The 57,671-nt window shown below is 72.0% G+C and carries 50 protein-coding genes and 1 tRNA gene (1 of these 51 running past the window's edge); 18 read left to right on the forward strand and 33 right to left on the reverse strand.

The window, feature by feature from the left end; all coding sequences use genetic code 11:
• Positions 1 to 111 precede the first annotated feature (111 nt).
• Positions 112 to 1,311: an amidohydrolase gene (locus NS184_RS03925; protein ID WP_058724834.1), complete on the reverse strand. Its 1,200-nt coding sequence runs from the start codon at positions 1,309 to 1,311 to the stop codon at positions 112 to 114.
• A 237-nt stretch (positions 1,312 to 1,548) separates the two neighbouring features.
• Here NS184_RS03925 and NS184_RS03930 point away from each other — a divergent pair, with 237 nt between their 5' ends.
• Both NS184_RS03930 and NS184_RS03935 read left to right on the forward strand, forming a co-directional pair.
• Positions 1,549 to 2,646: a Fic family protein gene (locus NS184_RS03930; RefSeq protein WP_152998044.1), complete on the forward strand. Its 1,098-nt coding sequence runs from the start codon at positions 1,549 to 1,551 to the stop codon at positions 2,644 to 2,646.
• A 59-nt stretch (positions 2,647 to 2,705) separates the two neighbouring features.
• Positions 2,706 to 4,889: a S9 family peptidase gene (locus tag NS184_RS03935; RefSeq protein ID WP_058724836.1), complete on the forward strand. Its 2,184-nt coding sequence runs from the start codon at positions 2,706 to 2,708 to the stop codon at positions 4,887 to 4,889.
• A gap of 114 nt (positions 4,890 to 5,003) precedes the next feature.
• Here NS184_RS03935 and NS184_RS18190 read toward each other — a convergent pair whose 3' ends face one another.
• From NS184_RS18190 to NS184_RS03950, 3 genes are read right to left on the reverse strand one after another with little or no spacing between them, the layout of a single operon-like run.
• Positions 5,004 to 6,545 carry a CYTH domain-containing protein gene (locus NS184_RS18190; RefSeq protein WP_058724837.1) on the reverse strand — a complete coding sequence of 514 codons (1,542 nt, stop codon included), beginning with the start codon at positions 6,543 to 6,545 and terminating at the stop codon, positions 5,004 to 5,006.
• A complete protein-coding gene (locus NS184_RS18195; RefSeq protein ID WP_058724838.1) occupies positions 6,542 to 7,381 on the reverse strand; it encodes a hypothetical protein in 840 nt (279 codons plus the stop codon). Before NS184_RS18195 ends, NS184_RS18190 begins: the two co-directional genes overlap by 4 nt.
• Positions 7,378 to 7,716 (reverse strand): PadR family transcriptional regulator, encoded by a 339-nt coding sequence (locus tag NS184_RS03950; RefSeq protein ID WP_058724839.1) that lies wholly within the window; start codon positions 7,714 to 7,716, stop codon positions 7,378 to 7,380. The genes NS184_RS18195 and NS184_RS03950 overlap by 4 nt, the downstream gene beginning before the upstream one ends.
• A gap of 89 nt (positions 7,717 to 7,805) precedes the next feature.
• On the opposite strand from NS184_RS03950, the gene NS184_RS03955 reads away from it, so the two are divergent.
• Positions 7,806 to 8,078 (forward strand): mycoredoxin, encoded by a 273-nt coding sequence (locus NS184_RS03955; RefSeq protein ID WP_058724840.1) that lies wholly within the window; start codon positions 7,806 to 7,808, stop codon positions 8,076 to 8,078.
• 138 nt (positions 8,079 to 8,216) lie between these two features.
• Here the strand turns inward: NS184_RS03955 and NS184_RS03960 are convergent, their stop codons facing one another.
• Positions 8,217 to 10,352 (reverse strand): DEAD/DEAH box helicase, encoded by a 2,136-nt coding sequence (locus tag NS184_RS03960; protein ID WP_058724841.1) that lies wholly within the window; start codon positions 10,350 to 10,352, stop codon positions 8,217 to 8,219.
• A gap of 511 nt (positions 10,353 to 10,863) precedes the next feature.
• Positions 10,864 to 12,108 carry an aminoglycoside phosphotransferase family protein gene (locus NS184_RS03965; RefSeq protein WP_058724842.1) on the reverse strand — a complete coding sequence of 415 codons (1,245 nt, stop codon included), beginning with the start codon at positions 12,106 to 12,108 and terminating at the stop codon, positions 10,864 to 10,866.
• An 80-nt stretch (positions 12,109 to 12,188) separates the two neighbouring features.
• Between NS184_RS03965 and NS184_RS03970 the strand changes: the two genes are divergently transcribed.
• Positions 12,189 to 13,220: an FUSC family protein gene (locus tag NS184_RS03970; RefSeq protein ID WP_058724885.1), complete on the forward strand. Its 1,032-nt coding sequence runs from the start codon at positions 12,189 to 12,191 to the stop codon at positions 13,218 to 13,220.
• Positions 13,221 to 13,341: 121 nt separating this feature from the next.
• Here NS184_RS03970 and NS184_RS03975 read toward each other — a convergent pair whose 3' ends face one another.
• On the reverse strand, positions 13,342 to 13,671 hold the full coding sequence (locus NS184_RS03975) for a hypothetical protein (RefSeq protein ID WP_058724843.1): 330 nt from the start codon (positions 13,669 to 13,671) through the stop codon (positions 13,342 to 13,344).
• Between the two features lie 203 nt (positions 13,672 to 13,874).
• Here NS184_RS03975 and NS184_RS03980 point away from each other — a divergent pair, with 203 nt between their 5' ends.
• Together NS184_RS03980 and NS184_RS03985 are read left to right on the forward strand one after the other, a co-directional pair.
• Complete coding sequence (locus NS184_RS03980; protein WP_058724844.1) at positions 13,875 to 14,552, forward strand: response regulator transcription factor; 678 nt, start codon at positions 13,875 to 13,877, stop codon at positions 14,550 to 14,552.
• A complete protein-coding gene (locus NS184_RS03985) occupies positions 14,549 to 16,093 on the forward strand; it encodes a sensor histidine kinase (RefSeq protein ID WP_058724845.1) in 1,545 nt (514 codons plus the stop codon). The genes NS184_RS03980 and NS184_RS03985 overlap by 4 nt, the downstream gene beginning before the upstream one ends.
• 16 nt (positions 16,094 to 16,109) lie before the next feature.
• On the opposite strand, the gene NS184_RS03990 is transcribed toward NS184_RS03985, so the two are convergent.
• From NS184_RS03990 to rplU, 15 genes are all read right to left on the reverse strand, one after another.
• Positions 16,110 to 19,544, reverse strand: a complete 3,435-nt coding sequence (locus NS184_RS03990; RefSeq protein WP_058724846.1) for an error-prone DNA polymerase — start codon at positions 19,542 to 19,544, stop codon at positions 16,110 to 16,112.
• A gap of 10 nt (positions 19,545 to 19,554) precedes the next feature.
• A complete protein-coding gene (locus NS184_RS03995; protein ID WP_430733534.1) occupies positions 19,555 to 21,261 on the reverse strand; it encodes a DNA polymerase Y family protein in 1,707 nt (568 codons plus the stop codon).
• On the reverse strand, positions 21,258 to 22,067 hold the full coding sequence (locus NS184_RS04000; RefSeq protein ID WP_242862965.1) for a hypothetical protein: 810 nt from the start codon (positions 22,065 to 22,067) through the stop codon (positions 21,258 to 21,260). Before NS184_RS04000 ends, NS184_RS03995 begins: the two co-directional genes overlap by 4 nt.
• 105 nt (positions 22,068 to 22,172) lie before the next feature.
• Positions 22,173 to 23,702, reverse strand: coding sequence for an anthranilate synthase component I family protein (locus NS184_RS04005; protein ID WP_058724847.1), 1,530 nt, complete (start codon positions 23,700 to 23,702; stop codon positions 22,173 to 22,175).
• Positions 23,681 to 24,619 carry an aldose 1-epimerase family protein gene (locus tag NS184_RS04010; RefSeq protein ID WP_058724848.1) on the reverse strand — a complete coding sequence of 313 codons (939 nt, stop codon included), beginning with the start codon at positions 24,617 to 24,619 and terminating at the stop codon, positions 23,681 to 23,683. The genes NS184_RS04005 and NS184_RS04010 overlap by 22 nt, the downstream gene beginning before the upstream one ends.
• Positions 24,620 to 24,710: 91 nt before the next feature.
• Positions 24,711 to 24,786 (reverse strand) — tRNA-Ala (locus NS184_RS04015).
• A 119-nt stretch (positions 24,787 to 24,905) separates the two neighbouring features.
• Entirely contained in the window at positions 24,906 to 25,277 is a 372-nt protein-coding gene (gene rsfS, locus NS184_RS04020) for a ribosome silencing factor (RefSeq protein ID WP_058724849.1), read from the reverse strand.
• Positions 25,278 to 25,406: 129 nt separating this feature from the next.
• Positions 25,407 to 26,795 carry a hypothetical protein gene (locus NS184_RS04025; protein ID WP_058724850.1) on the reverse strand — a complete coding sequence of 463 codons (1,389 nt, stop codon included), beginning with the start codon at positions 26,793 to 26,795 and terminating at the stop codon, positions 25,407 to 25,409.
• Positions 26,792 to 27,391, reverse strand: coding sequence for a nicotinate-nucleotide adenylyltransferase (nadD, locus tag NS184_RS04030; RefSeq protein WP_058724851.1), 600 nt, complete (start codon positions 27,389 to 27,391; stop codon positions 26,792 to 26,794). The genes NS184_RS04025 and nadD overlap by 4 nt, the downstream gene beginning before the upstream one ends.
• A gap of 11 nt (positions 27,392 to 27,402) precedes the next feature.
• Complete coding sequence (locus NS184_RS04035) at positions 27,403 to 27,609, reverse strand: hypothetical protein (RefSeq protein ID WP_058724852.1); 207 nt, start codon at positions 27,607 to 27,609, stop codon at positions 27,403 to 27,405.
• A gap of 36 nt (positions 27,610 to 27,645) precedes the next feature.
• Complete coding sequence (locus NS184_RS04040; RefSeq protein ID WP_058724853.1) at positions 27,646 to 28,911, reverse strand: glutamate-5-semialdehyde dehydrogenase; 1,266 nt, start codon at positions 28,909 to 28,911, stop codon at positions 27,646 to 27,648.
• A gap of 457 nt (positions 28,912 to 29,368) precedes the next feature.
• Complete coding sequence (gene proB, locus NS184_RS04045; RefSeq protein ID WP_152998045.1) at positions 29,369 to 30,184, reverse strand: glutamate 5-kinase; 816 nt, start codon at positions 30,182 to 30,184, stop codon at positions 29,369 to 29,371.
• Between the two features lie 7 nt (positions 30,185 to 30,191).
• The gene (gene obgE / locus NS184_RS04050) at positions 30,192 to 31,751 is read right to left on the reverse strand and encodes a GTPase ObgE (RefSeq protein ID WP_058724854.1); all 1,560 of its coding nucleotides are present in this window, start codon (positions 31,749 to 31,751) and stop codon (positions 30,192 to 30,194) included.
• A 121-nt stretch (positions 31,752 to 31,872) separates the two neighbouring features.
• A complete protein-coding gene (gene rpmA, locus NS184_RS04055; protein ID WP_058724855.1) occupies positions 31,873 to 32,127 on the reverse strand; it encodes a 50S ribosomal protein L27 in 255 nt (84 codons plus the stop codon).
• A gap of 14 nt (positions 32,128 to 32,141) precedes the next feature.
• On the reverse strand, positions 32,142 to 32,450 hold the full coding sequence (gene rplU, locus NS184_RS04060; protein WP_058724856.1) for a 50S ribosomal protein L21: 309 nt from the start codon (positions 32,448 to 32,450) through the stop codon (positions 32,142 to 32,144).
• A 179-nt stretch (positions 32,451 to 32,629) separates the two neighbouring features.
• On the opposite strand from rplU, the gene NS184_RS04065 reads away from it, so the two are divergent.
• Positions 32,630 to 32,902, forward strand: coding sequence for a DUF4031 domain-containing protein (locus NS184_RS04065; RefSeq protein WP_058724857.1), 273 nt, complete (start codon positions 32,630 to 32,632; stop codon positions 32,900 to 32,902).
• 64 nt (positions 32,903 to 32,966) lie between these two features.
• On the opposite strand, the gene NS184_RS04070 is transcribed toward NS184_RS04065, so the two are convergent.
• From NS184_RS04070 to NS184_RS04085, 4 genes are all read right to left on the reverse strand, one after another.
• Positions 32,967 to 33,326: a GntR family transcriptional regulator gene (locus NS184_RS04070; RefSeq protein WP_058724889.1), complete on the reverse strand. Its 360-nt coding sequence runs from the start codon at positions 33,324 to 33,326 to the stop codon at positions 32,967 to 32,969.
• Positions 33,327 to 33,336: 10 nt separating this feature from the next.
• Positions 33,337 to 33,906, reverse strand: a complete 570-nt coding sequence (locus NS184_RS04075; protein ID WP_058724890.1) for a DUF1684 domain-containing protein — start codon at positions 33,904 to 33,906, stop codon at positions 33,337 to 33,339.
• 192 nt (positions 33,907 to 34,098) lie between these two features.
• Positions 34,099 to 34,578 carry a hypothetical protein gene (locus NS184_RS04080; protein WP_058724858.1) on the reverse strand — a complete coding sequence of 160 codons (480 nt, stop codon included), beginning with the start codon at positions 34,576 to 34,578 and terminating at the stop codon, positions 34,099 to 34,101.
• Positions 34,579 to 34,643: 65 nt separating this feature from the next.
• On the reverse strand, positions 34,644 to 35,276 hold the full coding sequence (locus tag NS184_RS04085) for a GNAT family N-acetyltransferase (protein ID WP_058724859.1): 633 nt from the start codon (positions 35,274 to 35,276) through the stop codon (positions 34,644 to 34,646).
• Positions 35,277 to 35,372: 96 nt separating this feature from the next.
• Here NS184_RS04085 and NS184_RS04090 point away from each other — a divergent pair, with 96 nt between their 5' ends.
• Positions 35,373 to 35,951: a 2-phosphosulfolactate phosphatase gene (locus NS184_RS04090; RefSeq protein WP_083513444.1), complete on the forward strand. Its 579-nt coding sequence runs from the start codon at positions 35,373 to 35,375 to the stop codon at positions 35,949 to 35,951.
• Between the two features lie 38 nt (positions 35,952 to 35,989).
• Entirely contained in the window at positions 35,990 to 36,292 is a 303-nt protein-coding gene (locus NS184_RS04095; protein ID WP_058724861.1) for a DUF427 domain-containing protein, read from the forward strand.
• Positions 36,293 to 36,343: 51 nt separating this feature from the next.
• On the opposite strand, the gene NS184_RS04100 is transcribed toward NS184_RS04095, so the two are convergent.
• From NS184_RS04100 to NS184_RS04125, 6 genes are all read right to left on the reverse strand, one after another.
• Positions 36,344 to 37,594: an Nramp family divalent metal transporter gene (locus tag NS184_RS04100; protein ID WP_058724862.1), complete on the reverse strand. Its 1,251-nt coding sequence runs from the start codon at positions 37,592 to 37,594 to the stop codon at positions 36,344 to 36,346.
• A gap of 126 nt (positions 37,595 to 37,720) precedes the next feature.
• Complete coding sequence (locus NS184_RS04105) at positions 37,721 to 38,416, reverse strand: CGNR zinc finger domain-containing protein (protein ID WP_058724863.1); 696 nt, start codon at positions 38,414 to 38,416, stop codon at positions 37,721 to 37,723.
• A 9-nt stretch (positions 38,417 to 38,425) separates the two neighbouring features.
• A complete protein-coding gene (locus NS184_RS04110) occupies positions 38,426 to 38,911 on the reverse strand; it encodes a SprT-like domain-containing protein (protein ID WP_058724864.1) in 486 nt (161 codons plus the stop codon).
• A complete protein-coding gene (locus tag NS184_RS04115; RefSeq protein ID WP_058724865.1) occupies positions 38,908 to 39,753 on the reverse strand; it encodes a hypothetical protein in 846 nt (281 codons plus the stop codon). Before NS184_RS04115 ends, NS184_RS04110 begins: the two co-directional genes overlap by 4 nt.
• 124 nt (positions 39,754 to 39,877) lie before the next feature.
• Positions 39,878 to 40,681: a DUF308 domain-containing protein gene (locus NS184_RS04120; RefSeq protein WP_058724866.1), complete on the reverse strand. Its 804-nt coding sequence runs from the start codon at positions 40,679 to 40,681 to the stop codon at positions 39,878 to 39,880.
• Between the two features lie 260 nt (positions 40,682 to 40,941).
• Positions 40,942 to 41,784 carry a spermidine synthase gene (locus NS184_RS04125; protein ID WP_058724867.1) on the reverse strand — a complete coding sequence of 281 codons (843 nt, stop codon included), beginning with the start codon at positions 41,782 to 41,784 and terminating at the stop codon, positions 40,942 to 40,944.
• Between the two features lie 157 nt (positions 41,785 to 41,941).
• On the opposite strand from NS184_RS04125, the gene NS184_RS04130 reads away from it, so the two are divergent.
• The 6 genes from NS184_RS04130 to rpoC all read left to right on the forward strand — a co-directional run bounded on the left by NS184_RS04130 (position 41,942) and on the right by rpoC (position 52,839).
• Positions 41,942 to 42,454, forward strand: a complete 513-nt coding sequence (locus tag NS184_RS04130; RefSeq protein WP_058724868.1) for a hypothetical protein — start codon at positions 41,942 to 41,944, stop codon at positions 42,452 to 42,454.
• Positions 42,451 to 43,629: a sensor histidine kinase gene (locus NS184_RS04135; RefSeq protein WP_058724869.1), complete on the forward strand. Its 1,179-nt coding sequence runs from the start codon at positions 42,451 to 42,453 to the stop codon at positions 43,627 to 43,629. Before NS184_RS04130 ends, NS184_RS04135 begins: the two co-directional genes overlap by 4 nt.
• Positions 43,626 to 44,267: a response regulator gene (locus NS184_RS04140; RefSeq protein ID WP_058724870.1), complete on the forward strand. Its 642-nt coding sequence runs from the start codon at positions 43,626 to 43,628 to the stop codon at positions 44,265 to 44,267. The genes NS184_RS04135 and NS184_RS04140 overlap by 4 nt, the downstream gene beginning before the upstream one ends.
• Positions 44,268 to 44,547: 280 nt before the next feature.
• A complete protein-coding gene (locus NS184_RS04145; RefSeq protein WP_058724871.1) occupies positions 44,548 to 45,075 on the forward strand; it encodes a hypothetical protein in 528 nt (175 codons plus the stop codon).
• Between the two features lie 351 nt (positions 45,076 to 45,426).
• The gene (gene rpoB, locus NS184_RS04150; protein WP_058724872.1) at positions 45,427 to 48,915 is read left to right on the forward strand and encodes a DNA-directed RNA polymerase subunit beta; all 3,489 of its coding nucleotides are present in this window, start codon (positions 45,427 to 45,429) and stop codon (positions 48,913 to 48,915) included.
• A 42-nt stretch (positions 48,916 to 48,957) separates the two neighbouring features.
• Positions 48,958 to 52,839 carry a DNA-directed RNA polymerase subunit beta' gene (rpoC, locus tag NS184_RS04155; RefSeq protein ID WP_058724873.1) on the forward strand — a complete coding sequence of 1,294 codons (3,882 nt, stop codon included), beginning with the start codon at positions 48,958 to 48,960 and terminating at the stop codon, positions 52,837 to 52,839.
• Between the two features lie 148 nt (positions 52,840 to 52,987).
• Here the strand turns inward: rpoC and NS184_RS04160 are convergent, their stop codons facing one another.
• On the reverse strand, positions 52,988 to 53,353 hold the full coding sequence (locus tag NS184_RS04160) for a VOC family protein (RefSeq protein WP_022904460.1): 366 nt from the start codon (positions 53,351 to 53,353) through the stop codon (positions 52,988 to 52,990).
• A 66-nt stretch (positions 53,354 to 53,419) separates the two neighbouring features.
• Between NS184_RS04160 and NS184_RS04165 the strand changes: the two genes are divergently transcribed.
• The 3 genes from NS184_RS04165 to NS184_RS18850 form a co-directional block, all read left to right on the forward strand.
• A complete protein-coding gene (locus NS184_RS04165; RefSeq protein ID WP_058724874.1) occupies positions 53,420 to 54,442 on the forward strand; it encodes a GNAT family N-acetyltransferase in 1,023 nt (340 codons plus the stop codon).
• A gap of 181 nt (positions 54,443 to 54,623) precedes the next feature.
• On the forward strand, positions 54,624 to 56,294 hold the full coding sequence (locus NS184_RS04170; protein WP_058724875.1) for a GspE/PulE family protein: 1,671 nt from the start codon (positions 54,624 to 54,626) through the stop codon (positions 56,292 to 56,294).
• 16 nt (positions 56,295 to 56,310) lie between these two features.
• Positions 56,311 to 57,671, forward strand: partial view of a type IV pilus twitching motility protein PilT gene (locus tag NS184_RS18850; RefSeq protein WP_083513440.1) — the 5' portion only. The gene runs 388 nt beyond the window's last position; the window shows 1,361 of its 1,749 coding nt (coding positions 1-1,361); it begins with the start codon at positions 56,311 to 56,313; its stop codon lies off the right edge, out of view.

A 57,671-nucleotide genomic window follows, 5' to 3' on the forward strand; every position in this document is an offset into this window, starting at 1 on the left:
GGGAGGCCCGTGGCGACGTCGCCACGGGCCTCCCGTCCGCAGGCTCGGTCGGCGCGCCCGGCGCATCGCTCCGCGATGCCGACGAGCCGGGCGCACCCGTCCGTCACCCGTTCACCAGCGCTCGCTCGTGACGCCCTGCCCGTCGGCCCACTCGAACACCTGGGCGCCCTCGATCCAGACGCGCGTCGCGCGGCTGGTCGCGGCGAGCGGATCGCCGTCCCAGAGAACGAGGTCGGCGTCGTGGCCCACCTCGAGTCGGCCCACGCGGTCGCCGAAGCCGAGGATGTCAGCCGGGTTGACCGTGAGCGCCTCGAGCGCGGTCTGCCACGGCAGGCCCTCCTTGACGGCGGCGGTGGCCTGGTCGACGAGCATGTTGATCGGCACGACCGGCGCGTCCGTCGTGATGGCGACCCGGACGCCGGCCGCGGCGATCGTGGCGAGGTTCGGGATGCCGCGGTCGCGGAGCTCGACCTTCGACCGGCTGGTGAAGAGCGGTCCGTAGATCACCGGGATCGCCTTCTCCGCGAGGACGTCGGCGATCTTGTGCGCCTCGGTGCCGTGGTTCACGACGAGGCGGTAGCCGAACTCCTCGGCGAGGCGGATCGCGGTCGCGATGTCGTCGTGGCGGTGGGTGTGCTGGTCCCACGCGAGTTCGCCGTCGAGCACGCGGACGAGCGTCTCCTTGGTGAGGTCGCGGGCGAAGGGGTCGCCCTTCGCCTCGGCGGCGTCGCGGGCGGCGCGGTAGTTCTGCGCCTCCACGAACGCGTCGCGGATGATCTTCGCGACGCCGAGCCGCGTGGACGGGGTCTGGCCCTTGCCGCCGTAGACGCGCTTCGGGTTCTCGCCGAGGGCGCTCTTGACGCTCACCGAGTCGGAGATGAGCTGCTCGTCGATGGTCCGGCCGCCCCAGGTCTTGATCGCGACGGTCTGGCCGCCGATCGGGTTGCCGGAGCCGGGCTTGACGACGATGCTCGTGACGCCGCCGGCGAGGGCGTCGCGGAAGCCCTCGTCCTGGATGTCGACGGCGTCGATCGCCCGGACGCCGGCCATGTTCGGGCCGGTCATCTCGTTCGTGTCGTTGCCGGCCTCACCGTTGGCCTCCTCGTGGATGCCGACGTGGCCGTGTGCCTCGACGAAGCCGGGGACGAGCCAGGCACCGGCCGCGTCGACCACCGGCATGCCGTCCGGCGGCGAGACGTCCGGACCGATCGCCGTGATCTTCCCGTCCTCGACGACGACCGCCCCGCCGTCGAACTCCGGGGAGGTGACGGGGACGACGTGGGCACCGGTGATGGCGAAGGAGTTGGTCATGCTGCCACGCTATCGGGGGCGCGTGCATGCGACATCCGGATTCCTGGCGGAGCGCTCGCGCACCGTCGTAGCGTGCGGATCGTGCACCCCGTCCCGTGTCCCGACCCGCGCCCGACCTCCCCCGCGGCCGTTCTCGATGGGCTGCCCGCGCCTGCGCCGATCGGACGACCGTGGCCCGCGCACGCGAAGGTCGTCGTGCCGTGGCAGAGCCGTGCGCGCGGGCCGAGGGCCGACCGGATGCTGCGCGAGGTCGCGGCCTCGCTCCCGCCACGGATCGCCGCGGCGGAGTGGTCACCCGATGCCGGCACCGAACAGCTCCTCGCGCACGCAGCACACGCGCTGCGGACCCTCGACGCCGAGCACGGGCCCGTCTTGTCCGGGCTGTCGTCGATCCTGGTCCGGACCGAGGCCGTCGCCTCGTCACGCATCGAGCACGAGTACGCGACCCTCGACGACCTGGCGCGCGCGTCCGTCGGCGGCCGGGCGAACCCGAGCGCGACCGTCGTGGCACGGGCCGGCTCGGCGCTGGAGCGCCTCGCGGCGAGCGCCTCGGACGGTGTGATCGCCGAAGCGGCACTCCTCGCCGCCCACCGAGCGCTCATGGCCGACGACCCGGTGGACGCCGGGTACGCCGGGCGGTACCGCGATGTCCAGAACTGGATCGGCGGCGGAACCACGCCGCGACTGGCGACGTACGTCCCGCCGCCCGCCGCCGAGGTCCCGGGGCTGATGCGTGACCTCCTCGCCTTCGTGCAGCGTGACGACCTCCACCCGATCGCGCAGGCCGCCCTCGCCCACGCCCAGTTCGAGTCGATCCACCCGTTCACCGACGGCAACGGTCGGATCGGCCGCGCGCTCGTCGCCGCGGTGCTCCGTCGTCGGGGGCTGAGCGCGCAGGTGACCCCGCCCGTCGCCGTCGCGCTGGCAGCCGAGCGGACGCGGTACTTCAGCCGGCTCACCGAGTACCGGGACGGCGACGTGGACGACCTCGTCCGCGACCTGGCGATCGCGGTCGGTACGGTCTGCGATGAAGCGACGCTCTCGGCCCTCGTGCTCCGCGAGCACCGGGCGTGGCTCGAGGCCCTCGGGCTGCCGCCGGCGCTGGTCGTCGTCCTGGCGCAGGAGCACTCGGTGACGGAGGACACGCTCGACGGACTGCTCGGCGACCGGGCAGTGGCGGTGGTCCGGCGCCTGTGCGGTGCCGGCGTGCTCCGACCACTGACCGAACGGCGTCGGCGGCGGGTCTGGCGGGTCGAGGGCGTGGCCGCCGAGGTCGAGGCCTTCACCGTGCGGGTCGCCGACGCGGTCGTCGTGCGGGCGTGCCGGGCGGCGTGAGGCTGCCCGTGCGGCCGGACCGCGGGTTCCCTGACGGCACCTGCGCTTAGGGTGGGACGGTGAGCAGCGAGCACGAACAGGCCACCCCGCCCACCGCCGCGAAGCGCCCGGTCACCCGGACGCACCACGGCATCGACTTCGTCGACGACTACGAGTGGCTGCGGGACAAGGAATCCCCCGAGACGCTCGCGTACCTCGAGGCCGAGAACGCCCACACCGACGCCGCGACGGCGCACCTCGCGCCGCTGCGCGACCGGATCTTCGGCGAGGTGAAGGCCCGGGTGCAGGAGACCGATCTCTCCGTCCCCGTGCGGATGGGCGACTGGTGGTACTTCACCCGTACCGCCGAGGGATCGCAGTACGGGGTCCAGTGCCGGGCGCCGATCAGCGGTCCGGACGACTGGACGCCACCGTCGATCGAGGCCCCTGCCGACGGCGGTCCCGGAGCGCTCCCGGGCGAGGAGGTCGTGCTCGACGGCAACGTCCTCGCCGAGGGGCACGACTTCTTCTCGCTCGGCTCGTACGACATCTCCGACGACGGCACCCGGCTGCTGTACGGCGTCGACGTCGCCGGTGACGAGCGCTACACGCTGCACGTGCGCGACCTGACGACCGGCGGCGACCTCGCCGACGAGATCCCGAACACCGGCGCCGGCGCCACGTTCGACCCCTCCGGTCGGTTCGTGTTCTACCCGACGGTCGACGATTCCTGGCGCCCGGACCGCATCTGGCGCCACGCCGTCGGCACGCCCGCCACCGACGACGTCGCCGTGTTCGAGGAGCCCGACGACCGGTACTGGGTCGGTGTGGGGGTCACGCGGTCGTCGCAGTACATCGTCATCGAGCTCGGTTCGAAGATCACCTCCGAGGCGCTCGTGCTCGATGCGGCCGATCCCACGGGCGAGTTCCAGGTCGTCTGGCCGCGGCGCGAGGGCGTCGAGTACGAGATCGAGCACGCCATCGTCGGCGGCAGCGACCGGTTCCTCGTGCTGCACAACGACGGCGCCGAGAACTTCGAGCTGGTCGACGTCCCCGCCGACGACCCCACGTCCGAGCGGGACCGCCGCGTCGTCGTCGCCCACCACCCGGAGCGCCGGATCGAGTCGGTGGACGCGTTCGCCGGGCACCTCGCGCTCGAGTACCGCTCCGAGGCGCTCCCCCGCGTCGCGATCATCCCGATCGAGGACGACGGGTACGGCGACGCGCACGAGGTGCCGTTCGACGAGGTCCTGTTCTCCGCCGGGCTCGGGGGCAACCCCGAGTGGGAGCAGCCCACGCTCCGGATCGGCTTCACGTCGTTCGTGACCCCGTCCGAGGTGAGCGACCTCGACCTCGCGACCGGGGAGGTCACCGTCCTCAAGCGTCAGCCGGTCCTCGGCGGGTACGACCCGGACGACTACGTGCAGGAGCGTGACTGGGCCACCGCGGCGGACGGCACCCGCGTGCCGATCTCGCTCGTGTGGCGCCGGGACGCCGTCGAGCCCGGGCAGCCCGCGCCGCTGCACCTCTACGGCTACGGCTCGTACGAGCACTCCATCGATCCCGGCTTCAGCGTGATGCGGCTGAGCATGCTCGACCGCGGCGTCGTGTTCGCGGTGGCGCACGTCCGAGGCGGTGGCGAGCTGGGTCGGCACTGGTACGAGGACGGCAAGACCCTGACGAAGAAGAACACCTTCACCGACTTCGTCGCGGTGGCGTCGCACCTGATCGACAGCGGCCGGACGTCGGCCGAGCGTCTCGTCGCCGAGGGCGGGAGCGCCGGTGGCCTCCTGATGGGCGCCGTCGCGAACCTCGCCCCCGAGCGGTTCGCCGGCATCCTCGCGGCTGTCCCGTTCGTCGACGCGCTGACGAGCATCCTCGACCCGGACCTGCCGCTCACGGTGATCGAGTGGGACGAGTGGGGCGACCCGCTGCACGACCCCGAGGTGTACCGGTACATGAGCGAGTACTCGCCGTACGAGAACGTCCGCGACGACGTGCAGTACCCGAGGATCCTCGCGGTGACGTCGATCAACGACACCCGGGTGCTCTACGTCGAGCCCGCGAAGTGGACGGCACGGCTGCGTGAGGTCGGAGCGCCGGTGCTGCTCAAGACCGAGATGGCCGCTGGGCACGGCGGTGTGAGCGGTCGGTACGCGTCGTGGAAGGAGCGGGCGTTCGAGCTCGCGTGGCTGCTCGACACGCTCGGGCTGGCCGAGGTCTCGCCGGCCGCGGCGGACGCGGACCCGATCGCCGCCGGCTGAGCGCGCTGCCGGCTGAGCGCGCCGCCGACTGAGCGCTCAGCCGACTGAGCGCCCCGCCGGCTGAGCTCGCCGCGACGGCACCCCGGCCTCGTGGCTGGGGCACCGTCACGGCACTCACACGCGGTTGAGCGTGTGCACGGCTTCGTCGTAGGACTGCTCGGCGAGCCGCACCCGGTCGCCCGCGAGCACGCCGTAGCCGAACGTCCCCTCGCCGCCGCGCTCGGCGATCCCCGAGTTCACCCGCAGCTGCTCGAGCGCGTGCAGTGAGCGGACCCGCTCGGTGAGGACCTCCGCCGCGTTGCCGATCCGCTTCCACAGCGCGTGCGGGAACGCGTCGTCGCCGAGGACGTCCATCGCCATCCGCGCGCGGAGGGTCGCCGTCCACGCGAGTTCGGTCGCGGCGAGGGCAGCGGCCTCGCGCTCGACCACGGCGACCTCGGCGTCCTCGTCGGCGACGGCGTCGCGCACGAGGTCGCGCACGCGGGGCTTCTCGATCGCGGAGACGTCCTGTGCGACGTGCTTCGGGGACCGCAGGGCCCACGCGGTCGGCTCGGGCCGTTCCACGGCGTCGTCGAGCGCGTCGAGCAGCTCGAGGAACGGTTCGGTGTGCAGGAACGACACGACGTCGCGGATCGTGTGCGCCCGCCGTTCGCGGGTGGCGGCGAGGATCCGTTCACGGGTCATCGCGTCGACGAGGGCGTCCTGCGCCGGCGTTGACGCCCGGGGCAACCGCTCGACGAGGTACTCGGCGAGTGCGGCCCGGGCGGTCACCACGGCGAGCGCGTCCGCCGCCTCGGCAGCTCGGTCGAACTCCTCGGTCGGCGCGAACGCCGGTCGGTAGGAGCCCAGGACGGCGGCGATCCCGAGCGCGGTCGATGCGAGCTCGCGGAGGTCGACGGTCGGCGCGGTCGACTGGTCGCGCAGAGCGGCCTGCTGCTCCAGCAGCGCGGCGCGCAGCTTCCGGAGTCGCTTCGCGAGCGCGCGGGCGGCGGTGCCCTTCTCGGGCTTGTCACCGGTCTGGAGGCGCGGTGCGGGTGCGCCGGCGAGCCCGCGTGCCAGCTTGGACGAGACGGCGGCGGGGCCGGCCCCCACCGCGGCGAAGCGTCCGTCGAGGGCGGCGAAGAGCTCGTGGGCGATCTGCTCGTCGACGCCGCCGACGGTCTCGACCTCGACCTCGCGCCAGGTGCGCGGGGTCTCGGGGGCGTCGTCGTCGAGGCGCTGGGCCCGGACGGTGTCATCCGCCAGCTCGGCGATCTGGTCGCCGTCCTCGTCGAGGAGACGCGTGACGGTGCGGGTGGTGGTGATCCGGACGACGGGACGCAGGCCGCGCCCCCGACGCTCGGTGAAGAGCGCGGCGAGCACCTCGTCCGGAACGGTGTCGGCGTCGTCGGTGAGCGGGAAGTGCTGCTCGTGCCGGACGGTGTCCGAGGCCGCGCGCTTGATGTGCCAGCCGGCGTCGGTGCCCCCGGTGCGCCGGCGGACGGTCACCCGTGCGGCCACGAGGTCGTACCGATCGGTGTCCCAGTAGGTGGCGTCGAGCTCGAACGGCTCCTGCCGGTCGGACTGCAGGATGCCCCCGACGCCGATCAGGTCGGGCAGGTCGCCGCCCTCGGGCAGGTCGTAGGTGCGCTCGATCTCGAGGTGCGTGTCACTCACGCGCTCTTGTCTACCAGGGCTCCCTCGGCTGCCACGAACCGGGTCGAGGAGTCCGTCGACATCCGCCCGGCGACGATCGCCGCGAGCAACGCGACCAGGAAGGGGACGATCGCGACCGCCGACGCGATCGCCGCCTTGATCGAGTACGCGAGCTCCGTTCCGTAGACGCTGTTCGACAGGGGGAACACGAGGATCGCCGCCACCACGGGCAAGAGCAGGAGGGACCACGTCCAGCCCGGTCGACGGAGCACGACGAGCGATGCCGCGAGCCACCCCGCGGCGACGATGCCGAGCGAGAGCGCAGGGTGCACGGGTGGGTTGACGGTCCCGGTCGTCAGGGCGAACCAGAGCACACCGACGAGCAGCGCGCCGACCCCACCGAGCACGCGCCGACGGAGCCGCACACCGGTGACCAGCAGCAGGCTGGCGCACACGGAGATCCCCGGCACCACGGTGAGCACGGCGGCATCGAAGACGTACACCGGCATCGCGGCAGCGAAGCCGTTGTACCGCTGCAGGAGACCGAGCAGTGCGCTGCCGGCGAAGTAGGACAGGACCCCGAGCGCCAGGAGCACCGGGATCGTCGGGATCGAGTGCGGCGTACGGCGAACGGAGCCGGGTACTGCGGTCATGGTGGTCCCCCAGGTGGTGCGACGGTCGGCACGGCGGTGGAAGAGCGCCGTGGTGAAGGCACCGAACGCGAGCGCGGTCGGCGAGAGGTCGAGTTCGGCGGCACCCTGCACGTCCGCGGCCCACTGCTCTCGGCGGGTCTCCCGGTGCGCGGTCGGTGACATCGCGACGGCGGCGGCGACGAGCGCGCGGTCGAGCGCGCTCACGACGCCACCGGCCGGTTGGTCGGACGGACGGCACCCGTTGAGCGTGCGGCGGCACGGGCGGCGTCGGCCCGGGCGGCGACGAGCCCGCGCGCCGCGACCGCTCCGTCGCCGGTAAACTCGTAGAGCCGTCGGCGTGGCCCGGACCGCTCGGCGTCGTCGTCCCAGCTGGACTCGATCCATCCGAGCTGCTCGAGCCGCTCGAGGATCGGGTACACGGTGCCCGCCTGCCGACCGGTCGCCTTGATGACGAGCAGTCCCCAGGTCGGTCCGTCCGCGGCGAGCAGTGCGTCGAGGACGTCGAGCGTGGGGGCGGTCACCCGCTTGATCGGTTCCATGGCGCGAGCCTACCTATGTAGGACAAGCAGGTCAAGACATGTAGGACAAGCGCCGGAGCGTGTCCAGGAACCGGGGTTACCCTGACCGCATGAGCGAGACGATCACCCGTGACCAGTTCGTGCCCGAGGCCGGCGGCGTCACGATGTTCACGACGAGCTGGTGCGGCTACTGCGCCCGGCTGAAGAACCAGATGACGAAGGCCGGCGTGCCCTTCCGCGAGGTCGACATCGAGCAGACGCCGGGCACGGCCGAGCTCGTCGCCGAGGTCAACGGTGGCAACCAGACCGTGCCGACGCTCGTGTTCCCGGACGGCAGCACCGCGACGAACCCCTCCCTCGCCGAGGTCCAGTCGCGCGTCTGACGCGTTTGCCCGAAGCGGCCTGCGCACAACCGAAGCCCGCCGGCACCACGTGAATCCGTGGTCCCGACGGGCTTTGGTTGTGCGAACGCGAACGCGAACGCGAACGCGATCGCGAACGGCGCCGTGCCGCGCCGGCCGCTACCGCCCCCCGCGCTCCAGGGCCTCGGTGAGCAACGCCGCCATCGCGTCGAGCTGGATGTCGCCCGAGTCGACGATCTCCTCGTCCGAGCCGTCGAGCGCCCGCGCGGCCAACGACGCCTTCGAGTCGATGAGGTCCGCGATCTTGGTGTCGATCGTCTGCGCGGCGATGATCCGCCACGCGGTGACGGGTTCTTCCTGACCGATGCGGTGCACGCGGTCGATCGCCTGCGTCTGCTCCGCACTCGTCCACGACAGCTCGGCCAGCACGACGTTCGACGCGACCTGCAGGTTGAGGCCGACGCCCGCCGCGGTGAGCGAGCAGACGATGACGGCGACGTCGGGGTCGTCCACGAAGGAGTCGATCTCGGCGGTGCGCTGCGCCGGGGTCTGGTCACCACGGATCGTCGCCGTACGGAGGCCACGGCGGGCGAAGACCTCCTCCGCCTGGTCCATCACGTCGAGGTGCTTCGCGAAGAACACGACCTTCCCGACGTTCGACGCGAGCTGTGCGGCGTAGTCGGCTGCGAGCTGGGCCTTGGCGCGACCGATCCGCCGGACCATCGAGAACACGTTCTCGCCGGGCGACGAGGCGTCCTGGTCCTCGAGCTCCCACCGCGCGACCTGCCGGACGAGCTTGTGGTCGATGCCGACGACCGGGTCCTGCCCGGTGCGGGCGTCGAGTGCCTGGTGGTAGCGGCGGACGAGCTTCGCCGTGAGCTCGCGCTCGGCGTCGCGGATCGAACGCCCCTCTTCACCGTCGAGCTCGACCGGGATGTCGGCGATGCGACGGGCGGGGATGTCGGCGGCGACGTCGACCTTGCGGCGCCGGACGATGCCGAGGTCGATGACGGCCTTCCGCGCCTCGGTGAAGAACCCCTGGTCGGCCGGCGTGAGACCGATCTCCTCGAGCTCGTTCATGAGCTTCGCGCGCGGCTTCTTGTCGTCGATCCAGCCGAGGAACTCCCAGATGGTGCGGAAGTCCTCGACGGAGTTGATGAGCGGGGTACCCGTCAGCGCCATGAGGAGCGGCGCAGCGACCCGGGAGCGGATCTTCTCGGCGAGCTGCAGCACGAACCGCGATCGCTGCGAGTCCTTGTTCTTGATGAAGTGCGCCTCGTCGACCACCATGCCCTTGAACCCGAAGGAGCCGAGCCAGCCGACGTGCCGGTCGAGGATCTCGTAGTTCACGATGACGATGTCGGCGAACCCGTCGAGGTCGTCGCCGTCACCGTGGATGACGGTCGCGGTCCGGTTCGGGACCCACCGAGCTGCCTCACGTGCCCAGTTCGTCTTGACGACGTTCGGGACGACCACGAGCAGCGGGAACGCGTTCGCGGCCTCGGCGGCGAGGAGCGACTGCGCGGTCTTGCCGAGGCCCGGCTCGTCGGCGAGCAGGAACGTTCGGTGACCGTGCGACGCGGCGGCGACCAGCTCGGCCTGGTGCTTCATGAGCGTCGTGCCGGACTTCGAGTGCAGCGTCATGGGCTCCGGCAGCGGCATCGACGCCGCTCCTCCGCCGGCGCCGTACTCGAACGACTTGAAGAGCGGACCGAAGAGCTCCCAGTTCGCCAGCCGGCGCGGGTGTGCGACGGGCTGGTCGGCGAGCGCGAAGTCCGGTGCGAGGAACGGGTTCGCGAGCTGGCGCTGCACGACCGCCTGCGGCACGACGGAGCGCACGGGCGTCTCGACGGTCGGCGCCGGCTCCGTCGCGATCACGAGGTCCTCGGGCTGGAGCTCCATCCCGCCGGCGATCATCATGTCGCGCTTGACGGTGCGCGTCGCCTCGCTGACGGAGGCCTCCTCGGTCAGGAGCTGGATGACGCTCGTGTCGCGCGCCGCGGTCTTCGCGAGGATCGTCGCCACGCCGTCGAGCCGCTTGAGCTGCTCGGCGCGCTGCGCGTCGGTGAGCTCCGCGTCCGCCTTGACCCGTGCACGTTCCTCGCGCATGAGCAGGGCGACCGCCTGGAACTTCGAACGGTTCGACGCCTTGAGCGGTCCGCGCTGGGCCGCCGCCTCGACCTCGCGCACGGCGCGGGCGAGGACGGGGATGACGCCGTCGTTGTCGAGCGGCCTGGTGCGGCGTGACGCGGTCCGCGTCCCGCCGGCAGCACGCCGGGTGCCTGATCGAGCCAACGCTCCTCCTGTTCCGCCCGTTCACCACGGGCGAGCCGCCGATCGGCGGAAGTCTCCGTCCGGGCCCAGGTGGTCCCGGCACATCGCGGGCCACCGTGGCCCGTCGTCCGCCGGTCCCCCGCCGCCACGCTTCCGGAGCGTCCGCGGTCGGTTCCACGCGGGTGTCTGCGGTCACCCACCGGGTGACCGTGTGACGGCCCGCGCCGGGATCCGGCGCCGTCACACGCACGTGACGCCCCCTCGGGGCGGCCACGGATCCGGCACCCGCGTCCGCCAAGCGGCAGACCGGTCCTGTCTGGATGCGACGGGACGCGCGGGCACGCGGTGCGTGCGCGCTCAGTTTACTCCTCGACCACCGACGGAGGCGAGTCGGCATTGCCCGCGCGCGTCGCGCCTCCCGGCCGGTCCGTCCATACCCGACCGGGAGGCGCGGTGCAGGACCGGCGGACCGGCGCCGGACCCACGGTCCGGCCCCGGACGGGAGGCGCGGTGCAGGGCGGGCGGACCGGTGTCAGACCCGCGGTGCGGAGCGCGGACGGACGACACCGTCGGACGGTGCGACCGGGGTCGCCTCGGCGAGCGCGGCGCGCGTCGCCGCGAGCAGCTGCTCCGCGGTCGCGATCCCGGTGGCGGAGCCGGTCGTCGCCTGCCCGCCCGCGTGTGCGAGGAGCTGCGCGCCGATCGCGGGGCCGATGCGGTCGGCCTCCGAGGGGTACCGGGTGACCCAGTCGCGCGCGATCGCGTCCGCGAGCCGTTCGGCTGCCGCGCCCCGGTCGGCGTCACCGCGGGACCGGTGCCAGAGCCCGGTCACCACGAGGTGTGCGACCACGGCGCCCACGTCCCGGACCGGGTAGCCCCAGCCCGCGGTGTCGATGTCGAGCAGTCCGGAGATGCGCCAGGGCTCGTCCTCGTCGACGAAGACCTGCTCGAGGTGGAGGTCGCCGTGCACGACCTGCTTCGTCCCGCTGGTCCACCCGATCGAGCGCCGACCGATCGCGTCGTACAGACGGTCGATCTCCTCGGCGTCCTGCGGCAGCGCGGCCACCAGCGTGCGGCGGTGCCAGTCCGCGTGGTCCATGGCGTCCGCACGGGCCTGCTGGGTCATCGGGACCGTGGCGATCCGGCCGGAGAGCGCGGCGAGCGACGCCACGAACCGCGGGTCGTCGGCGATGTCGAGGATGCGGCTGCCCGCCGGGACCCCACGGATGCGTTCGAGCACCAGCAGCCCGTCGCCGCGGCTCGACAGCACGCGCGGCACCGGGAGCCCGGCCTGGACGAACTGTTCGTGCGACCGGACGATCGGCGCGACGCGGTGCGGGCGCACGACCTTGAGGAAGACCGTGCCCTCCGGGGCGTCGACGCGGACCACGGCACGCTTGCCCGGTCGGTACGCGGCGACCGTCAGCGTCGGGTCGGTGACCGGCATGCCGAGCGTGGTGAGGAGTTCGGCGACGGCGTCGCGGTACGTCACCTGCGGCAGGACGGGCAGGCCCGGGTCGTTCGGGTACGCCCACACCGAGACCGGCTCCCCCGTGGCGGGGTCGGTGACGATCGCGCTGTTCTGGTCGTGCGTGCCGCCGGTGTCGACGTACGTCAGGACCGTCGCCCGCTGCCCGGAACGGTCGACCGTGTCGACCTCGTAGCCGTAGAGGTAGCCGTTGCCCGACGGCTCGACCGAGTGGGCGCGCGCGGCCACCACGGAGGTCCCGGAGCCGGCGAAGGCCTGCGGGATGACACGCTCGTGGTTGGGCCACACGGGATCAGTCAACCGTGTCCGCGCGGTTTCGTCGCGTTCGTGCACGGCCCGTCGTGCGGCTCGTGGCTACCGTGGTCGTCGTGAACCCGGTCGCGAGGCTCCGCAGCTCCAGCCGCACCCCCTTCCTGCAGGTCGTCAAGACCGCGGTCGCGGTGGTCGCGGCGGTGCTCCTCTGCCGGCTGCTCATCCAGGGGCCGTTCCCGACCTTCGCGGCCATCGCTGCACTGCTCGTGGTGCAGCCGAGCATCAACCAGTCCTTCGTGAAGGGGCTCGAGCGGAGCGCCGGTGTCGTGCTCGGCGTCGTCCTCGCGACCGGGGTGCACCTGCTGCTCGGGGACAGCGTCTGGGTGGTGCTCCTCGTCGTCGTGCTCGCGATCCTCATCGCCTGGGCGCTTCGACTGACCCCGACGTCCGCGACCCAGGTCGGCATCAGCGGCATGCTCGTGCTCACCGCGGGTGTCGTCACCCCGAACTACTCCGCCGACCGCATCCTCGAGACCGTCGTCGGCGCGGTGGTCGCCCTCGGGGTGAACGCCGCGCTCGTGCCGCCGGTGTTGCTCGAGCCCGCACACCTCGCCGTCGCCCGGCTCGCTCGGGACACTGCGGCGGCGTTCGAGCGGATCGCGGTCGGGCTGACCGAGGGGTGGGAGCACGACCGGTGGCACGAGGCACTGCTGCAGGCCCGCGCGCTGCGGTCCCAGCACCTCCGTGCCGAGGCGTCCATCGGGGCCGCCCGCGAGTCGCTCACGATGAACCCCCGGCGGAGCCGGCACCGGGACGTCCTCGACCGGGACGTCGCGGTCGCGGAACACCTCCGGGTGCTCGTCACCCGGGTCACCGGCATGACGCGGGCGATCCGGGACAACACCGGGCCGGACCTCGTCGCCGACCCGGTCGTCGGTCGGATCGCCACCGAGGTCGCGCGGATCGGGGCCGACGTCCGGGCGCTCAGCCAGCGGGTGGAGGCGAGCGAGCTGCCCGTGGTGGAGGAACCGGCGTTGACGGCACCCCTCGAGGTCCTGCGGCCGAATTCGCAGCACTGGATCCTGATCGGGGCGTTGCTCGAGGACATCCGGCGCGTGCGCGAGGAGCTCCTCGGCGAGGACGACTGACGCGGGCGCTCGGGCGCGCGGGCGGGCGGGCGCGCGGTCGCTCGGCCGGCGAGCCCGAGTCTCGTGTCCGCCCACGCAGGACTCGGCGGCGCGAGCACGAGGCTCTCCGGCACTGCGTGGCTCAGCGTCGGGCGACGGCGGCCTCGGCGGCGGTGTGCACGATGTCGTCCCAGAGGACGGTCGACGGGACCACGGAACCCGCGTCGAGCACGTCGGCCCGGACGACCTCGGCATCGGCGAAGCGATTGATCTCCGCGACCGCCGCGTCCGTCCCGGCCAGGAGCGCCGCGCGACTCGCCACGTCGGGCACGGCCGTCCGCAGCTCCGCGACGACCCTCCCCCGTCGGTCGTCCGCGAGGCCCGCCAGCCCGCAGACGCTCTTCCAGGCTGCGTCGAGTTCGGCCCGGAGCCGGATGATCGCCGGGTGGTCCGGCGTCTCGGTCATGGTCATGGTGGTGCCCCCGTGCGGATCCAGCGTCGGGCGCGCTCGGTCCGATCGCAGCCTAGCAATGAAGAGAGCACTCCTCATGTCCCTCGAACGCGGGACAGAACGTTCTACTCCGGGAGCGTTCTGTGACGAGATTCAGCCGGATCGACCCAGGGATCTCCCGCGCGTACAGGTTCGATGCCACGATGGGGGCGAGGAGGTCCACTATGCGGTTGTTGGTGGTCGAGGACGACGACGAGATGCGCGCCCTCATGGAACGCGGACTCGCTGCCGAGGGGTACCGCGTCGTCGCGGTCGAGAACGGTGTCGAGGCGCTCATCGCACTCGGGGAGCAGTCGTTCGACCTGGCGGTCGTCGACGTCATGATGCCGGGCATGTCCGGCTTCGAGCTCGCCCGACGGATCCGCGAACGGGAGGACCCGGTGCGCATCCTGCTCGTCACCGCGCGCGACGCCGTCGACGACCGGGTGTTCGGGCTCGACGCCGGCGCGGACGACTACCTCACGAAGCCGTTCGCGTTCGCCGAACTCACCGCCCGGCTCCGCGCGCTCGGTCGCCGCGAGACCGCCGGCGCTCCCCGCACGATCGAGGTCGGCGACGTGGCGATCGACTCCGAGGCGCGTCGCGTCGCGATCAAGGGCCAGCGCGTGGCGATGAGCCCGACGGAGTTCGCGCTGCTGCGCCTGCTCGCGCGCTCCGTGGGCAGCGTGGTCGACCGGCCGAAGATCCTCGAGGAGGTCTGGGACGGTTCGCAGCACGTCGACCCGAACGTCGTGGAGCAGTACATCTCGTACCTCCGCAAGAAGCTGACGGCGCACGAGGCGACCGTGGCGATCTCGACGGTCCGCGGACGCGGCTACCGCCTCGACCTCGTCGGGGCGTGAGCACCACGACCCCGGACGGACGGTCGGACGCGCCGACCGGACGCCGGGGCCTCGTGCGCCCGCTCCGGCTGCTCTCGCTCCGGGCCAGGATCACGATCGGGTCGACGGCGATCGCGGCGGTCGTGATCGTCCTGCTCGTGCTCGTCATGCGCTTCCAGGTCGTCAGCGTCGTCGCGAGCGCCACCCGGACGCTGCTCGACGCCGACGCGGACCCGTACGTCGCAACGCTCGAGGTCGACAGCGACCCGGACCTCTCGCAGCCCGGCAACGCACAACTGGTCGCCGTGGTCTCCCCGTCGGGCGACATCGTGCTCTCGACGATGCCGGGCCGCCTGGAGCGAGCACTCGGCAGCCTCGCCGAGGAGCAAGCCGGTACGCGGGTCATCGACGTCGCCAGTTCGCAGTACCGGGTCGTCGTCGAGCACCCCGTCAACCGCGCCGGCCGGTGGACCGTGGTCGCCGCGCGCAACTCGCAAGCCGAGGCTCTCGTCGTCGACGACCTCACCACGACCCTGTCCCTCACCGGCCTGGCGATCCTCATCGCGTTCGGTGTCGCGTCGTGGGTGCTCGCCACGACGGCGCTCCGTCCGGTGAACCGGATGCGGCGCGAGGCCGAGCGACTGTCGGTCGCCCCCGAGCGCGCCGAACTCCCGGTGGGTCCGGCCCGGGACGAACTCGCATCGCTCGCCACCACCCTCAACGCGTTCCTCGCCCGGACCAGACAGGCGACGGAACGCGAACGCCAGATGGTCAGCGACGCGAGCCACGAGCTCCGCACCCCGCTCGCGATCCTGACGACCCAGCTCGACCTGGCTTCGCTGGACGGCGACGACGCAGCCGCTCTGGCAGCCCACATCGAGCGCGCGAAGCTCAGCGTCGCCCGACTGTCGCGACTCGCGAACGACCTGCTCGCGCTCTCCCGCATCGAGGAGTCCGAACGCCGGGAGCAGGACGGCGCCGAACAGCCCACGACGGGGTGGTCGGACCTGGGCGACGAGGTCATGGCCGCCGTCGACCGCGTCCGGCTGATCGCGTCGGCGAAGGACATCACCGTCGACTTCGACCTGGAGGCGCCGGCCCCCCACGGCCACGCCACCACCGGTCCCGGCGGCTCCGGTGGTCCCGGCGCGGGGACCGACGCCCCCTCGGAACCGCGGTACCGGCTCGACACCGGTGGGATGGCGCAGCTCGTCACGAACATCGCGGGCAACGCGGTGGCGGCGCTCCCCCGCGGTGGCGGGATCTTCATCTCGTGGCGGAGTGCCGACGGCGAGGGGATCCTGCAGATCACGGACGACGGCCCCGGAGTCCCGGAGTCGTTCATCCCGGTGGCGTTCGACCGGTTCACCCGGCCGGACGAGGCCCGCAAGTCACGGCCGAACCCGGACCCCGCCACGGGTGCGATCACCATGCCCGGCGGTTCCGGGCTCGGGCTCGCGATCGTCCGGGCGATCGCGGAACGCGCGGGAGGCACGGCGTCCCTCCGCAACGTCCGGTCCGGTGGCCTCGAGGTCACCGTCACGATCCCCGATGCTCGGTAGCGACGCGGCACACCGGTCACTGGAAGTCCCGAGACCGGGTCCGCACCGCCAGCGGCAGGTGCTCCATCCGGTCCGCCACCACGTTGACCACACCCTCGGCCGACCGCTCGAGGATCCCGCGCACGATCACCGCGGGTGACTCGCGAGCGGTGCGCCGGTAGCGCCCCCACACCCCGACGCTGCAGATCACGTTCACGAGCCCGGTCTCGTCCTCGACGTTCATGAACGTGATGCCGGATGCCGTCGCCGGACGCTGCCGGTGGGTGACGATCCCACCGACCTCGATCCGTCGACCGTTCTCCGCCGTCATGGTGTCCGCGACGCTCAGCACGCCCCGGCGCTCGAGCACCGGTCGAACGTGTCGGACGGGGTGGTCGTCCGTCGTCATCCCCGTCGACCACATGTCCGCGATGAGGACGTCCCCGCTCGTCATCTGCCCGAACAGCGGCGGTTGCACGACCACCTGGGTGCCGGGCAACTGGTCCGGTCGTTCCGCCGCGGCCTGACCGGCGGACCAGATGCCGCTCCGGCGGTCCTCGCCGAGGGAGGCGAACGCATCAGCAGCGGCGAGCGCCTCGAGCTGCGCCGTCGTCAGTCCGACCCGGCGGGCGAGGTCGGACATGTCGGTGAAGGGCCCGTTCGCCCGACGCTCGGCGACGATCCGCTCCGCGCTGCGGCGGCCGAGTGAGGTCACCTCGGCCAGCCCGAGCCGGACGGCGAACGCACCGTCGCGTCGGTGCCGTGCGGTGTCGTCCGGCAGCGACCGGTCGAACGGCGGTACCTCGGGCTGCTCGTCGGCCAGGCAGCCGTCGTCACCGGTCGTCACCGGCCCGCCGGCTCCGCCCTCACCGGCTTCGTCGAGCGGCTCCATCGTGGCGTCGACCTCCGACCGCAGGATGTCCGGCCGGAGCACCCGTACGCCGTGCCGTCGAGCGTCCGCCACGAGGGTCTGCGGCGAGTAGAACCCCATCGGCTGGGCCCGGAGCAGCGCCGCGAGGAACACCCCGGGGTAGTGCAGCCGCATCCAGGCGCTGGCGTAGACGATGAGCGCGAAGCTGATCGAGTGGCTCTCCGCGAAGCCGAAGTTCGCGAACGCCTGGATCTTGGCGTAGATGGCGTCGGCGTCGGCCCCGTGGATGTCGTTCCGCGCCATCCCCTCGTAGAGCTTCTCGCGCAGCCGTTCGATCTTCTCGTGCCCACGCTTCGACCCCATCGCCCGCCGGAGGAGGTCGGCATCGTCGCCCGTGCACCCGCCGACGACCACCGCCATCTGCATGAGCTGCTCCTGGAACAGCGGGACGCCCTTGGTGCGGGCGAGCACGGGTTCGAGCAGCGGGTGCGGGTAGGTGATCTCCTCGGCACCGGTCCGGCGCCGGATGTACGGGTGCACGGCGCCGCCCTGGATCGGCCCCGGGCGCACGAGGGCGACCGCGATGACGAGGTCGTAGAACTCGCGGGGCAGCAACCGCGGCAGCGACCCCATCTGCGCTCGGGACTCGACCTGGAACACCCCGATCGTGTCGGCGCGGCAGAGCTGGTCGTAGACGCCGGCTTCCTCCTTGGGGATGGTGTGCATGTCCCACCGTTCGCCGCAGTGCTCCGCGGCGAGGTCGAACGCGTACTGCAGCGCGGCGAGCATCCCGAGGCCGAGCATGTCGAACTTCACGAGCCCCATGTATGCGCAGTCGTCCTTGTCCCACTGCAGCACGGTCCGGCCGTCCATCCGGGCGCGCTCGATCGGGACGACTTCGCCCACCGGTCGGTCGGTGAGCACCATGCCACCCGAGTGGATGCCGAGGTGTCGCGGGAACCCGAGCACCTGCTGCGCCATGTCCACGACGGGCGCGGGGATGTCGTGGTCCTGGCTCTCGGTCACGGACCCCCACCGTTCGACCTGCTTCGACCAGGCGTCCTGCTGCCCGGGGCTGTGCCCGAACGCCTTCGCCATGTCGCGCACGGCCCCCTTCGGCCGGTAGGTGATGACGTTCGCGACCTGTGCCGCGTTGAACCGGCCGTACTTCTCGTAGACGTACTGGATGACCTCTTCACGGCGGTCCGAGTCGAAGTCGACGTCGATGTCGGGCTCCTCGTCGCGCAGTGCCGACAGGAACCGCTCGAACGGCAGCCCGTACCGGATCGAGTCGACGGCGGTGATCTCGAGCAGGTAGCAGACGGCGGAGTTCGCGGCGGATCCACGGCCCTGGCAGAGGATCCCCCGCTGCCGGGCGAACTGCACCATGTCGCGGACGATGAGGAAGTACCCCGGGAAGTCCTTGTCCTCGATGACGGCGAGCTCTCGTTCGATGCGGGTCCGTTTCGCCGGGTCGACTCCGTCGTCACTGCCCGGGTAGAACCGCCGCGCACCCTCCCACGTGAGCTCACGGAGCCACGACATGGTGGTGTGCCCCTCCGGGACGTCGAGCTTCGGCAGACCGGGACGCGCGGTCTTCAGCGTGAACCCGAGCTCGTCGGCGAGGGTCACGCTGTGCTCGACGGCACCGGGCCACCGGGCGAAGCGTCTGGCCATCTCGGCACCCGAGCGCAGGTACGCCGTGTCGGCTGCCGGCAGCCAGCCGTCGATCTCGTCGAGGCTCCGCCGTGCCCGCACCGCCGCGAGTGCCGAGGCCAGGGGGAACCGGGCCGGGGTCGCGTAGTGGACGTTGCCCGTCGCCACGACGGGCAGGGCGTGCCGTGCCGCGAGCGCGGCGAGGACGTCGTTCCGGGCGGAGTCCAGCGGGTCGCCCTGGTCGGTGAGCTCCACCACGACGTGGTCGGTGCCGAAGCGGTCGAGCAGGAGGCGCAGGGCGACCTCGGCCTCGGACTCACCACCCCGCTCGAGTGCCTGTCGCACGGCACCCTTCCGGCACCCGGTGAGCACCCGCCAGTGTCCGCCGGCCCGTTCCGCGAGGTCGTCGAGGTCGTACTGTGGCCGGCCCTTCTCGGCGCCGACCGCCAGGTGGGCGTTCGTCACCGCCCCGGCCATCCGGTGGTAGCCGTCCTGCCCGTCGGCGAGGAGCAGGAGGTGCGTACCCTCGGGATCGGGGACGCCGTTCTGCGGCTCGGTGAGCCCGAGCGACAGCTCGGTGCCGTAGACGGTCGCGATCCCCGGGTACGACTCGGCGGCCTCGGCCATCCGGGCGACGCCGTAGAAGCCGTCGTGGTCGGTCAGCGCGAGGCCGTGCAGGCGCAGCCGTGCGGCCTCCTCGAAGAGCTCCTCGGGCGAGCTCGCGCCGTCGAGGAAGCTGAACGTGGAGTGCGCGTGCAGCTCGGCGTACGGCGCGACGGGGCCGGAGTCGTCGCGTCGGAGCGACGGCGGCACGTACTTCTCACGCTTCCGCGACCACGCGGGACTGTCGCCGCCGTCGCCGGCGTGCGTACTGCCCGGACTGCGCCGGTCGGACAGGGCACGCTCGAACTGCGACCACGGGATCGGGGGGTTGCTGTAGCCCATCAGGTGCTCCTCACGTCGCCACGGCCTCGGCCCACCACCGGTGGTCGGCCAACACGAGGTACCAGGCCCGTCCCCCGTCGTCGACGAGCTGGAGCCGGTGCAGGCGTCGGCCGCCGGACTCCCACCAGCGCACGACGAGCGGCCACGGCCCTGCCCACGCGGTCACCGGACCGAACCTTCCGCCCCGCTCGCTCTCGGCACGGAAGCGCTCGGGTTCGCCGGTGAGCACGCCGCGGTCGTCGACGTCGACGGTGACGCCGGACGCGGTCTCGACGTCGACCGGACGTGGACGGTCGAGCACCGTCGCCGGTGGTGGCCCCGGCAGCTTGCCGGGCCAGGGACGGTCGCGGACGGTCGCGAGCGCGCGCTCACCACCGACGGGGGCATCGCCCCACGGGACGAGCACCACGCGTTCGGCCAGCGTCCGGCCCCCGCCGATCCGCGGGGTGACGACGCCGTCGTGCCCGACGAGTCCCTGGACCCGCGCGAGCCCGTGGTGCACCCGTTCGTCGGGCCCGGAGCCCCAGAGCCCGCGCTCGTGGTTGGCCGTGTCGTCGACCGCGACGGGTTCGAGCACGACCTGCACGACGGGCGCTTCGAGCCCGGTGGGGTCGACCCCACCGGCGAGCTGCCACCGGACCCGGTCGACGACGTCCGACGCGTCGAACCACCGGGGATGCACCCAGACCCGTTCGAGCAGGATGTCGCGTTCGTCGACGATCCCGACCCGGATGCTCGTCGCGACGAGTCCGGCGACGCGGAGGCGCTCGGCGAATTCGTCGGCCGGACGCCGGAACGCGAAGGCCACCTGGTCGGCGCGGTCGAGCGGCGGCTCGAACGACGCCTCGACCCGGAGCTCCGGCGGGACCTCGCGCGCGGCGATCTCGCGCGGGTCCCGCCCACTCGCGAGCCGGTGCAGGAAGGCGCCGGCCTGCCCGAAGCGGTCGCGCACCTGCTCGTCGCCGAGGGCGGCGAACCCGCCGAGGGTCGTGATGCCGAGCCGATCGAGGAGCATCGCGAGGTCGGCGTCGCCGAGCACACCGAGCGGCAGGTCGGCGAGGAACGGTGCCGATCCGCCCACCGGGACGATCCGGGTCCGCTCCCCCGGCCGCACCGGACGGGCACGGGCGGCCTGTTCTGCGGCGAACGGGGTGTCCGCGACGCCCACCCGCACCCCGGGAGCGCCGTGGTCGGCGGCGATGCCCGCGAGCGTGGCGGCCGCGGCCCGTTCACCGCCGTAGTACCGGGCCGGCCCGCGTGACCGGAGCGCGAGGGTCCCCGGGCGGAGGACCTCGACCCCGGGGACCGCCGCCTCGACCGCACGGATGACGGGTTCGAAGGCGCGGTGGTCGAGGGCGTCGTCGTAGGGCTGCACGACGAGTCCCGGGCAGCGTGCCTGGGCCTCGCGCAGCCGGAGCCCGCGCGCGACCCCGTGCTGCCGGGCGCTCGCGGAGCAGGCGAACACCTGCCCGCCGGCCACGACGGCGAACGGCTGCTCCGGTGGCTCGCCTGCCGCACGGGCAGCGGCGACCACCGGCCAGTCCGGGCACCAGAGCACGATCGTGCGCGTCGGCGGGGCCTCGGGGACCGCCCCACTGCGCAGGACCGGAGCACTCCCTCCGTGCAGGGCCGCCCCCGCGCCGGACGCCCCGGTACGCGGCAGCCCGACCCGGGGCGCGGCACCGCGGGACGCACCGGCCCGGCCCCGCGGGCTCACGACGCCACCGCCACCGGACGCAGCACCGGACGCGACGCCGCTGCCGGTTCCACGGGACGGACCGCGCCGTCGGCCGCGGGCAGCAGGAGCTCGGCGCTCACCGGGCGGACCGCCCCGGCACGCCCGGTGGCCGTCACGGTGGCCCGACGCTCGGACAGGTAGCCGTGGCCGTGCCCGATGCCGCCCCAGTCGGAGGCGGTGACCTGCAGCGAGACGTCGGCCCCCGGCCAGGACCCGAGCGAGACGAGCGCACCACCGCGCTGCCGGAGCCGCGCCGCGAGCCGGGAGACGTCACCGGGCACCACGCGGCCGAGCGGCCGGGTGAGCACGATCTGCGCGACGTCGACGAGGGCGGCGGTGACCGTCAACCACTGGTCGCCCGGGTCCGGCACGAGCACCAGCCGCTCGAGGTCGATCCCCGCCGCGGCTGCCGCTTCGACCCCGAAGGACGGTACCCCGACGACCGCGCACCAGGCCCCCTCGGCCGAGGCCGCCTGCAGCATCGTCATCGCCAGCAGCACCGAGTCCTGCACGGCGTACGTGCCCCCGACCCGGATCGCTCCCCCGGGCAGCAGCGGTGCGATCGCCGGTGCCGTCGGCAGCCCGACGACGGTGTCGACCCGTGTGGCCTCCATCTCGGCGACCCGGGACCGCAGGTTCGTGATCCGCTCGAGCGCCGCACGGGCGTCCCCGAGGTGGTCGACCCGACGGACGGGCCGGGCAGCACGGTCCGTCCGGGGAGACCCGCCTGGATCCCCCGGCGACGCGAGTGCCGCTGCCGACTGCATGCCCTCATATTCGAACATGTGTTCGATGATGTCAATCGGGTCCGACATCCTGTGGACAGTCAGCCCGAACAGACGTTCGACACGCCGGGGTCGACGAAGATCGTCAGCCGGGATGCGCCCTCATCACCAGCGTGCGACCGCCCCCACCCCGCCGAGCACCGAGCGCGTCTTCGTCTCGACCTCGTCCGCCTCGTCCGCGGGGTCGGACGACCACGTCACCGCGCCCCCGGCTCCGAGGGTCCGACCGAGCACCCGGCCGTCCTCGTCGACCACCGTGACCAGTGTGCGGATGACCACCGACAGGTCCACCGCACCGCTCGCCGAGAAGTACCCGACCGCACCCGAGTACACCCCGCGCGGCGCCCCCTCGAGCCGGTCCGCGATCCGCGTGGCGCTGCTCTTCGGCGCGCCTGTCATCGATCCCGGCGGGAACGCCGCCCGCACCGTCGCCGCCCGTGACGCCCCGGCCGGCAGCACGGCGGACACCGTCGACACGAGCTGGTGCACGCTCGTGTACGTCTCGACCGCGCACAGCCGGTCGACGTGCACCGAGCCGGGCACTGCGGTCCGCAGCAGGTCGTTGCGGAGCAGGTCGACGATCATGACGTTCTCCGCGCGGTCCTTCGCGCTCGCCTCGAGGTCGGCCCGCACCACCGCGTCGGCCACGGGGTCGGCGACACGACGCCGGGTCCCCTTGATCGGCTCCGCGGTGACCACGCCGTCCGCCGTGATCCGCAGGAACCGCTCCGGCGACCGGCTGGCGACGCGGAGCGTGCCCAGGCGGAGGTACGCCCCGAACGGCACGGGATCCGCGGCCCGCAGCCGCAGGTACTCGACGAGGTGGGGATCCGTGCCGGGGACGACCCGTGCCTCCAGACCGGGCACCGCGAACGCGGTGGTGAGGCAGACCTGGAACGCATTGCCCTCGCGGATCTCGCCTCGGCACGTCTCGACGGCAGCCTCGTAGGCGGCGCGCGTGACGCGTCCCTGCGCGGGGACGGCCGGGAGGCCCGGGGGCACGTCGAGGACGTCGGCTCGCGCAGGCAGGAGGGTCGCCTCCTCGAGCCAGGCACGGTTCGCCGCGCTGGCGTCCGGTTCCGCATCGGCGACGAGGGCGAGCGCCCACGCGGCACCGTCCGGCCCGACGACGACGGCGCGGTCGACGAACCGGAGGTCCGCGTCGGGGTGGTCGGAGGCGGTCCGGTCGGGCCCGCCGGACTCGCGGCCGAGCTCGTAGCCGAGGAAGCCGACCCAGCCGAGTGCGAAGCCGCACCCCGCGACCGGCTCGGGCAGCCGCGGCGTGCGCGTCAGCAGGTCGTCCAGCACGGCGAACGCGGGCCCGTCCGTGGTCCGCGACGGCCCGAACCACGCCAGGGCGGCCGGGGCGACGTCGAGGACCGCGCGTCGCCGCTCGTGCCGGAACCGCGTGGCGAACGGCCCGTCGGTCACCGCGAGCACGGACCAGGCCGCCCGCTCCGCCGCCACCGCAGGTGCACCGTCGGGCAGGCCGGAGTCGAGCCAGACGACGTCGGCCACACCGTCGGCGAGCAGTCCGAGGTCCGGTTCCCCCGCCAGACGTCGGACCGCGATCCGCGTCCCGGGGTCGAGGGCCAGATCGGGGTGATCGTGCGTCAGATCGCGGCGATCGTCCATGCGGCGGTGTGCGCGGCACCAGGCTCGAGGACGAGCAGCCCGCGCTCGGCTCCGGTGTTGAAGGCGTCGGGGGCGCAGGTCATCGGCTCGACCGCGAGGCCAGACCGGTGGTACTCGGGGACGACGTGGTCGGCGGTGTGCACCTGCACCCAGCCGCACTCGGTCCCGAAGGAGGCGCGGACACCGTGCCCGTCCCCGGCCACGAGGTCGATGACGGCCGTTCCCTCGGAGTCGCGGACGAAGCCGGTGAAGGCGTGGTCGATGAACCGCGGGCCGATCAGGGTGGGCTCGCGCAGGTCGAACTCGTCGTGCACCGGCACCAGGGCGGTGGGGACCAGCCGGTCGGGGGTGACCTCGAGCACCTCGGCGGCGGGCAGCGTGAGCGTCCAGTCATCGACCGACCCGTCACCCGCGACGAGGTACGGGTGCGGCCCGGTCCCCCACGGCGCCCGGGAGGGGCCGGTGTTCCGACCGGTGACCGTCGTGTGCAGCCCCTGGGCGTCGAGGCGGTACTCGACCGTCACGACGACGCGGTGCGGGTACCCCTGCTGGGCGGGGACCGTGGTGGTGAGCACCGCACGGTCGGGCTCGTGGGCCTCGACGGCGAAGTCGGACCAGCCGACCAGGCCGTGCAGGGCGTGCTGACGGGTCGGCTCGCTGAGCGCGAGCTCCTGCTCGGCGCCGTCGAACGTGTAGCGGCCGTCGACGACGCGGTTCGGCCACGGCGCGAGCACGGCCCCACGGAACACCGGGCGGACCTCGTCGGCGTCGAAGGGCACCACGAGGTCGCGTCCCTCGTGCCGGAGGGTCCGGAGCGAGGCGCCGACCGTGGCGATGTCGGCGGTGTACCCGTCGGCGGTGATCGTCAACTGCGATCCGGACAGCGGGGCGCCCTCGCCCACGTGCTCAGCACTCATGGGGTCAGCGTATCGGGCTGGCCGGACTCGCTCGTACCCGACGCCGAAACGGCGAAAGCCCCGCGGTTCCGGAGAACCGCGGGGCTTTCGTTGGTGGATCTGAGGGGACTCGAACCCCTGACCCCCTGCATGCCATGCAGGTGCGCTACCAGCTGCGCCACAGACCCGTTGGTGTTGCTTCGTGCTTCCGGCTCCCCGGAGGCACCATGAAAGCGTACACCATGCGAACGCCCGGGAACGAAATCGTCACCGCCACCCGGGCGCGTCGTGCCTCGCTCGGTTCGGGTCAGCCCTGTTCGACGGGCAGCTCGAGCGGGATCGTCGGGCAGTCGGCCCACAGTCGCTCGAGCGAGTAGTACTGGCGGTCTTCTTCGTGGAAGACGTGCACGACGATGTCACCGAAGTCGATGAGCACCCAGCGCCCCTCGGAGCGGCCCTCACGACGCAGCGGCTTCGCGCCGGCCTCGATCAGACGCTCCTCGACCTCGTCGGCGATCGACAGGACGTTGCGCTCGTTCCGGCCGGTCGCCAGGAGGAACACGTCCGTCAGCTGGAGCGGCCCGGTGACGTCGAGCGCAACGAGGTCCTCGGCCTGCTTGGCGTCGGCCGCAGTCGCAGCGATCTGCACGAGTTCGAGTGCGCGTGAGGAGGCGGGCACGCAGTTCCTTCCGGTCGTCGCCCGACTCGGTGCCGGACTCGGGTGCCGAGGAGATCGGCCCCGTCATCATAGGTCAGACGTGGGACACCGGCCAGCCGGCTCCGACGCGGACGGTGTCGCTGGCGCGGCTCAGCCGAAGGGGTGGGTCGTGAGGAGCGCCACGATGATCACCGCGGCCGCAGCGACACCGACGGCACCGACCGAGACCGCGAGCACCATCGGGGTCTTCGACTCCTTCGGCTTGGCCGCCGCGAGGACGACCTGCCGCGTGGAGGTGTGGCTCGACACCGCACGGCTCGCGCGGATCGGGCTGGCGTCGGTCTCCGGCTGCTCGTCGTGCTGCTCGAGCAGGCGATCGACCTCGGCGCCGTCGATCGGCCGGTGCGACCCGGTCGAGGACAGCGACGCCGGCAGGTCGATCGAGCCGGTGAGGATGACCTCGCCGGTGGCGTTCAGCGCACCGGTGGGGTCGGCGAGCGCCGAGTTGGGCAGCACGATGGCGTTCGGGTTCGACGCGGCGACCCGGCGGGTGCCGGTCTCCTCGTCGTGGACCTCGGCGTCGTTCGAGTCGTGCGCGAGCGCGGACCAGTGCCCGGCCGCCGGCTGGAACGCGGTCGTGACGGGCTTCGGTTCCACCGGACGCTGGAACGCCGCCGGGACCTCGGACGACGCTGGGACCCCGGACGACGCGGTGGAGTCGGCGGCGGACCGCTGCACGGGGGTCTCGTTCGTGTCGTCGTCGAGGGACAGCGGGAAGACCGCGGGCGTCGCGGCGTCCACGTTCGGCAGCTTCGGTGCGATCGGCGCTGCGGAAGCGTCGGACGCGTCAGCATCCGGCTGGCCCACGGCGGTCGGCGCGGTGTCGTCGGCGGGCGCGGTCACGGCCTCGACGTCGGGCTCAGCGTCGTGCGGCGCCCAGGTCGAGCGGTGCCGACGAGGCTCCTCGGCGTGTGCGGCGGCCTCGTCGAGGGGCTCGACCGCGTCGGGCGAACCGTCGGCCTCCGTGGCCTGGTGCACGACGGCGTCGTCCAGCTCGACATGCGCCTCGGCGTCCTCGGCCGGGGCGGCGGACGCGGCGCGCGTCGGAGCGGACACCGCGGGCGTCGGCTCGACGGGGGCGGCCTGGTCGTCCTCGAGGGTGGACACGGAGCCGATCACGTCCTGGACCGTCCGGTCCGACGACTGCGGCGTGGGGTTCTGCAACGGCACCGGCAGGACCGCCTGGACCTCGGCCTCACGCATGAGGCGGAGCTGACGGCGGGTGAGGCCGCCGGTGCCGGGGACGATCTCGGTCGCGGACGCCGGGGGCACGTCGGGGACACCCGACTGCGCAGCGCCGGAGGGTGCCGGGGCGACGTGGGAACCGGGCCGTCGGCGGGACTGCTCCGAACGGTCGGTGGACGCGGGTGCGGCGACGGTGGGCGGTGGCGTCGCGGGCTGGCCACCGGCGGCGGCAGCGCGCTCCCGCTCGCGCGCCTGGCGCCGCGACAGAGGCGGCTGCGCGTCGGACGAACTCATGCAACGCTCCGATACAGATGGTGCTTGGAGATGTACTGGACGACCCCGTCGGGCACCAGGTACCAGACGGGGAACCCGCGCCGGACACGATCGCGGCAGTCGGTGGACGAGATCGCCAGCGCGGGCACCTCGAGCAGACTGACGTCCCGCTCCGGCAGGCCCGTGATGCTCAAGGCGTGGCCTGGACGGGTCACGGCGACGAAGTGCGCGAGGTCCCAGAGGCCATCATGGTCTTTCCAGTCGACAATCTGCTGAACGGCGTCCGCGCCCGAGATGAAGACGAGCTGCGCGTCCGGCCGCTGCTCGTGGAGGTCCCGCAGGGTGTCGACGGTGTACGTCGGACCCGGTCGGTCGATGTCGACCCGGCTGACGGTGAACATCGGGTTCGAGGCCGTGGCGACCACCGTCATGAGGTACCGGTGCTCGGCGTCGGTGACACCGGACTTCATGTACGGCTGACCGGTGGGGACGAACACCACCTCGTCGAGGTCGAAGGCGCGCGCGACCTCGGACGCGGCCACGAGGTGGCCGTGGTGGATGGGGTCGAACGTGCCACCCATCACACCGATGCGCGGCCGCCCCGAGCTCTCGAGCATGGGGTGACGGATCAGAGCTTCGTGTGGCCGAACTCGTCGACGCCGGTCTCGTGGTGACGAGTGGCCTCGAACTTGTGCGAGTGGCGGTACGCGACGTCACGGAAGCTCCACGTCACGAACCCGAGGAACGCGAAGAAGAGGGCACCGACGAGCGGGAAGACGTACGCGGGGACCCCGGAGGCGTTCTCTGCGGCTTCGGCGAGGAGGGTCATCGTCATGTGCTCCGTTCGGTCGGTGGAAAGACGCCGTTCAGTCTAGCCGCGGATCTGGCCCTGACCGCGCACGATCCACTTGGTGCTCGTGAGTTCGGGCAGCCCCATCGGCCCGCGAGCGTGCAGCTTCTGCGTGGAGATGCCGACCTCGGCCCCGAAGCCGAACTCACCGCCGTCCGTGAACCGGGTCGAGGCGTTCACCATCACGACCGCCGAGTCGACGCCCGCGAGGAACCGCTCCGCGGTGTCGACGTCGTTCGTCACGATCGACTCGGTGTGGTGCGTCGACCAGGTCGCGATGTGCGCCATGGCCGCGTCGACGTCCGGCACGACACGGATCGAGAGGTCGAGGTCCATCGACTCCGTCGCCCAGTCGGCGTCGGTCGCGCGCAGCACGCCCGGCACGATCGTGCGGGTCGCGTCGTCGCCGCGCAGGGTCACCCCGGCGGCGCGGAGGCGGTCGGCGAGCACCGGGAGCAGACGTTCCGCGGCGCGTTCGTGCACGAGCAGGGTCTCCAGGGCGTTGCACACGCTCGGCCGCTGCACCTTGCTGTTGAGGACGATGTCGACGGCGCGCTCCTCCGGTGCGGACTCGTCGAGGAAGACGTGCACGACGCCGGCGCCGGTCTCGATCACGGGCACCTGCGACTCCGTGACGACCGTCTGGATGAGCGAGGCGCTTCCCCGCGGGATGAGCACGTCCACGAGCCCCCGGGCACGCATGAGCTCCGTGGCGCCCGCGCGGCCGAACTCGTCGATCGTCTGGACGAGCTCGCGCGGCAGTCCGACCGAGGCCACCGCGTCCTGGATGCGCGAGACGAGCACGGCGTTGGTGCGCTGCGCAGCCGACCCGCCGCGGAGCACGACGGCGTTCCCGCTCTTGAGCGCGAGGCTCGCGATGTCGACGGTCACGTTCGGCCGTGCCTCGTAGATGGCCCCGACGACGCCGAACGGCACCCGCACCTGGGTCAGCTGCAGTCCGTTCGGCAGCACCGACCCGCTGACGTTCTGTCCGACGGGGTCCGTCAGTCCGATCACGTGCTCGACGGCGACGGCGAGTGCGTCGATCCGAGCCGCGTCCAGCCGCAGCCGGTCGAGCAGGCCGGATGACAGCCCGCCGTCCTCGCCCGCGACGAGGTCCTCGTGGTTCGCCCGGACGATCTCGTCGGTCGCGGCGCGCACCCCCGCGGCGATCGCGCCGAGCGCAGCGTCCTTGGCGGCCGTGGTCGCGGTCGCGAGCACCGACGCCGCATCGCGCGCGGCGACGAGCTTGTCGGTCAGGGTCGGAGCGGGAGCGGTCAGCGACATGGCTCGATCATAGGTCCGCCTCCCCCGCGATGACGCAGTGCGTCACCCGCCTGTGGACCAGGTCAGGAGGCCCGCCACCGGTGCAGGGATCGTCCCACGTCGCTCGGGCCCCGGCTCGCGCGACCGGCGCTGGCGTTCGGGCACGACACGCCGCCCACGGGGCACCGCAGGGGCAGTGACGGTCGCCTTCCTGCAGGGGGAGCGACAGATCGCGACCACGCGACTGGCGCTGCCGGGCGCGCCGGGCCGGCCCGCGGCTCTGGGCTGCGCGGTACCGGACGCAGGCCGGCGCCGGGGCCGAACCGTGCCTCCAGGCCGGACGGTGCCGGACAGACCCTCCGTACACGGGCCGAGCCGCGCCTCCAGGCAGGGCGCGCCGAGCCGATCCGCGCCTCCAGGCAGGGCGCGCCGAGCCGAACCGCGCCTCCAGGCCGCACCGGAGCGCGCGGAACCGCGCCTACGCCCGCGGCGCCGCCTCGAACCAGGTACCGACGTCCTCACCCGCGAGCGCGGACGCCACCAACGACGTCGCGGTCACGAGCACCGACGTCCCGGCGTCCGCCGCCAGCCGCGCCGCCGCGACCTTCGTGCCGGCACCCCCGGTGCCGACGCCCGCGGCTCCGATCGACCCGAACGTCACCCCTGCGAGCTCGTCGCCGTACGGCACGTGCTCGATCGGCTCCGCACCGGGCTGCTGCGGCGGCTTCGTGTAGAGCGACTCGACGTCGGAGAGCAGCACGAGCGCATCGGCCCCGAGCAGCCGGGCCACGAGGGCCGCGAGCCGGTCGTTGTCACCGAAGCGGATCTCGTGTGTCGCGACGGTGTCGTTCTCGTTCACGATCGGCAGCACCCGCAACGCGAGCAGCCGGTCGATCGCCCGTTGCGCGTTCACCCGGTGTGCGGGGTTCTGCAGGTCGCCGGCGGTCAGGAGGATCTGCGCCGCGACGACCCCGTGCCGGTCGAGCTCCTTCTGGTAGCGGAACATCAGCACGTTCTGCCCGGTCGCCGCCGCGGCCTGCTGTGTCGCGAGGTCGTCGGGACGCCCCTCGAGCCCGAGGAACGGGAAGCCCGTCGCGATGGCACCCGAGGAGACCAGGACCACCTCGGTCCCGCGTGCGTGGGCGGCACCGAGGGCGTCCACGAGCGCGCCGATCTGCCCGACGTTCTCGCCGCTCACGGAGGACGACCCGACCTTCACGACGAGTCGTCGTGCCCGCGGGATGTCCGCGCGTGAGTGCACGCGGCCCAGGTCCGTGTCGGTCGCCTCGGTCATGCTCCGGTCAGTCCTTGCCCTCGTGGTGGCGCTCGACCTCGCCGGAGAACGGGTCGGCGTCGTCCGCGTCGTCGTCCGCCCACAGGCCGGAGACGCGCTCCTGCTCGAGTTCAGCTCGTGCCGCGGCCTTGGCGTCCATGCGCTCGAAGTACTCCTCGCGGCGCTCGTTGCGGGTCGGACGCGAGCTTCCGCCGATGCGGAAGTCCGTGCCGCGGGCGCTCGTGATGAGCTCGGCGGTCGAGGTGAGGGTCGGCTCCCAGTCGAAGACCGTGCCGCCGTCACCACCGATCACGACGGTGGACCCGGCGACCGCACCGGCCTTGAAGAGGCCGTCCTCGACGCCGAGCTTGGCGAGACGGTCCGCGAGGTAGCCGATGGCCTCCTCGTTGGTGAAGTCGGTCTGCTGCACCCAGCGCTCGGGCTTGGCGCCGCGGACACGGTAGAAGCGGTGCTCCTCGCCGCCCTCGGCCCGGACGGTGAAGGGGACCTCGTCGACGGCCTTCGGACGGAGGACGATGCGCTCCGGCTGCGGCTCGACGGCGCGCTCGGCACGGGCACGCTCGACGATGTCGGCGAGGGCGAAGGTCAGCTCGCGGAGGCCCTTGTGGGAGGCCGTCGAGATCGGGAACACCCGGTAGCCACGGCCCTCGAGCTCCGCCGTGACGAAGTCGGCGAGCTCGGAGGCGTCGGGGACGTCGATCTTGTTGAGCGCGATGAGCTGCGGGCGCTGGAGCAGCGGCACCTGGCCCTCCGGGACCGGGTAGCGCTCGAGCTCGCCGAGGATGACGTCGAGGTCGCTGATCGGGTCACGACCGGGGTCCATGGTGGCGCAGTCGATGACGTGCAGCAGGGCCTCGCAGCGCTCGACGTGGCGGAGGAACTCGAGTCCGAGGCCCTTGCCCTCGGACGCACCCTCGATGAGGCCGGGGACGTCCGCGACGGTGAAGCGGGTGGAGCCGGACTCGACGACGCCGAGGTTCGGCGTGAGGGTCGTGAACGGGTAGTCGGCGATCTTCGGCTTCGCGGCCGAGATCGCCGCGATGAGCGAGGACTTGCCGGCACTCGGGAAGCCGACGAGCGCGACGTCGGCGATCGTCTTCAGCTCGAGGCTGACGTCGCCGGACTCCCCCGGCGTGCCGAGGAGGGCGAAGCCCGGTGCCTTGCGCTTCGTCGTCGCGAGCGCCGCGTTGCCGAGGCCACCCTGACCACCGGCGGCCACGACGACGCGCATGCCCGGCTCGGTCATGTCGGCGAGGACCTCACCGCGCTCGTCGTGCACGACGGTGCCGATCGGGACGGGGAGCTCGAGCGTCTCGCCGCTGATGCCGCTCCGCATGTCGCCCATGCCGGGCTGGCCGTTCTTCGACGAACGGTGCGGCGAGCGGTGGTAGCCGAGCAGGGTCGTCACCTGGGGGTCGGCGACGAGCACGATGTCACCGCCGTCACCGCCGTTGCCGCCGTCCGGGCCGGCGAGGGGCTTGAACTTCTCACGGCGGACCGACACGCAGCCGTTGCCGCCGTCCCCCGCGCTGAGGTGCAGGGTCACGCGGTCGACGAACGTCGCCATGGGTCCACTCCTAGGTGCTGCAGGAGCTCTCGGTGTCGCCGAAGCTCCGGTGGTGCCGAAAAGAGAACGGGAGGGGCGGGCACGTGGCCCGCCCCTCCCGCAGAGTCAGATCGTGGGTCGCTTACACAGCGCCGACGATGTTGACGACCTTGCGGCCGCCCTTGGTGCCGAACTCGACCGAACCGGCCGAGAGGGCGAACAGCGTGTCGTCGCCACCGCGGCCGACGTTGGCGCCCGGGTGGAAGTGGGTGCCACGCTGGCGGACGATGATCTCGCCGGCGTTGACGACCTCGCCACCGAAGCGCTTCACGCCGAGGCGCTGTGCGTTCGAGTCACGACCGTTGCGAGTGGAGCTCGCACCCTTCTTGTGTGCCATCTTCTACTCCCGCCTTACGCGATCTCGGTGATCTTGACGCGGGTGAGCTCAGCGCGGAAGCCCTGGCGCTTCTTGTACCCGGTCTTGTTCTTGAACTTCTGGATGACGACCTTCGGACCGCGGAGGTCCTCGAGCACCTCGGCGGTGACCGTCACGTTCGCGAGCTCGGTCGCGGCCGACGTGATGGTGTCACCGTCCACGAGGAGCACCGGAGCGAGCTTGATCTTGCCCTTGTCGTCGGCCTTGGCACGGTCGATCGTGAGGATCGTGCCGACCTCGACCTTCTCCTGACGGCCGCCGGCGCGCACTACTGCGTAAACCACGTGGAATTCCTTACGTACTCTGCTTGAGGGAAGTCTCGGGTGCCCACTGCTGCACGAGCGGCTCCCGGGGAGGCCGGGCCCGATCGGCGACGCAGGCAGAACGGCCCGCTGACACCAGGGATCGAGAATACTCGATCCCACCGCGTCCGGTCAAACGGCGACACACGTAGCATTGGCGGGTGACCGTCCTGATCGACCCGCCGACGTGGCCTGCGCACGACACGCTGTGGTCGCACCTCGTCAGCGACGAATCGTACGACGAACTCCACGCCTTCGCGAGCGCCGCGGGTCTCCCCGGTCGTGCATTCGACCACGACCACTACGACGTGCCGATGGCACGCTACGACGAGCTCGTGTCCGCGGGCGCGACGCCCGTGACGGGTCGGGAGCTCGTGCTGCGGCTCATCGGCAGCGGCCTCCGCGTGGCGCAGCGGGACAAGCGCCCGACCTGACGGCCCGCGGACGGTCGCCGGAGCCGGCCTGGAGGCGCGGGTCGCCCCCGCCCCGCCCGTCGCCTCAGGCGGGCCAGGCCTCGTGCAGTGCCGTGGCGGCCTGGTCGGCGGACAGTCCGGCGCTCCGCGCGGCGACGGCCAGCACGTGCGCTGCCTCGGCGACCTCCGGCGGCACGTCGGCTGGACGCACCACCCGGGTGCCGGCGCCGCGTGCGGTGTGCACGAGTCCGGACTCCTCGAGCAGTTGGTACGCCCTCGCGACCGTGCCCGCGGCCAGCCCGAGCTCGTCCGCCAGGCCCCGGACGCTCGGCAGGCGTTCACCGTCGACGAGGTAGCCCGCCTGGATCTGTGCGGCGATCTGCGCGCGGACCTGCTCGAACGGCGGGACGCTGCCGCCGCGGTCGAGTGCCACCAGACCGTTCATCTGCACCTCGCTAGAAGTCGTACTGCTCGCCGACGGGGATCGGGACGGCGACCGTGTTGCCGGGCGGTGCGAGCGGGCACGCCCACGCGGGGTCGTACGCGCACGAGGGGTTGTACGCGAAGTTGAAGTCGAGCACGAGCTCGTCGTCCTCGCCTCCGAGGTCGGCGCCCTTGATCGTGTCGAGCAGGTAGCGGCCACCGCCGTAGGTACCGCGGGCCTTGCCGGCGCTCGCGTCCTTCACCGGCACGAACACGCCCCCCGCGTAGCCGCCGTGCGACCAGACGTCGAGCGTCCCGATGCCGGGCAGCCGCACCACGCCGAGCCGGTCGAAGTGCACGATGCCGTCCGTGCCGGTCTCCACGTCCATCGCCTGCGGCTCCGCGGGCTCGATCCGGGCGCGGAACCGCCAGTCCGGGTCGTACGTCGGGACGGGCAGCGACTCGAATCCGGCCGCGTCCTCGGGCAGCAGCGGCGACGCCGGGTGGTCCGCGAACATCGCGTCCCGCGTCTCGCGCCAGAACGCGTGCGCGGTCTCGGGGTCGGGGGTCGCCCGCACCCGGCGGTACAGGTCGAACGTCATCCGCCGCCAGTCGATCGTCGCGAGCGTGCTCGCGACCGTCGGGTCGACGGTCGCGGACTCGGTTCCTGCTCGCAGGTCGCTCACCCGTTCAGGCTACGCCCGGCGCGGTCGCCGGAGCCAGCACCGCGGCGCGGGTCGGGCCGACCGGTGCAGGATCGTGCAGCGTGCGCCGTCGGCACGGTCCCGACCGGGTCACCCGGACCGACGCCACGTCGGGGCGAGCTGCCGCATCCGCAGCCCACGCCACTGCCAGATGACCCACATCCCCGGCCACAGCAGGACCCCGAGCGCCCGCGGTCGCATCCGGTAGGTCAGCCGGTCGAGCAGCAGGGTCGTCCCGTCGCCGAGGTCGACCGTGGCCATCCGGTGCGCCATCGTCATCCGGCCGAAGAGTCCCGACACACCGCCGCCGTTGTCGCGCTGCACCGGGACGCCCTCGACCTCGTACCGGTCGATGTCCACGTGGGTGTCGCCGCTCGGGAACAGCCCGAACGCATCCGCGGCGATCGGGTGCGGCTCGCCGGGCGTCCAGCGGGCGGGGAAGCCCTCGGGGGAGCGCGACCGGTACCGGAGGAACGGCTTCGTGACGGCCACCATCACCGACGGTGACAGGAGCGCGTCGCGGACCGCGTCGACCGGAGCGTCGAGGACGGTGCGGAGACCCACGTGCATGCGCTCGACGCTACGCGGACCGACTGTGACGGGCGCGCGTGCTGCCCGCGTCAGCTCTCCGCGGCTCAGGCGTGCCGCGCGGACCGGCGGCGGGACCCCTCGGCCCGGTCGTGCCGGCGGAGCCGTTCGGCGAGGGACATCCGGACGGTCGGCCACTCGGACGCGGTGATCGAGAACACGACGGTGTCGCGGAGCGTGCCGTCGCGGCCGATCTGGTGGTTCCGCAACACGCCGTCCTGCTTCGCGCCGAGCGCAGCGATCGCCGCGCGGGACTGCATGTTGTGGAAGTGCGTCCGGAACTCGACCGCGATGCACTGCCACGACTCGAACGCGTGCGAGAGCTGCAGGAGCTTGGCCTCGGTGTTGATGCCCGTGCGCTGCGCCGAGCGGGCGAGGAACGTCGAACCGATCTCGACGCGGCGGTTCGCCTGGTCGACGTTCATGAACGTGGTCGACCCCACCACGCGGCCGGTGGGTCGGTCGCGCACGGCGAACGGCACCATCCGACCGGCCTCGTGCTCGGTGAGCCGCCGCTCGATCTCGGCGTCGACCTGCGCCGGAGCCGGGATCGACGTGTACCAGGTCCGCCAGAGGTCGCCGTCGGTGACCGCCGCCCGCAGGTCGTCCGCGTGCTCCGCCCCGAGGGGTTCGAGCGTCACACGGTCGCCGGTCAGGGTGGGAACGGGGGCGATCTCCATGACACGGGATCCTACGGTCACCGACCGTCACGGAGCCTCCGCGGACGGCCTGCCTGTGGAGACGGACAGGGGTCTGTGGACGACTACCCTGTGCACGTGGCAACACGCACGCAGCAGCAGTACCAGGTCCGCTTCGCGTGGGGCGTCGCCGGCGCTGAACGCATCGCGCACGACGCCCACCTGCTCGTCTGGGTCGACGTCCTGCCGGCGCCGCGGGACCACGACGACGCGCTCCGCCGGACCGTCGCGGCCCTGCCGGGCGGCCCGGAGGTCGTGCTCGGTCACCTGGGCAACGCGAGTGCGGTCGCGGAACGGGTGACGCGCCTCCAGGCCGACCGGGGTGACCGCTGCGTCGTCGCGATCGTCGCCGCCGGGACCGACCACGCTGCCCGCTCGGACGCGGCGGACGCCGCGGGGGAAGGCTGGGACGCACCGGAGTCGCCGGACTTCGCGGTCGAGGACCTCCTCGCCGCCGGTGCCGTCCTCGACGCGCTCGCCGCGGTCGGGATCGACCACACGTCACCGGAGGCCGCCGCGGCCTGCGCGGCGTACACGGGCCTCCGACGGGCCACGAAGCACCTCGTCTCGGCGTCAGAGGGCGCGCGGGAGCTCGACCGGGCCGACGTGCAGGCGGCGCTGGCCCGCGGTGGGGAACTCGTCACCCTGCGGGCGTAGCGTCCACAAGCGACAACGGACCCGAGAAGGAGCACGTCATGAAGGCAGTCGTCGGCGACACCGTGATCGCGGAGAGCGACAAGGACGACCTCATCCAGATCGAGGGCAACTGGTACTTCCCGCCGTCGAGCGTCAAGACCGAGCTGCTCACCGAGAGCCCGACGCAGTACCACTGCCCGTGGAAGGGCGACACGCAGTACTACACCGTGCACGTCGACGGGCAGGAGCTGCCGGACCGCGCATGGTCGTACCCGACGCCGATCCCGTCCTCGTTCGACCGCGTCGGCAAGGACTACTCGGGCTACGTCGCGTTCTGGAAGGACGTCAAGGTCGTCGAGTGAGCCCGGCGGCCGGCGTGGTGCCGAGCGTGTGCCCACGCGCCGCACCGTTCGTCATCCCGCCAGCGTCAGCCAGACCAGCGCGACGTTGAGCGCCACGATCACCAGCGCGATGACCCCCGCGACCACGCGGGTGGTCATCGCGTTGACGTCGTCCCCCATCACGCTCCGCCGCGAGGTGTAGACCACCAGCGGCACGATCGCGAACGCGATCCCGAAGCTCAGCACCACCTGGCTCACCACGAGCAGCATCGTCGCGTCCGCGTTCACCGCGAGCAGCACGATCGCCGGCACCAGGGTCACGAGTCGCCGCACGACCACCGGGACCCGCACGTGCAGGAGCCCCTTCATGATCTCGGCGCCCGCCATGCAGCCCACCGAGGTCGACGCCAGCCCGGACGCGAGCAGCCCCACCGCGAACAGCACGCCGACCACGGGGCCGACGTTCGCCTCGATCGCGGCCTGCGCTCCCGGGATCGTGTCGGTCCCCTCGACCCCCGGCAGCGTCGCTGCGGCGAGCACGAGCATGCAGATGTTCACACCGCCCGCGACCACGAGCGCGAGGGCCACGTCCCACCGCGTCGCGACGAGGACCCGTCGGCGCTCCGGTCCCGCGGGGACGTCACCGTGGCGGTCCCGAGCGAGGGCCGAGTGCAGGTACACCGCGTGCGGCATCACCGTGGCACCGAGCATCGACGCCGCGAGCAGCACCGAACCGGAGCCCTCGAAGCGCGGGACCAACCCGGCGACGAGCTCACCCGGTGACACCTGGGCGAGCAACAGTCCCGCGCAGAACCCGACGGTCAGGATCGCGAGCATCGCGGTCACGACCGCCTCGAACGCCCGGGTGCCCCGTCGGTTCTGCAGCAGCAGGATCGCCATCGACACCGCGCCGGTGATGACGCCGCCCGCGACGAGCGGCAGTCCGAAGAGCAGGTGCAGAGCGAGGGCGCCGCCGATGACCTCGGCGATGTCCGTGGCGGCCGCGACGACCTCGGCCTGGGCCCAGAACAGCAGGCGGGGCGTGCGCCGCATCCGGAGGCCGAGGTGCTCCGGCAGGGACCTGCCCGTGACGACGCCGAGCTTCGCCGAGAGGTACTGCACCACCACGGCGCTCGCGTTCGCAGCCACGAGGACCCAGAGCAGGAGGTAGCCGTACTTCGCACCCGCCGTGAGGTTCGCGGCGACGTTGCCGGGGTCGACGTAGGCGATGGCGGCGACGAACGCCGGGCCGAGGAGCGTGAGACCGGCGGCGCGCTTCCGGGGTGCGGTCGCCTCGGCGGGGCGGGTCGCGGTGTCGGTCATGCGGACCAGTGTGCCAGAGGATTCGGCGTGCCGAATCCTTGTTTTCGGCACGTGTACGGATCACGTGGTGGCCGTTGCCGTCACGCGAGGAGATGACCGCCTGGATGCGCGGGTCGGGCCGGTCCTTCAGCCCGCCGCGCGCCGCGCCCGGTGCGCCCGGACCTTCGCCCGGTTGCCGCAGCGCTGCATCGAGCACCACCGGCGGGTGCCACCCCGCGACGAGTCGTAGAACACGAGTCCGCAGTCGTCGGCCGAGCACCGGCTCAGTCGCGTCGGTCGGCCGTCTGCCTCGGCGTCGTCGAACCCGACCTCGGTGAAGAGCGCGACGGCGTCCCGCGCGAGGCTCGACAGTGCCTGCGCCAGGCGGACCCGGTTCGCCCCGGCGCGACGGCGACCTCCCGGAAGGCTCGGCGGCACGTCCGGCAGCGCCGCGAACAGGTTCACCGTGTCGATGTCGTCGGGTGCCGGACGCGTCCGACCGGTCCCCGCACGCAGCCCCGCGGCCACCGCGGTCCGTTCGGCCGCCGTCGACGCGGGCGCCGGGGCAGCGGCGACCGCGAGCCGCGCGATGGCGGCCCGCAGTGCTCGGGCGTCCTGCAGCTCCCGCGCCGTCGCACCGACGTCGATCGGTTCGGTGTGGTCGCCGAGCCACTCGTCGAGGTCGGCCGGGGTCGCGAGGAGCTCCCCGAGCTGCGAGCGCGGTCGGCGTCCGTCCGGGTCGTCCCCGAAGCCCCCGGTGTGCGCGAAGTCGAGGGCGATCCGTCCGGCGTCGAAGAACCAGGACGATCCGGCGTCCGTGCGGATGTGCTGCCCCGTGTGCATCCGCCCAGGCTAACGGGTTACCGGCTCCGCATCAGCGGGAGCCGTCGACCGCCGCTGCCAGGTGATGACGTTGCGGGCGTCGAACCGCCGGGCGCACTTCGCGCACGCCAGGGGCCGGGTCGGCGTGCGGTAGCGGACGTGCTCGTGCCCGGCCGGACAGGTCCCCGCCCACGGCGCGAGCTCGGTCGCCACGGGTCCGTCGTAGAGCCGGGAGCCCGTGTACCCGATCGCCGCTGCCGTCCGCCGCCACACCGGTCCGTGTGCGGCTCGTGCACCGGCGAGCGCGTGCGCGATCTCGTGCAGGAGCACCTGGTCGGCGTCCTCGTCCGAGAACCTCGCTGCCAGGTGACGGCTCACGGTGATGCGTCGCTTCGTGAAGTCGCACTGTCCGGCACGCGTCTTCGCGTGGTCGAACGCGAACGTCCAGGTCGGGTCGAGGTGCTCCGCCATCAGGTCGGCGGCGCGCTGACGGACGGCGTCGAGCCGCGCCGTCATCGTTCCGGGCGCGGGTCCGCCTGGCCCTTCCGTGCGGCACGCGCCGCGATGCGTCCCCAGATGTCGTCCGCCTCGGTGCGCGCTGCGTCCGGTGCACCGAGCACGCGGCGTCGGACCGGCGGCTCCTGGTCCGCGACCTGCGGTTCCGGCCGGGAGGCCCGTGGCGCCGCTTCGACGTCGTCCTCCGCCCGGCGAGCGGCCACGTCACGGGCCGTGCGCGGCTTCTCCGGCTGGTCGTCGGTGGTCGAGATGGCGGCGCGCATCGCCGCCTCGACCGCGGTGCGGAGGGCGTCGGTGCGCTCCGACGGTGCCCCGGCCTGGCGGAACGCCTGGTAGGCGCGGGACAGGGCTGAGCGGGCCTCCTCGAAGCGTCCGCTCTCGAACAGCGACCAGCCCTCGAGCTCGGCGGCGGCGCCCTCGAGCTCCGGCCACTCCTCGGTGCGGGCGGTGTCCCGGGCGAGGGCGGCCTCGGTGGCGGCCCGCTCGTGGCGACCGAGGTCGTGCAGCACGTGCGCGCGGCGGATCCGGGCGGCGACCTTGTCCTGCCGCTCCCCGGTGAACATCGTCAGGCGGAAGACCTCCTCCGCGACCACGAGCGACTCGTCCAACCGGCCGAGCAGGCGCAGGAGCTCGGCCCGCTCCGCGAGGGCCTCCGTGCTGCGGCTCTGCCCGAGGTCGCGGAGGCGCTGCTGCACGGCCTCGGCGTCCACTGCGGGGCGCAGGCTGATCGGCGCGAAGGTCGACCCCGGGCTGACCCCGGCAGTGACGGGCGCGACGTGGCGGCCGTCGCGGGCGCGGTCGGTCCGGTCGTGCGGCTGCGGGTTCTCGGGCGGGAGGGACATCGGTTCGAGGGTAACCGGGCACCGCCGAGAGCGAGCGGTGCCACGCGCACGGGGGTCACCCGGACGCGGAACGGCCCGCCGTGCCGGAGCACAGCGGGCCGTCGGTGGTCGGTCCGGTTCGACGTCAGTTCCCACCGCCGACGGCAGCCGCCGCAGCGACACCGATGTACGTCGCGAAGGTGGCGATCGTGGCGACGACCGCGAGGATCACCGCGAACACACCCCAGCCCCGCCCGCGCTTCGTCACGATCGCGATGATGCCCTGGACGAGCGCCCAGAGGCCGAGGATCGCCGCGATGCCGATCACGATGCCGCCGACCGCGAACTGTCCGGTCACGGTCGGGTCGTTCATGAGCTGCTGCTGGAGCTGCGACTGGTCCGGGGTCGACCCGTCGGTCGGCACGAGGTCCTTGATCGCGTCGCTGCTCGCGAGCGCCGCCCCGATCAGGTACCCGCCGACGACGCCCACGATGAGCGAGACCAGTCCGAGGACGAACGCGACCACGCCGACGGTCTTCTTCTTCGCGGGCTTCGGCTCGTCGTACTGCTGCCACGACGGTCCGCCGTGGTTCGTGGCCGCCGCGGCGGCGTACGGCTGCTGGTGGTCGGCGTTCCACGCGGGGGCGCCGGACCGGTCGTCGTGCTGGCCCTGTCCGTACTGCGACTGGCCGTACTGGCCCTGCTGCTCGCGGTACTGCTCGCTCCCGTACTGCGGCGCGGCCGTCTGCTCGCCGTACCGCGGCGCATCGCCCTGCTCGCCGTACCGCGGCGCGGAAGCGGGTTCGGCGCGCTCGCCGTACCGCGGGGTGGTGTCGCCCTGCTCGCCGTACCGCGGGGCGTCAGCGGAGGAGGCGTCGGGCGCGGACCCCCAGCTCGGCGCCTGGCCGTCGGCGGGCCGGCCCTCGTTGCTCCGGTCGTCGTTCGTCATGGCGTGCGGTCCCTTCGCTCGGTCGTGCCCTGCACGGTCGTTCAGCCCATCCTGCCCGTCCGGTCCTCCGAACGTCCGACACCGCCACCGCGACCGGTGTGCGGCCGGTCGTTGCACACGCGAACAGCGACGGGATCGTTGTCGTACGACGACGACCGTGTCGTTCTCAAGCGGTGTCGCTCGTTGCACGCGCAAGCAACGACCGCGCCGCTGTCGTACGACGACGGCGCTGTCGTTCCACAGCGGCGCCCTGCCGGGTGTCAGCCGCCGAACACGCTCCGGTTCGGCTCGGGCGACGCCACCGCCGTCTGGTCGGTGACGATCGGTGCTCCGGCGATGAACGCCCGCAGCTCCGCGCCGTGCACGACCTTCGCCGGCATGGGGTCCGAGGAGTACCGCCGCGGCATGTCCGCGACGGGCAGGTCGGTCGGGGAGCCCAGCAGCACGATGTTGCCGAACCGACGGCCCTTGAGCATCCCGGTGTCCGCGACCGCCGCGACCGACGGCAGCACGGACTGCAGCGTGGACGCCTGCCCCCGCGCGAACGCCAACCCCGCGCCGTCCGCCACGTTCACGGCCACGATCCCGGTGGGGGACAGGAACTCGGCCACCGAACGGTAGAACTCGACGCTCGTCACGTGCGCGGGGATCTGCGACCCGCCGAACACGTCCACCACCACCAGGTCCACCGAGCCCCGCAGCCCGGCGGGCAGCTTCGAGAGGACCTCCCGCGCATCGCCGTACCGCACCCGGATCGAGGCGCCGCGGGGGAACGGCAGCACCGAGCGCACCTGGTCCACGAGGTCCCGCTCCAGCTCGATGACCTGCTGCCGCGAGCCCGGCCGGGTCACCGCGACGTAGCGCGGCAGCGTGAGCGCCCCCGCCCCGAGGTGCAGCGCCGTGATCGGCCCGCCGGGCAGCAGGTCGATCGCGTGCCCGATCCGCCGGATGTACTCGAACGCCAGGTGCGTCGGATCCTCGAGGTCGACGTGCGACTGCGGCGTCCCGTCGACCACGAGCGTGTACGACCCCGGCCGGTGCTTGTCCGGCTCGACCACCGCGTGTCCAGCACCGATCCGGAACCCGTCGAACGCATCAGCCATGCCCCCAATGGAACACCACCGCGGATCACCACCCGCACCCCCACCCCTGGTTGGTGTGCCCGCCGACGCCCGGGAACGAGGCTGGGGACACCCGACGGGAACCCCGCCGGCCCCCGGCGGGAACGCCCGCCGGACTCCCGAACGGAAAGGTCCACCGATGTCCGCCCAGCTCGCCGTCAACGTCCTCCTCGGTCTCGCCCTCGTCGGGTTCCTCGCCTACCGGCAGGCCACCTGGCAGTACCTCGACCCGACCCGCATCTGGCGCACGCCGCTCGTCATGGGCGTCGTCGGCGTCGTGGTCCTCGCGAACTCCGGCGTCACCGTCACCACGACCGACGTCGTGTTCCTCGCGATCGAGGCCCTCGTCACGATCGGCGTCGGCTTGACCATGGGCAGCATCACCCGCTTCCGTACGGTGTCGACCCCGGACAGCAGGGGCCGCACGCTGCAGTCCCGCACCGGGTGGACGGGTGCCGTGCTCTGGATCGTCCTCATCGTCGTGCGCATCGGCCTCGACGTCCTCGGCGGCCACCTCGGCGCCCACCTGCTCACCTCGACCGGCACGATCCTGCTCGTCCTCGCCCTGAACCGTGCCGCCCGGGCCGTCGTCGTCGACCAGCGGATCCCCGGCGGCAGCGCCCGTCGCACGAGCGGCATGATGGTCCGGTGACCAAGCTCGCCGAGCCCGAGCGGGCCGACCTCCCCCGCGGTGCCGGGGCCGGCCGGTCCCGTTCCGGTGTCGCGTGGGGGCTCAACGCGCTCGGGGTCGTCGTCGTCGGCTTCTGGTTCGTGCGGAACGGCATCGGCCTCCACCACCCCGCGTGGGTGTGGGTCCTCGGGGCCGTGGCGCTCGCCGCCTGGGTCCTCCGCGAGTTCGGCCGGTCGACCGGGGTGGTCCTCGGAGCCGGCGCGCTGATGGTCCTCGCGGGGTCGTCGGTCGTCGTGCCGACGGACTCGCTCATGATCGTGCCGGTCATCGTCGGCATCGTCCTGCTCGGCGCCACCCAGACCCTGCCGGTCTGGCTCGGTGCCGTCGCGGCCGTGGTGTCCCTCGCCGTCATCGCCGTGTCCGCCACGGTGCTGCACGCGTCCGTCCAGTTCGTCCTCGGCACGGGCGCCGGCCTCCTCCTCGGCGTCCTCATCGGCTTCAGCCGCCGGCAGTCCCGCCTGGCCGAGCAGCGCTCCCGCGAGGCCCTCGCCGAGCAGCAGCGCGCCGCCCTCCTCGCCGACCGCTCCCGCGCTGCACGGGACATCCACGACGTCCTCGCGCACTCGCTCGGCGGACTCGTGCTCCAGCTCGACGCGGTCGAGGCCCTCCTCGAGGCCGGCCGGGTCGACGAGGCCGCGCGCCGCGCGGGCGAGGCGCGGACGCTCGCCGCGGACGGTCTCGCCGAGGCCCGCCGGGCCGTGCACGCCCTCCGCGACGACGCCGACACCGAGCCGCAGGCCGACGTCGAGGACCGGAGCCGCGCCTCCCGGCTGGGGACGCTGCTCGCCGACCACCGCTCCTTCGGCGGCACGGTGCACGCGCAGGGGGACGAGGTGCTCGCCGACCTCGACGCGGCGCACCGCGCCGCCGTGGTGCAGGTCTGCCGGGAGGCCCTCGCCAACGCCCGCAGGCACGCACCCGGCCGCCCCGTGGCCGTGTCGGTGGTCCGGGACGGCTCCGCCGTGTCCGTCACGGTCACGAACCCGCTCGGCTCCGACGGCCACGGGATCACCGGGATGCGGGAGCGCTTCGCGGAGCTGGGCGACGGCTCGACGGTCGATGCCGGGATCCGCGACGGCGCCTTCGTCGTGGCGATGCGCGTGCCCGTCGCCGACCGGGCGGGGGAGTCGTCGTGACGATCCGGGTGCTCGTCGTGGACGACCAGGCGATCGTCCGTGACGGACTGGTGACGGTGCTGTCGCTCGTGCCGGACCTCGAGGTCGTGGGCGAGGCCGCCGACGGAGCCGAGGCCGTCGCCGCCGTCGATCGGGACCGTCCGGACGTCGTCCTGATGGACCTCCGCATGCCGGGCGTCGACGGTCCGACCGCCACCGCACGCATCACCGCGGCGCACCCGGAGGTCGGGGTGCTCGTGCTCACCACCTTCGCCGACGACGACTCGATCGTGACGGCGCTCCGGTCCGGAGCCCGCGGGTACCTGACGAAGGACGCCGGTCGGACCGAGATCGCGACCGCGATCCGCGCCGTCGCGTCCGGGCAGGCCACGTTCGACGCCTCGGTCGGGGCGCGGCTCGTGGCACAGCTCGCGGGGCCTCCGTCGGCGCCGTCGCCGGGCGTCCGCGAGCGCTTCCCGGACCTCACCCCGCGCGAGGCGGACGTGCTCGACCGGATCGCCGCGGGCCGGTCGAACCCGGAGATCGCCGCCGAGCTGTTCCTGACGGTCCCGACCGTGAAGTCCTACGTGAACCAGGTGTTCGCGAAGCTCGGGGTCCGCAGTCGTGCGGAGGCCGTCGCCCTCGTGCTGCGCTCCTGACGCCGCTGCGCGCTCCCCGGCCACCGTCACCGGCTGCCCAGCGAGCGCCAAGGGACGTCACGTACCGTTCACCCGGTCGTCACCCGGACCGTGTCGATGCCAGCGGCCCCACACCGCCCGCGTCCACCCTCCGCCGTGACCGCGACGAGCCCGCCCGGACGACCCCCGACCGGTGTCGGCACGTCGCCGGCGCGTCGCTGCGCCGCCGTCCGGTGCGCCCTGCGTGCCGGGCCGCCCGCCGCGTGCACAGCACGCCGCCCCGTGCCAGCAGGAGCCCCGCATGACCGACACCCTGAGCGTCCCGACCCTGGGACTGACCACCGCGACCCGACCCCGGACGGCGACCCGTGCCTCCCGGCCGGTCCACGGCGACCACGACGTCGCACCCGCCTGGATGCGCGCGACCGGTGCGGTCCTGTTGCTCGGCGGCCTCGCGCTGTCGAGCGCGGTGCTGGCCTGGCCCGGCGACGCACCGGAGGCCGCGCTCCTCGTGCCGGGGGTCGTGGCGGTCGTCACGGGCTTCCTGCTCGTGCTCGCCCGGACCGGCGTCACCGTGACCGACGACCACGTGGTCCTGCGTCTCCGCCCGTTGCCCGCACGGCGCATCGACCGCTCCCGGATCGTGGACGTGCGCCTCGTCGAGGCGGACGCGTCGACGTTCGGCGGCATCGGGCTGCGCCGCGCGCACGGCGTGCGCGCACTGCTCCTGACGCCCGGGCTGGGCGTGGAGATCACCGACGACCGCGGCCGCGTGACGTTCGTCCGGACGGCGCGCCCCGAGGCCACGTACCGCGCGCTCGCGGCCTGACGACGGCGGAATGGACGACCGGTCCACCGGCTTATACACGTCATCGACGAAGAAGGTCAAGCCAGGACTGGACACCGGGGGACAAGCCGACCTATGATGACAGTTCGCGCTCCCTGGCTCGTCGTGTCGTCATATTGCGGTCGACCGTCGGTTCACATCGAACCCGCCTGGTGACGCCGGACCCGTATATGGCGGCGGGTCCCGCTCACTCCGATCATCGCACAGGTCGCATCCCACGGATGCGAACCGTTCCCCGTGTGTTGATCACCAGGTCGCGCTGAAGCGTCAATCCACCCACCAACGTGCTGCTCGTCAGTACCGGCCCGACGGGGCCTACCGGAGGTCACACCCTTGGCTGCTGCGCCCAACGCATCCACCAACCCCAAGAACGGTCGCAACCACTCGCGACTCTCGTTCGCCAAGATCACGGACACCCTCACGGTTCCTGATCTGCTCGCCCTCCAGACGGAGAGCTTCGACTGGCTCGTCGGCAACGACGTGTGGAAGGCCCGACTCGCAGAGGGGCAGGAGCAGGGTCGCACCGACCTCGCGCTGCACTCCGGGCTCGAGGAGATCTTCGAGGAGATCTCCCCGATCGAGGACCTCGGCGAGACGATGCAGCTCGGCTTCACGTCGCCCGAGCTCGAGGACCCGAAGTACTCGATCGACGAGTGCAAGGAGCGTGGCAAGACCTACGCCGCGCCGCTCTACGTCAACGCCGAGTTCATGAACCACATGACCGGTGAGATCAAGACGCAGACCGTGTTCATGGGTGACTTCCCGCTCATGACCGAGCGCGGCACGTTCATCATCAACGGCACGGAGCGCGTCGTCGTCTCGCAGCTCGTCCGTTCCCCGGGCGTGTACTTCGAGCGCGCGCAGGAGAAGACCTCCGACAAGGACATCTACTCCGCCCGCGTGATCCCGTCGCGCGGTGCCTGGCTCGAGTTCGAGATCGACAAGCGCGACCAGGTGGGCGTGCGCATCGACCGCAAGCGCAAGCAGTCCGTCACGGTCTTCCTCAAGGCCCTCGGCCTGACGAGCGAGGAGATCCTCGACGAGTTCCAGGGCTTCGCGTCGATCGAGTCGACCCTCGAGAAGGACGCCATCCTCACCAAGGAAGAGGCGCTCAAGGACATCTACCGCAAGCTCCGTCCGGGCGAGCAGGTGGCGGCCGAGGCGGCGCGTGCGCTCCTCGACAACTTCTACTTCAACCCGAAGCGCTACGACCTGGCGAAGGTGGGCCGCTACAAGCTCAACCGCAAGCTCGGCATCGACGCGCCGCTCAGCGACTCGGTGCTGACCGTCAAGGACATCGTCGCGACGATCAAGTACCTCGTCTCGCTGCACGCCGAGCGCACCACCATCGACGGCGTCCGCGACGGCGAGCCGGTGCAGCTCCGCCTCGACGTGGACGACATCGACCACTTCGGCAACCGTCGCATCCGTGCCGTCGGTGAGCTCATCCAGAACCAGGTCCGCACCGGTCTGTCCCGCATGGAGCGCGTCGTCCGCGAGCGCATGACCACGCAGGACATCGAGGCGATCACGCCGCAGACCCTGATCAACGTGCGCCCCGTCGTCGCCGCGATCAAGGAGTTCTTCGGGACGTCCCAGCTGTCGCAGTTCATGGACCAGAACAACCCGCTGGCGGGCCTGACGCACAAGCGTCGTCTCTCGGCCCTCGGCCCGGGTGGTCTGTCCCGTGAGCGTGCCGGCGTCGAGGTCCGCGACGTCCACCCGTCGCACTACGGCCGCATGTGCCCGATCGAGACCCCGGAAGGCCCGAACATCGGCCTGATCGGTTCGCTCGCGTCGTTCGGTCGGATCAACTCCTTCGGCTTCATCGAGACCCCGTACCGTCGCGTCGTCGACGGCCAGGTCACGACGCAGATCGACTACCTGACCGCCTCGGAAGAGGACGACTTCGTCGTCGCCCAGGCCAACGCGCCGCTCACCGACTCCTTCCACTTCCAGGACGACAAGGTGCTCGTCCGGAAGAAGGGCGGCGAGGTCGAGCTCGTCGGCAAGGACGAGGTCGACTACATGGACGTCTCGCCGCGCCAGATGGTGTCGGTCGCGACGTCACTCATCCCGTTCCTCGAGCACGACGACGCGAACCGCGCCCTCATGGGTGCGAACATGCAGCGCCAGGCCGTGCCGCTCCTCCGTTCCGAGTCGCCGCTCGTCGGCACCGGCATGGAGGGCTACACCGCCATCGACGCCGGTGACGTCGTCACCGCCGACAAGGCCGGTGTGGTCTCCGAGGTCTCGGCCGACGCCGTGACCCTGCAGCTCGACGAGGGCGGCACGCAGACCTACTACCTGCGCAAGTTCGACCGCTCGAACCAGGGCACGAGCTACAACCACCGCGTCATCGTCTCCGCAGGCGAGCGCGTGGAGCAGGGCGAGGTCATCGCCGACGGCCCCGCGACGGAGAACGGCGAGCTCGCGCTCGGCAAGAACCTCCTCGTCGCGTTCATGCCGTGGGAGGGCTACAACTACGAGGACGCGATGATCCTGTCGCAGAACCTCGTGAAGGACGACACGCTCTCCTCGATCCACATCGAGGAGTACGAGGTCGACGCCCGCGACACGAAGCTCGGCAAGGAGGAGATCACCCGCGACCTCCCGAACGTCAGCCCGGACCTCCTGGCCGACCTCGACGAGCGCGGCATCATCCGCATCGGCGCCGAGGTCCGCCCCGGCGACATCCTGGTCGGCAAGGTCACGCCGAAGGGCGAGACCGAGCTCTCCGCCGAGGAGCGCCTGCTCCGCGCGATCTTCAACGAGAAGTCGCGCGAGGTGCGCGACACCTCGCTGAAGGTGCCCCACGGTGAAGAGGGCACGATCATCGGCGTCAAGGTCTTCGACGCGCAGGACGGCGACGATGAGCTCGGCTCGGGCGTCAACCAGCGCGTGGTCGTCTACATCGCCCAGAAGCGCAAGATCACCGCCGGTGACAAGCTCGCCGGTCGTCACGGCAACAAGGGCGTCATCTCGACGATCCTGCCGGTCGAGGACATGCCGTTCCTCGCGGACGGCACCCCGGTCGACATCGTGCTCAACCCGCTCGGCGTCCCCGGCCGCATGAACTTCGGCCAGGTCCTCGAGATCCACCTCGGGTGGCTCGCGAAGCAGGGCTGGAACGTCGAGGGCATCCAGGAGTGGGCGTCGGCGCTGCCCGAGGCCGCGCGTCACGCGGAGCCCGGCACGAAGGTCGCCACCCCGGTGTTCGACGGTGCGTACGAGCGTGAGATCGAGGGCCTCCTCGACAGCACCCTCCCGAACCGCGACGGCGAGCGCCTGATCGGTTCGTCCGGCAAGGCGCAGCTCTTCGACGGCCGCTCCGGCGAGCCGTTCCCGGAGCCCGTCTCGGTCGGCTACATGTACATCCTCAAGCTGCACCACCTGGTCGACGACAAGATCCACGCGCGTTCGACCGGTCCGTACTCGATGATCACGCAGCAGCCGCTGGGTGGTAAGGCGCAGTTCGGTGGACAGCGCTTCGGTGAGATGGAGGTGTGGGCGCTCGAGGCGTACGGCGCCGCCTACGCCCTCCAGGAGCTCCTGACGATCAAGTCCGACGACATCCTCGGCCGCGTGAAGGTCTACGAGGCGATCGTCAAGGGCGAGAACATCCAGGAGCCCGGCATCCCGGAGTCGTTCAAGGTCCTCATGAAGGAGATGCAGTCGCTCTGCCTGAACGTCGAGGTCCTCTCGGCCGACGGCCAGGCGGTCAGCCTCCGCGACACGGACGACGAGGTCTTCCGTGCCGCCGAAGAGCTCGGCATCAACATCTCCTCGCGGTTCGAGTCGTCGTCCGTCGACGACATCTGATCCCGCCCGTACTCGTAACGAATCCAGCTAGAGAGAAGAACATTGCTCGAAGCAACTTCATTTGACGCACTGCGGATCGGTCTCGCCACGGCCGAGGACATCCGCCAGTGGTCGTACGGCGAGGTCAAGAAGCCGGAGACCATCAACTACCGCACCCTCAAGCCCGAGAAGGACGGTCTGTTCGGCGAGCAGATCTTCGGTCCGTCCCGCGACTGGGAGTGCGCCTGCGGCAAGTACAAGCGCGTCCGGTTCAAGGGCATCGTCTGCGAGCGCTGCGGCGTCGAGGTCACCAAGTCCTCGGTCCGCCGTGAGCGCATGGGCCACATCGAGCTCGCCGCGCCCGTCACGCACATCTGGTACTTCAAGGGCGTCCCGTCGCGCCTCGGGTACCTCCTCGACATGGCGCCGAAGGACCTCGAGAAGGTCATCTACTTCGCGGCGTACATGATCATCGACATCGATGAAGAGGGCCGTCACGCCGACCTCCCTGGTCTCGAGAACGAGATGCGTCTCGAGATCAAGACCCTCGAGGGCCAGCGCGACTCGATCATCGCCGACCGCCTCAAGAAGCTCGAGGACGACCTCGCAGCGCTCGAGGAGGAGGGCGCCAAGGCCGACGTCAAGCGCCGCACCAAGGACACCGCCGAGAAGGAGATGTCCCAGGTCCGCAAGTCGTTCGACGAGGACATCACCCGCCTCGAGCGCGTGTGGGAGGACTTCCGCAACCTCAAGGTGGGCGACCTCAAGCCCGAGGACGCCGTCTTCCACGAGCTGCAGGACCGCTTCGGCATCTACTTCGACGCCTACATGGGCGCCGAGGCGATCAAGCTCCGTCTCGAGGCCTTCGACCTGGCCGCCGAGGCCGAGTCGCTGCGCCTGCAGATCGCCGAGGGCAAGGGCCAGAAGAAGATCCGCGCGATCAAGCGTCTGCGCGTGGTCTCCTCCTTCCTCGCCACCGGCAACTCGCCGGCCGCGATGGTGCTCGACGTCGTCCCGGTCATCCCGCCGGAGCTCCGCCCGATGGTGCAGCTCGACGGTGGCCGCTTCGCCACGTCGGACCTCAACGACCTCTACCGTCGTGTGATCAACCGCAACAACCGTCTCCGCCGCCTGCTCGACCTCGGTGCCCCCGAGATCATCGTGAACAACGAGAAGCGCATGCTGCAGGAAGCGGTCGACGCGCTGTTCGACAACGGTCGTCGTGGTCGTCCGGTCACGGGTACCGGCAACCGCGCCCTCAAGTCCCTGAGCGACATGCTCAAGGGCAAGCAGGGTCGCTTCCGTCAGAACCTGCTCGGCAAGCGCGTCGACTACTCGGGCCGTTCGGTCATCATCGTCGGCCCGCAGCTCAAGCTCCACCAGTGCGGTCTGCCGAAGCAGATGGCGCTCGAGCTGTTCAAGCCGTTCGTCATCAAGCGCCTCATCGACCTGTCGCACGCGCAGAACATCAAGTCGGCCAAGCGCATGGTCGAGCGTTCGCGTCCGCAGGTGTGGGACGTGCTCGAGGAGATCATCCGCGAGCGCCCCGTGCTGCTGAACCGTGCGCCGACGCTGCACCGTCTCGGCATCCAGGCGTTCGAGCCGCAGCTCGTCGAGGGCAAGGCCATCCAGCTCCACCCGCTCGTGTGTGCTGCGTTCAACGCGGACTTCGACGGTGACCAGATGGCCGTGCACCTGCCGCTCTCGGTGGAGGCCCAGGCCGAGGCCCGCATCCTCATGCTCGCCTCGAACAACATCCTCAAGCCGTCCGACGGCCGCCCGGTGACCCTGCCCGCACAGGACATGATCATCGGTCTGCACCACCTCACGACCGTCCGCGAGGGCGCCGTGGGTGAGGGCCGCGCGTTCTCCTCCGTCGCCGAGGCGATCCTCGCGAAGGACCAGGGCACGCTGCACCTCAACGCGCTCGTCAAGATCCGCATGTCCGACGTGTACTTCGCCGAGGGCGAGGCGCCGGAGGGCTACGTGCAGGGCGAGCCGGTGCTGCTCGAGACGACCCTCGGCCGTGCGCTCTTCAACGAGACCCTCCCGGCGAACTACCCGTTCGTCCAGAAGGTCACGGACAAGGGCGTGCTGTCCGCGATCGTCAACGACCTCGCGGAGCGCTACTCCAAGACCGAGACGGCCGCCGCGCTCGACCGGATCAAGGACGCCGGCTTCTACTGGGGCACCCGCTCCGGTGTGACCGTCGCGCTCTCGGACGTCGTGACGCCTCCTCGCAAGAAGGAGATCATCGCGGGCTACGAGGTCCAGGCCGCCAAGGTCCAGGGCGAGTTCGACAAGGGTCTGATCACCGACGCGGAGCGCCGCGCCGACCTGATCAAGATCTGGACCGAGGCCACGAACGAGATCGCGCAGGAGATGCGCGACAACTTCCCGGTCGACAACACCATCAACCGCATGGTCTCGTCGGGTGCTCGTGGTAACTGGCTGCAGGTGCGCAACATCGCCGGTATGCGTGGTCTGGTGAACAACCCGAAGGGTGAGATCATCGCCCGCCCGATCATCAACTCGTACCGCGAGGGCCTGACCGTGGCGGAGTACTTCATCGCCACGCACGGTGCCCGCAAGGGTCTGGCGGACACGGCTCTCCGTACCGCCGACTCGGGCTACCTGACCCGTCGTCTGGTGGACGTCTCGCAGGACGTCATCATCCGTGAGGACGACTGCGGCACGACCCGCGGCCTCGAGCTGCCGATCGCGACGAAGGGTGCCGACGGCGCCCTGGTCCGCGACCCGCGCGTCGAGAACACCGTGTACTCGCGCACCCTGGCCACCCCGGCCGTGGACGCGCAGGGCACGGTCGTCGCCGAGGCCGGTGAGGACGTTGGTGACGTGCTGATCGACAAGCTCATCGCGGCCGGTGTCGAGAGCATCAAGGTGCGCTCGGTCCTGACCTGCGAGTCGGCCATCGGTGTCTGCGCGAAGTGCTACGGCCGTTCGCTCGCCACGGGCAACCTCGTCGACATCGGCGAGGCGGTCGGCATCATCGCCGCCCAGTCCATCGGTGAGCCCGGTACCCAGCTGACGATGCGTACCTTCCACACAGGTGGTTCGGCCTCGGCCGACGACATCACGCAGGGTCTGCCCCGCGTGACCGAGCTCTTCGAGGCCCGCACCCCGAAGGGCGCGTCCCCGATCGCCGAGGCCCCCGGCCGCGTCGTCATCGAGGACACGGACAAGGGTCGTCGGATCATCCTCACGCCGGACAACGGCGACGAGCCGTTCATCTACCCGGTGCTCAAGCGTGCGACCCTCCTCGTCGAGGACAACCAGCACGTCGAGCTCGGCGAGCAGTTCATCGCCGGCACGGTGGACCCCAAGGAGGTCCTCCGGGTCAAGGGTGTGCGCGAGGTCCAGAAGCACCTCGTCAACGGTGTGCAGGACGTGTACGGCTCCCAGGGTGTGCCGATCCACGACAAGCACATCGAGGTCATCGTGCGCCAGATGCTCCGCAAGGTCACCGTCGTCGACCACGGCGACACCGATCTGCTCCCGGGCGAGCTCGTCGACCGTTCGCGGTACAACGAGCTCAACCGTGCGGCGCTGCAGGAGGGTCGCAAGACCGCTTCCGCTCGCCAGGAGGTCATGGGCATCACCAAGGCGTCCCTCGCGACCGAGTCGTGGCTGTCCGCCGCGTCCTTCCAGGAGACCACCCGCGTCCTCACGCAGGCGGCCATGGAGGGCAAGCAGGACCACCTCGTCGGCCTCAAGGAGAACGTCATCATCGGTAAGCTCATCCCCGCCGGGACGGGCCTCAGCCGGTACCGCGACGTGGACGTGAACGCGACCGAGGAAGCGAAGGCCGAGCGGTACCCCAACCGCATCTTCGCGGACGACTCGTCGTTCTCGGACGCCGACCTGAGCTTCGTCGACTTCGACAGCTTCTCGTCGGACGACTTCACCCCGGGTACCTACAACTGAGTCTGAAGTGACCCACGGAGGGCCCCGCATCCGTCAGGATGCGGGGCCCTTCCGCGTTGCGGCTCGCCTCCGCGACCAGGGGGCGGCCTGGAGGCGCGGTGCGGGCCCGCCACGGGCCTCCCGTCCGCGTGGCCCGTCCGCTCGACCTTCAGGCGGTGCGGCCCTTCTCGTCGACGAGTGAGTACAGGCTGAGGACGTTGCCGTCCGGGTCGCGGACGTCGAACCAGTTCGTGGCGCCGTCGATGCACTCGACCGGGCCGATGTCGATGCCGAGGGCGCCGATGCGGCTGTGCTGCGCGGTGACGTCGTCCACGCCGAAGCGGACGGTGACCGGGTTCTCCTCGGCGTGCTCGTCCTCGTAGAGCTGGATCCAGATGCCGCCGACCTCGTACTCGGCGACGCCGTCCTCGGGTTCGAGGTCCGGCTCGGTGCGCTCGAACACTGCGCCGTACCAGAGGCAGGACGCCTCGATGTCGGTGACGGGCAGCCCCACGGTCACGCTCGTGATGTCCATGACTCATCATGGCCCGACGGGGTCGGGTGCGTCGAGGGGTTCCTGGCGTGCTGGCAGGCTGGGGACATGGCGACACTGCACGAACGGATCACGGCACCGGCCCACCTCGAGCCGCCGGTCCCGACCGCGGGGCTGACCTTCCGGCCGGCGACCCCGGACGACACCGCCGGGATCCTCGCCGTGGCGGTCGCCGCTGCGGCGGTGGACGACCCGCGCAGCCGTCCCTCCACAGCGGACGTCGAGCGGACTCTGTCCACGGAGGGGCTCGACGTCGCTCGGGACACCCTCGTGGGCGTCGATGCTGAGGGACATGTGCAGGCGTACGGCATCGTCATCGACATCCCGTCCCGGGTCACCGCGGCCCGGGCGGTGCTCGAAGGCGCGGTCCACCCCGCGTTGCGAGACCGCGGCATCGGTCGGAAGCTCCTCGCGTGGCAGGTCGGTCGGGCACGGCAGCGACTGGCGCAGCTCGACGTCGACCTCCCGGCGACCCTCGACGTCGGCGGACCGGAGGGCTCCTCGGTCCTGCGGCTGGCGGCACGCTCCGGGTTCGAGCCCGTGCGGACCTGGCTCGACATGGAGCTGGTGTTCGACGACGGTCCCGGCGAGGCCGCCCCGGTGCCGCCCGAGGGGCTCGTGGTCCGACCCGCGACCGAAGACGACATCGAGCCGCTGCGTGCGGCCAAGAACGACGCCTTCCGCGACCACTGGGGCTCCCAGCCGATGGTCGCGTCGGACTGGCGCGGCTTCCTCACCTCGGCCAAGAGCCGGCTCGACCTGTCCCGCGCGGTCGTCGACGATACCGGCGCCGTGCTCGCCTTCGCGATCGTCGAGGTGGAGCCGTCGGCGTTCGAGGCCCGCGGCCACGCCTTCGGGTACGTGCACTGGGTCGGCGTCGTCCGTGCTGCGCGGGGCCGGGGCCTGGCGCCGCTCGTGCTGGGCGCCGCCCTCGACGCGATCCGGACCGACGGGCTCGCGGCCGCGGTGCTCGACGTCGACGCGGAGAACCCCAGCGGTGCCGGCCGCATCTACGAGCGCCTCGGCTTCGTCGCGGGTGCCGTGCACGTCACGGCGTCCGTGTCCCTCTGACGCGGGCCGTCCGGGCGGCACGCACGGGTCGACACCCTCGCACTGGGGACACCCGATGCCCGTCCGCCCCCTCCTTCTGGGACTGCGGCGGCCCTCCTGCGCGACCGTAGCGTGGTCGAGCGTCGTTCCCCGCACGGCGCCACTCCCGATCCGCGCGCGAACCGAAGGAGGCTCGGAGCCAATGGCCACGCTGTCCGAGATCCTCATCCTCAACGGCGCCCTGCCGATCGAGCACCTCGACTCGATGACCGGCGACGAAGACGTCGACGACCGGTCCATCCGAGCGCTCGTCGACCAGGGCATCGTGAGCGAAGCACAGTACATCACCGCTCGTGCCGCCTCGAGCAACTCCCGCACGGTGCCGCTGACCGACTACCCGGTCGACGGCACGGCGGTGTCGATGCTCCCCGCGGCGCTCTGCCGGCGTCACGGCGTGCTCGGCATCGGGTTCGAGGGCGACGTGCTCGTCCTCGCGATGGTGAACCCGACGAACGTCCTCGCGATCGACGACGCCCGCACCGCGTCCGGCCGGAGCGTCAAGCCGTTGCAGGTCGAGGAGCGCGACCTCGCCGCGGCGCTCGACCGGTACCTGCGCGCCGACGACGAACTCAACGACCTCACGTCGTCCCTCGAGGAAGAAGCCTCGCAGCAGGCGCAGCAGCAGGCCGACCTGACCGACGGCTCGCTCGACGACGTGCCGATCGTCCGGTTCGTGAACCTGCTCGTGTCGCAGGCGATCCAGGACCACGCGTCCGACATCCACATCGAGCCCGGTGAGCACGAGGTCCGCGTCCGCTACCGCATCGACGGCGTCCTGCACGAGATGGCCCCGGCGCCGAAGAACATCCAGAACGGCGTCGTCAGCCGTCTCAAGATCATGAGCGACATCGACATCGCCGAGCGTCGGAAGCCGCAGGACGGCCGCATGTCGGTCCGGCACGGTGGACGGCAGATCGACCTCCGCGTCGCGACGCTGCCGACCGTGTGGGGCGAGAAGGTCGTCATGCGGATCCTCGACAACACGAACACGTCGATGTCCCTCAAGGACCTCAACCTCCTCGAGCACAACTTCCGGGCGTACCAGCGCTCCTACTCGAAGCCCTACGGCATGATCCTCGTCACCGGACCCACCGGCTCCGGCAAGTCGACCACGCTGTACACGACGCTCAACGCGGTCGCGAAGCCCGAGATCAACGTCATCACCGTCGAGGACCCGGTCGAGTACCGCATGGCCGGCATCAACCAGGTGCAGGTCAACCCCAAGGCCGGGCTGACGTTCGCGTCCGCGCTCCGGTCGATCCTCCGCTCCGACCCGGACGTCGTCCTGCTCGGCGAGATCCGCGACCACGAGACCGCGCAGATCGCCATCGAGGCCTCCCTCACCGGCCACCTGGTGCTCTCCACGCTGCACACCAACGACGCCCCCTCCGCGGTGACCCGGCTCACCGAGATGGACATCGAGCCGTTCCTCGTCGGGTCCGCGCTGGACTCGGTGGTCGCGCAGCGCCTCGCTCGGCGACTCTGCGACCGCTGCAAGGCCCCGGCTGTCTACGAGGCCGAGCAGCTGCACGCCCTCGGGTTCCTGCCCAGTGCGGACGCACCCGTACCCGAGTTCTCCGCCCCGATCGGCTGCTCGGTGTGCTCGAACACCGGCTACCGCGGCCGGATCGCGCTGCACGAGGTCATGACCGTGACCGAGGAGATCGAGCGGCTCGCCGTCGCCCGTGCATCGAGTGCGGAGATCAGCCGCGTCGCCCAGGAGCAGGGCATGCTCACCCTCCGGCAGGACGGGTGGGAGAAGGTCAAGCTCGGCATGACGAGCGTCGACGAGATCCTGCGCGTGGTCGCGTAGGCCCGGGAGCACAACGATGACCGATTCCGTCTACGACATCACGCCCGCGGACGACCCCGTCCACGGCTGGCACCCCGGAGCGCCCGGCAACGAGGTCGGTGGAGGACGCCGAGCAGCGCGCCTGGCAGCTGCTGCGGCGGCCGCCGCGTCCCACCCGACGTCCCCGGACGTCGCGAGTGCCGTCGTGCCGCCGCCCGCCGCGTCCCCCGTCTACGACCTCACCGACGAGGCCGCCTGGGCCGCACCCGTCGCGCCGGCTCCGACACCCACGTGGGACGCGCCCCTCGCTGCCGCCGCCCCGGCGCCGGCCTGGGACGCACCCGTCGCCGCCACCGCTCCTGTTGCCGCCTGGGAAGTGCCCTCCGACGCCGCCCCCGGGGCGACCCCCGCGTGGCCCGCCCCGTCGGGCGACCCCGTCGCCGTGCCGGTCGCACAGCCGCAGGCTGCGCCCGCGACGCCACCCGCAGCCGTGCCGTCGTCGACCGCGTCCTACGGGTACGCCGACGAGGCGACCCGACAGCTTCCGGTCGTGTCCGGCGGGGTCCCCACGGGCCTCCCGGCCGGACCGGCTGCCGACGGGAGCGAGGTGATCAACTTCACGCGTCACGCGCGCGAGGTCGCCGATCCCGACCTCATCACCGCGCTCGCGCAGGTCGTCTACCAGGGCGCGTCCGACCTGCACGTCACCGCCGACGCACCACCGACCGTGCGCGTCGACGGATCGCTGCGACCCGCCGTGCCGGGAGGCCCGTGGTCGCGTGCCAAGGTCATCGCGGCACTCAAGACGATGCTGTCCGTCGAACAGGCAGGACAATTCGACCACGAGCAGGAACTCGACTTCGCCTACTCGCTCTCGCCCGACTTCCGGTTCCGCGTGAACTACTACCAGCAACGTGGCAACTGGGGCGCCGCGTTCCGCATCATCCCGACGAAGATCAAGACGCTCAAGCAGCTCGGCATCCCCGAGCACGTCGGCGAGTTCGCCAAGCTCCCGCGTGGGCTCGTCCTCGTCACCGGGCCCACCGGCTCCGGCAAGTCGACCACCCTCGCCGCCCTCATCGACCTCGTCAACGAGACCCGCGCGGACCACATCGTCACGGTCGAGGACCCGATCGAGTTCATGCACGAGCACAAGAAGGCGATCATCAACCAGCGCGAGGTCGGTGCCGACACGCACTCCTTCGCCGCCGCGCTCAAGCACGTGCTGCGGCAGGACCCCGACGTGATCCTCATCGGCGAGCTCCGCGACCTCGAGACCATCTCCGTCGCGCTCACCGCCGCCGAGACCGGGCACCTCGTCTTCGCGACCCTCCACACCCAGAGCGCACCCGGCACCATCGACCGTGTCATCGACGTGTTCCCGCCGCACCAGCAGGG

The sequence above is a fragment of the Curtobacterium luteum genome (genome assembly GCF_001475545.1).
GTDB classification, from domain to species: Bacteria; Actinomycetota; Actinomycetes; order Actinomycetales; family Microbacteriaceae; genus Curtobacterium; species Curtobacterium luteum_A.

Bases quoted from the DNA above. Each gene is read 5' to 3' on its own strand.
- NS184_RS03925 (WP_058724834.1), bottom strand. From the start codon at position 1,311: ATGACCAACTCCTTCGCCATCACCGGTGCCCACGTCGTCCCCGTCACC.
- NS184_RS03930 (WP_152998044.1), top strand. From the start codon at position 1,549: ATGCTGCGCGAGGTCGCGGCCTCGCTCCCGCCACGGATCGCCGCGGCG.
- NS184_RS03950 (WP_058724839.1), bottom strand. From the start codon at position 7,716: ATGGAACCGATCAAGCGGGTGACCGCCCCCACGCTCGACGTCCTCGAC.
- NS184_RS03955 (WP_058724840.1), top strand. From the start codon at position 7,806: ATGAGCGAGACGATCACCCGTGACCAGTTCGTGCCCGAGGCCGGCGGC.
- NS184_RS03975 (WP_058724843.1), bottom strand. From the start codon at position 13,671: ATGACCATGACCGAGACGCCGGACCACCCGGCGATCATCCGGCTCCGG.
- NS184_RS03980 (WP_058724844.1), top strand. From the start codon at position 13,875: ATGCGGTTGTTGGTGGTCGAGGACGACGACGAGATGCGCGCCCTCATG.
- NS184_RS03990 (WP_058724846.1), bottom strand. From the start codon at position 19,544: ATGGGCTACAGCAACCCCCCGATCCCGTGGTCGCAGTTCGAGCGTGCC.
- NS184_RS04000 (WP_242862965.1), bottom strand. From the start codon at position 22,067: ATGTTCGAATATGAGGGCATGCAGTCGGCAGCGGCACTCGCGTCGCCG.
- NS184_RS04005 (WP_058724847.1), bottom strand. From the start codon at position 23,702: ATGGACGATCGCCGCGATCTGACGCACGATCACCCCGATCTGGCCCTC.
- NS184_RS04010 (WP_058724848.1), bottom strand. From the start codon at position 24,619: ATGAGTGCTGAGCACGTGGGCGAGGGCGCCCCGCTGTCCGGATCGCAG.
- NS184_RS04025 (WP_058724850.1), bottom strand. From the start codon at position 26,795: ATGAGTTCGTCCGACGCGCAGCCGCCTCTGTCGCGGCGCCAGGCGCGC.
- nadD (WP_058724851.1), bottom strand. From the start codon at position 27,391: ATGCTCGAGAGCTCGGGGCGGCCGCGCATCGGTGTGATGGGTGGCACG.
- NS184_RS04035 (WP_058724852.1), bottom strand. From the start codon at position 27,609: ATGACGATGACCCTCCTCGCCGAAGCCGCAGAGAACGCCTCCGGGGTC.
- NS184_RS04040 (WP_058724853.1), bottom strand. From the start codon at position 28,911: ATGTCGCTGACCGCTCCCGCTCCGACCCTGACCGACAAGCTCGTCGCC.
- proB (WP_152998045.1), bottom strand. From the start codon at position 30,184: ATGACCGAGGCGACCGACACGGACCTGGGCCGCGTGCACTCACGCGCG.
- obgE (WP_058724854.1), bottom strand. From the start codon at position 31,751: ATGGCGACGTTCGTCGACCGCGTGACCCTGCACCTCAGCGCGGGGGAC.
- rpmA (WP_058724855.1), bottom strand. From the start codon at position 32,127: ATGGCACACAAGAAGGGTGCGAGCTCCACTCGCAACGGTCGTGACTCG.
- NS184_RS04070 (WP_058724889.1), bottom strand. From the start codon at position 33,326: ATGAACGGTCTGGTGGCACTCGACCGCGGCGGCAGCGTCCCGCCGTTC.
- NS184_RS04075 (WP_058724890.1), bottom strand. From the start codon at position 33,906: ATGACGTTCGACCTGTACCGCCGGGTGCGGGCGACCCCCGACCCCGAG.
- NS184_RS04080 (WP_058724858.1), bottom strand. From the start codon at position 34,578: ATGCACGTGGGTCTCCGCACCGTCCTCGACGCTCCGGTCGACGCGGTC.
- NS184_RS04085 (WP_058724859.1), bottom strand. From the start codon at position 35,276: ATGGAGATCGCCCCCGTTCCCACCCTGACCGGCGACCGTGTGACGCTC.
- NS184_RS04095 (WP_058724861.1), top strand. From the start codon at position 35,990: ATGAAGGCAGTCGTCGGCGACACCGTGATCGCGGAGAGCGACAAGGAC.
- NS184_RS04100 (WP_058724862.1), bottom strand. From the start codon at position 37,594: ATGACCGACACCGCGACCCGCCCCGCCGAGGCGACCGCACCCCGGAAG.
- NS184_RS04105 (WP_058724863.1), bottom strand. From the start codon at position 38,416: ATGCACACGGGGCAGCACATCCGCACGGACGCCGGATCGTCCTGGTTC.
- NS184_RS04110 (WP_058724864.1), bottom strand. From the start codon at position 38,911: ATGACGGCGCGGCTCGACGCCGTCCGTCAGCGCGCCGCCGACCTGATG.
- NS184_RS04115 (WP_058724865.1), bottom strand. From the start codon at position 39,753: ATGTCCCTCCCGCCCGAGAACCCGCAGCCGCACGACCGGACCGACCGC.
- NS184_RS04120 (WP_058724866.1), bottom strand. From the start codon at position 40,681: ATGACGAACGACGACCGGAGCAACGAGGGCCGGCCCGCCGACGGCCAG.
- NS184_RS04125 (WP_058724867.1), bottom strand. From the start codon at position 41,784: ATGGCTGATGCGTTCGACGGGTTCCGGATCGGTGCTGGACACGCGGTG.
- NS184_RS04130 (WP_058724868.1), top strand. From the start codon at position 41,942: ATGTCCGCCCAGCTCGCCGTCAACGTCCTCCTCGGTCTCGCCCTCGTC.
- NS184_RS04145 (WP_058724871.1), top strand. From the start codon at position 44,548: ATGACCGACACCCTGAGCGTCCCGACCCTGGGACTGACCACCGCGACC.
- NS184_RS04160 (WP_022904460.1), bottom strand. From the start codon at position 53,353: ATGGACATCACGAGCGTGACCGTGGGGCTGCCCGTCACCGACATCGAG.
- NS184_RS04165 (WP_058724874.1), top strand. From the start codon at position 53,420: ATGGCGACACTGCACGAACGGATCACGGCACCGGCCCACCTCGAGCCG.
- NS184_RS04170 (WP_058724875.1), top strand. From the start codon at position 54,624: ATGGCCACGCTGTCCGAGATCCTCATCCTCAACGGCGCCCTGCCGATC.